This window comes from Leifsonia sp. Root4 (genome assembly GCF_001425085.1).
In the GTDB taxonomy this organism is placed as follows: domain Bacteria; phylum Actinomycetota; class Actinomycetes; order Actinomycetales; family Microbacteriaceae; genus Microterricola.
The window spans coordinates 449,683-504,963 of the sequence record NZ_LMDN01000004.1; the positions used below are offsets into that span (position 1 = coordinate 449,683).

Genomic DNA, 55,281 nt, shown 5'->3' on the forward strand with positions numbered 1-55,281 from the left:
TAACGCGTCGAAGTGTGGCGCGATTATGTGTTTATTTGAAGCTGCTATGAATCGGGGGGTTGATCTTCAGTGCGCACATCGCTATGCGGATAATGAACCGTGGACGAAGCTGACAGCTCTTCCCGCCCGACGACGGCCACGGCCCGTCGGCGGGCCGTTCTGGCGCGCCTGCCGCGCCTGTACCGGCCGGATGGCAGCGCGATCCGCGTGCTTCTCGTCGACGATGAACCGGGCCTCACCAGCCTCGTCAGCCTCGCACTCGGCTACGAGGGATGGGTGGTCGATATCGCCCAGAACGGCAGCGAGGCGCTGGCGCACTACCGAGCGAGCACGCCGGATGTCGTTGTACTCGACATCATGCTTCCGGACACGGACGGCCTCGAGGTGCTCCGCCGCATCCGGGAGATCGGCCACGGCACACCGACGCTGTTCCTGACGGCCAGGGATTCCATCGACGACCGCATCGTCGGCCTCACGGCCGGCGGTGACGACTACATGACGAAACCGTTCAGCCTGGAGGAACTGGTTGCCCGTCTACGCGGCTTGCTGCGTCGCGCATCGGAGGCGATCTCCGAGGACGACTCCGTATTGCTCGTCGGCGGCCTCACCCTCGATGAGCGCAGCTACGAGGTGAAGCGCGACGGAGTGCCGATCGAGCTCACCACGACGGAGTTCGAGCTGCTGCGCTACTTCATGCACAACCCGCGCCGTGCCCTCACCCGCGCACAGATCTTGGAGAACGTCTGGAACTACGACTTCGCGGGCCGTGCCAGCATTGTCGACCTCTACGTGTCGTACCTGCGCAAGAAGCTCGACTCCGGGCGCCCCGCGATGTTGCACACGGTTCGCGGCGTCGGCTACCTGTTGCGGCCGGCCGAATGAGCACGCGTGGGCGCAGGGCGGGCTGGACGCTTCGGGCCCAGCTCGTCGCGGGAACCGCCGTCATCCTCGGCCTGGCGCTGCTTGCCGTCATCGTCGTGGGTGGAATCTCGCTGAACTCGACCGTCGCAACCGTCGTCGACGGCCAGCTCACGGCGTCATCGTCGGCCTTTGAGCACTCCGTCGACAAATACAGGGGGAACGGCTTCCGCGGCCCGGACCCTGAGACGGCGCAGGAGCAGGCCAAGGGCTTCGCCAAACCCCTCACTGAGTTCTCCGGCCAGGCGACGGGCACCGTCATCGCGATCGTGCAGGACGGCGCCGTCGTCGACGCCGCCCGTTTCTCCGACGGCGACAGCGCGACATTGTCGCCAGAGGCCGAACAGGCGGTGGCGGATGCGGCAGCGGCCGGTGAGGGCACGAGCGAGCGCGACATGGACGGCCTCGGCCGCTACCGGGTCGATGTACAGCCGAAGGACGCAGGCGAGTACCTCGTCACCGCGGTGCCGCTTGCCATGACGGACGAGGCAGAGGCGCAGCAGGCGAGGGTGGACATGATCGTCGCGCTGCTCGCGTTCATCCTCGCGGTCATCAGCGCGGCCATTCTCGGCAAGCTGATCTTCCGCTCGATGGAACGCGTCGTCGACGTGGCGGAGACGGTGATCCAGATGCCGCTCGACACGGGCGACGGCGGTATCGCGGTGCGCGTTGCCAGTGCGGACGCCGACCCTCTCACCGACATCGGCAAGCTGGGCGAGGCGATGAACCGGCTGCTCGAGCACGTGGATTCGGCGCTGGCCGCGCGCTCTGCGGCCGACCGGCGCATGCGCCAGTTCGTGACCGATGCCAGCCATGAGCTGCGCACGCCGCTCGCCGTCATCCAGGGCTACGCCGAACTCACCCGCCAGGAGAGTGATGTGCTGCCGGAGACCACGGAGTACGCGCTGGCGCGTATCGAGTCGGAGGCGAAGCGGATGAGCTCGCTCGTGAGCGAACTGCTTCTGCTCGCCCGCCTCGACGAGGGGCATGACCTGCAGATCGAGGAGATCGATCTCGCCGAGTTGGTCGACACGGCCGTCAGTGACGCACGGGCGAGCAATCCGGAGCACGACTGGCGGAGCGAGGTGCCGGACGAGCCCGTGCTCGTGCGCGGCGACCGCGAGCGCTTGCACCAACTCGTCGTCAATCTGCTCTCGAACGCCTCGCTGCACACGCCGCGGGGCACGACGGTCTCGGCGCGGATCAGCACGGACGGCGTGCGCGGAGATGCGGTCACTCTGACCGTCTCCGACACAGGCCCCGGCATCGACGATGCCCTGGTGCCGGTGCTGTTCGAGCGCTTCGTGCGCGCCGACACGGCCAGGAACCGTGAGTCGGGGGGAACCGGCCTGGGCCTGGCGATCGCGCACTCGATCGTCGAGGCGCACGGGGGGACGATCTCCGTGACGTCGAGCAGGGCCGGCGCGGTGTTCTCGGTGCTGCTGCCTGGCACGCCGTTACCGAGCTGACCGGATCGCTGGAGCGCTCAGCACCAATCGGAGAATCCACCGCTCAATCCTGAGACGACGCGGGCCGTTCCGATCTCCACGATCAGCGTGAGCATATTCGTGAACCCCGGAACACCGGGGTAGCCATCGGGCCGGGCGGCCGAACCGAGCGTCTCCACAGCCACGAACTGACCGTTGGGGGAGACGCAGTAGTCTGCGATCCGGCTGTCGGCCGGCGGCTCATAGAGTGTGCGCGTGCCGTCGGCGCCGACGTGGGTGAGCACGGAATCCGTCGCCGGCCCGCCGTCGGCGGCCGGCGAAGACAGCGCGAGCAGGTGAGTGCCGTCGCCGTCGAGCAGCGCGGCCTTGCCGAGATATCGTCCGCGCGCCAACTCGCTGGACGGCAGTTCGATGGCCGTCGTCGTGCCTGCGGCGAGATCGATCAGCGAGCCGCCATCCGGGTCGGCGACGACGAGCGTGCTGGTGCCGGGCAGGAAGCCGCGCAGTTCGCTGTGGCGGCCGACAGGGGTGTTGGCGGTGATCCCTGCGAGGTCGACGAGGGTGAGCGCCTGCTCGTAGTCCTGCACGACGATCGACGTCGTTCCCGGCACGAACACCCAGTCGCTCACACGCATCGGCGAGCCGTCTGCCGCCTCGACGGGCCGCACGCCGCCGCCGATCGCCCCGGAGAGGTCGAGCGTGAAGAGTGCGTTCTCGAATCGGCGCTCGCCGTTGACTTCGGCGCTCGTCATCAGGAATCCCAGGATTGCGTTCGTGGGAGAGGCGGCCAACGCTCGCACGGTGCCCACCGTTGGGAGGGTGATCTGCTGGGGCGTCGCCTCGCCGGGCATGCTGACGGAGAGCGCGCTACGGCCGTCGTCGTCGAGGGTGGTTGCCGCGAGCACGTCGCCGTGGTGCACGAACGCAGTGATGCGCGGAGCGCTGAAGATGATCTCCTGATCGCCCGGCCGGTCAAGTGGCCGGCGAAGCACGGCATCCTTCTCGCCCTCTGTGCTGCGCCTGTGCAGCGAGTACGCGAACTCGTCGGGTGTGCGGAAGCTGTGCCGAATCGTGGATGCGGTGGAGGTGAAGGGCCCGACGACGCCCGCCACGCTCACCGAGTACTCCCGGGAGTACTCCAACGGCTGCTCAAAGGTGATGGTCAGAGTCGAGCCCTCGCTGCTGAGAGCGGCGGCGGCTGCCGGCGTCACGACGACCGATTCGCGCTCGACGGAGACCACCGGCTGATTCAGCTCGAGGCGGAGCTGCTGACCGGCCAGCTGCACACTGCGGACGGGGTCGATCGCGGCGGCCTCAAGCCGCGGGCCCTGCGCCGATCCGGCGATGCCGAGGGTGGCGACGAGCACCGCGAGCACGCCCAGTGCGCCGAACAGCCGTCGTCGGAACCGTGACAGATCAGTAGACATAGGGCTGCTCCGGAACGTCGACGGCACCGATCTCGTCGGGGATGATGGCGAACGCGTCGAGGCTCCCGGGCACCGGGTTGGCCGAGAATGAGCCGGTGACCGAGACCCAGGAGTCCGGCTGGAATTCACTCTGCCAGCCGGGCAGGTAGACGGGGACGCCGACGGGCTGCGCATCCACGGCGCAGCACGTGATGATGAACCGCGCGACGTAGAAGAGGTTGTCCGGGTCCTCCTGCGATGGCAGCACAAAGCCGGTGACCTGGGCGCTGTGCTCGCGCAGATAGGCCGAGTCCGGGTTCTGTCTGATGAGGATCGCCCAGTCTCGCACGCTGAAGCTCGTTGAATCGCCGCCGGCGAGTGGGGCGGCGTTTGCGGCACTCACAGGGCCGACCCCCGCGTTGATGCTGCGCTGCGTCGCGGTCGCGCCGGTGAGTGTGTGCGGCGGAAGCACGAGAAGTGCCACCACCGCGCCGACGATGGTGAGGATGCCGATGATCGACGCCGCCCACGCACGGCCCGGCCGCCCCGATTCGCCGGGCGCGTCGTCGTGGCCACTGTGATCGGGATCGCCGTTGGCCGTAGTGTTGCCGGGCAGCAAGACGCACGCGGCGACGGCGCAGCCGGCGGCGAGCACGGCCATGATGATCGTGAAGCTGAAGTAGCGCGGGTGGATGTAGAGCCCGAGCTGCCCGTTGATGCCGAGCCAGACCGTCGCCACGATCCCGATCAGGCTCAGGACAATGCCCTGCCACGCGGTGACGAACCGCCGAACGATGTGGGCGGCCGGTTCACGCTCGGCTACGTGATCGGGTCCGACGGGAGTCGTCGCCGGCGCGTCGGTACCGGACAGCAGCTGCTCAGACAATCAGATTCACCGCCAGCCCGAGAGCCCCGCTGGCCAGTGCGATGACTGCCGTCAACTGGAGCAGTGTGCGTGCCGTGAAGGTCGTGCGCAGCATGGCGAGCATCTTGATGTCGATCATCGGGCCGAAGACCAGGAAGGCGACGATGGCGCCAGGCATGAAGGTCGAACCGAACGACAAGACGAAGAAGGCGTCGACGTTCGAACAGATCGCGATCACGAAGGCGAGCAGCATCAGCACCGCCACCGAGAGCACCGGATTCTGCCCGAGCGTCACGAGTGTGTCCCGGGAGATGAGCACCTGGATGAGGCCGGCGACGGCCGAACCGATGAACAGGGCTGGCAGCATCGCCCCGGCTTCTTCTGCGAACATCAGAACGCTGCGTCGCCCGCGCGAGCTCGGTGCCTGGGCGCCGGCGTGCACGCAACTGGCCTGGAAGCGTGGTGTCAGAAGTGTCATCGGTTGTGGGTGCCTGCTGTAGATCCACCCGACGAGGTTGGCGATCACGAAGCCTCCGAGGATGCGCGAGACGAGGATTCCGTCGCTCCAGCCGAAGGCCTGATAGGTGGTGATGATCGTGACGGGGTTGAGGATCGGGGCGGCGAAGAGGAATGTCATCGCCTCGCCGACAGTGAAGCCGCGCAGGATGAGGCCGCGTGCGAGCGGGACGTTTCCGCATTCACACACCGGCAGAAGGACGCCGAGCAACGAGATGACGATACGGCGCGCCACGGCGTTCTTCGGAAGGCGCCGGGTGAGGGTGTCCGGCGGCAGCCACAGCTGAACGACGACCGAGAGCAGGATGCCCAGAAACACGAACGGGAGGCTCTCCACCACGACGCTGATCGAGAGCGTGAAGAAATCCTTGACACCGTCGGCGAGCGTGTCGGTGAACGGCGGCGGCGCCATTGCCCTGATGAGCGCGAAAGTCGCGATCAATCCTACGGCGATCGCAACGCCGGGCAGCGGTCGGATCCTGATGCGATCAGGAGAAATCATGGAGGTGTTCCCAGGGGTCGGGTGGCGGCCGCGGAAGGGTGCGGGGTCCGCGCACGCGCGAACTCCGCACCCTCGACGTTATCCGGTGACGATGGCGATCTCGTTCGGCGTCGCCGGCAGCTGCACCGAGTTCAGGATCGCGCCCGTCTCGATATCGACGGCGTGGACCGAGTTCGACGCCGGCTCGGTGACGTATGCGACTCCGGCGTTGACGAGCAGGGCGGGGTGGGCGTCTTGCCACTCAACTGGGCCTTCCCAGGCCGCGATCACGGGGTGCGTGGCGGTGATGGCTCCGGTCTGCTCATCGAGGACGTAGAGCGCGCCATCGGAGGAGAGCACGAGAATCTCGTCGTTCGGCCCCCGCGCGACGTCGCGCCATGTGTACGAGACGCCGGCAGGCAGCTCGACGACGGACGACGTCTTCGATTCGGTGTCGACCAGAAGCAGCTTGTTGAGCAGGTAGCCCTCGGCGTCAGGATCGGAGTTGTAGTCACCGACGGCAACCGTCGATGTCTCACTCACATACTGATTGCCGGTGCGGCCGTATTCGTCCGGTGATGCGATCTTGGTGATCGCCCCGTCGTCGTACACGAGCACACCGTCTGCGCAGCCGAACACGGCGACCTCGTTTGCCGCGGCGCCCTCACCGTGCACCGATGGGCACTGCTCGTTCCGGTCGATCTCGGTGCGGGAGGCATCGAGCACGCGGATGCCGGTGCGCCCCGATGAGTTGCCGGTGGTGCTGAGCAGGGTGCCGTTGTCGAGCTCGATGGCGACGCCGTGGTGGGCCTCCTCCGAGGGGATCGTCTCGGTCGCGGGCAGGGAGTCGCCGGCCTGCAGCAGCGACGCCGACTCAAAGATCGTGGTGTCGCCGGTGCCGTCTGCGAACAGGATCGTCTTCTCGCCGTGCCGCACGACGTGGCCGGCGGCGTCGGCCTCGAAGAGGAGATCGGTGAGCTCCGGTTCGCCCAGGTGGTGATCGCCCTCCTTGTCGGTCCAGGTGCCGGTGTCGAGCACGCGGAAGCCCTCCGTCGTCGTGACGAGCACGTGCCGGCCGTCGCCGGCGGCATTCAGCCGGGTGAAGCCGTCGAACGGGAGATCAGCCTCCAGCTGCAGGGTCGGGCCGTCGAGCACGAGGATGCCGCCGTCGTAGCTGAGCGCGAGGCGCGATGTCGCGGCGCCGTGCTCTGCGGATGCGGACGGCGCGCCGGCATCCGTGCCGATGTCGAGTGCTGGCTGAGGGGTGCAGCCGGAGAGAAGCAGCGCCGCGGCGGCCGCTGCGATGAGCGTCGCGCGTGTGCGGTGTTGGGTGTTCATCGGTTCCTTTACTTGTCGTTGCCCGGCCCGGTTGGGCCGAGTCCTGTCGTGATGCGAATGGTGTTCGCGCGCATCATCGCGATGTAGCTGTCTGCATCTCCGCCGGCCTCAGTGAGCGACTCCGTGAAGAGCGGCACGACGGTGACCCGCAGGCTGGCCTCCTCTGCGAGCACCTGCATGAGCCGGTCGGGTTGGGAAGAGTCGGCGAAGATCGTGGAGACACCGGCCCGCTCGATCGCGCGGACGAGCTCGCGCAGATCGGACGCGCTGGGGGCCGCGAGGGTCGATCCACCCGGGATGACCGCTCCGATGATCGTGAAGTCGAATCGTTCGGCGAGGTAGCCGAACACATGGTGGTTCGTCACGAGATTGCGTTCACTCATGTCAATGACGGAGAAGGCGCTCGCCATCTGGGCGTCCAACTGCTCCAGCTCAGAGGCGTACGCGTTCGCGTTACGCCGGATCTGCTGCCCGTCGACTCCGTCGACGGCGGCGGCGATGGCGTCGCCAGCCGCGTGCACGACCGTGATCATCTGCGTCGGGTCCGTCCAGAAGTGTGGGTCGACGCCGCCACCTGTCGAGTCTTCGGCCGCGTAGTCGATCGTGTCGACGGCCTCGCCGGCCGCGAAGACCGCGACCCCCGCCGCTGCGGCCGAGTCGAGGTGCTGCTGCAACCCCTCCTCGAGCCCGAGCCCGTTCGAGACCAGCAGATCGGCGCTTTGGATGCGGGCGGCCTGGCTGGCCGAGATCTCGAAGGAGTGCGGATCGGCGCCCGGTCGCATCAGCGTGACGACCTCCGCCTCCTCGCCGACGATGTGCGTGATGACATCGCCCAGGATGTTCGTCGTCACAACGATGAGCGGCTGCTCCGGCGCTGTTGCCATCGTGCACGCCCCGAGGGCAACGGTGACGAGCGCCGCCAGCGCCCCGGCGAGCGGCACGAGCACTCTGCTTCGGTTCTGCACTGCTCAGCGCCCCGTCTGCAGCACGAAGGCGGGAGCGGCGTCGAACGCGAACGTGCGGGCGATGCGTGCCGCATCGGCGAAGTCGATTTCGTAGACGAGGTTCTCTGCCGCCCCGTTCACGTAGGCCCGTTGCGCATCGACGGTGAGCCCGATGCCGGCGGCGAGCTCTGGCCGGCTCAGGCTTGATGCCACGATGGGTGGGGTCTCCGCGAGAACCGTGCCGCTCGCCGCATCCAGTACCAGCACAGTGCCGGCGGAGGTGACGGCGACCGCGTGGTTCTCGGCATCGTCGACGGCGGCGATGTGCGTCAAGGGCACGCTCGTGCCGATCCGCGTCCAGCTGCGCTCCCGTGTGTCGAGCAGCCATGCGCCCGTGCTCCCGGCGGGGGCGGCGACGGTCGGCCGTCCCGCCCGATTGGCGAACACCCTGGCGCGCTCGGCATCCGGCACAACGCCCGGGTATGGAATGCGTTCGAATGCGAGCCCATCGGTGCCCTCGGTGATCAGGAGTGCACCGTCGGCGCAGCCGTACACAACGCCGACGGTGGTTGTGATCGTGCCGTCGAGCTCGGCGCACGCCTCCTGGGCGATCGGGGCTCCGGCCGAGTCGAAGGCCCGAACGGTGTCTGGCCGTCCTGATGTCGTGTCGACCCCGGCCAGGATCACCGACCCCAGTGGCACCACGGGCCCCGACCCCGGCCCGAGCTCGAGCGTGAGCAGCTCGGTGAGCGCTCCGCCGCCGAGGGCGGCATGGTCAAGCACGCTCACCGTTCCCGTCTGCGGAAAGGACACGAGAGTGAGCGTGCCGTGTGAACGCACGACTCCCTGGCCGGTGCCATGCACGGTGCCGAGCACGCGCGGTTCGGCGCGGTAGTAGTGGACATGATCCTCGTGGTCGACCGTCCACGCGCCTGTGTCGGCGATCGTCACGCCGCCCGCAGCCGAGGACGCGAAGACGTAGCGGCCATCCGTGGATGCCGCGACTGGTGCTCCGAGCTCGCCGACGGCGGTGCTGTGCTCATCGAACAGATCGAGCAGCTCCAGCCGGCCCGATTCGCTGATCGTCGCGAGGTGCAACGGAGCCTCAGCGACCTCCCGGGCACCCTCGACGTATCCGTGCGGAGTCTCACTCCGCTCCGGCGCCGATCCGCGGTCGCTGGCGGGGGCGCACGCCGTGAGCAGAACGGAGCAGACGAGGACGACGGGCAGGAATCTTGTGCGAGGAATGCTGGGCACTGGTGTCTTTCTGGCTGGATGCGAAACGGTCGATGATGTGGTTCACCAGCGCGGAACACGCTGCGAGCGCGATGGCGGTGAGTGCGATGGAGGCGCCGGCCGCCGTGCCCGAATGCCAGGAGAGCAGCAGGCCGATCAGCACGGAGGCAGACCCGAACAGGGCGGCGATGATCATGAGGATCGGGATGCGACGGGACCAGTGGGCTGCGGCGACGGGCGGCGCGATGAGCAGCCCGATGACGAGCAGCGAGCCGACCGCGCCGTAGGAGACCACGATGGCGATCGTGACGAGGCCGACGAGTGCGCCGTGCGCCACGCGTGGATGCAGCCCCATCGTGGCGGCGACCCGCCAGTCGAATGCGGCCGCGACGAAGGCGCGATGGAACAGGGCGATGGCCGCAATCGTCACGCAGAGGGCGGCGATCAGCAGCGCGATGTCGACTCCGCTGATCGCCAGCACGTCGCCGAACAGGATCGCGGTGAGATCGACGGCGAAACTCTGCGAGTGCGAGACGATGATCACGCCGAGCGCCAGCATGCCGACGAAGAGCAGTCCGATGCTGGTGTCGTTGGAGAGCCTGGCCCGCCGGGAGACGAGGCTGATGCCGATGCTCATCACTGTGGCGCTGACGGCCGCGCCGAGTATCGCGGGCAGGCCGAGCAGCGATGCCGCGGCGACGCCGGGCAGCGTGCCATGGGCCATCGCCTCGCCGAGGAACGCCATGCCGCGAATGACCACCCAGGTGCCGACCAGCGCGCAGATGGCTGCGACGAGCGTGCCGCCGACAAGCGCGCGCACCATGAAATCCGTCGCGAAGGGCTCGGTCAACCAGGTCATGGTTGACGACCCTACATGATAATGATTCTCATTACTGTTACGGTGGGCTCATGCAGACTGAATGGCCCTCTCGTGCCGCCTCGGATCCGGCGGTGATGACGCTGCGAGCCGTTTCGGCCGGCCACGGCGGCAGCACCGCGCTCGACGAGGTGTCCCTGGAGCTGGAGCGTGGCACCGTGACGGTGATCGCCGGTGCCAACGGCTCGGGAAAATCCACTCTGCTCGCCGTGATCGCGGGGTTGCACGGGATCCGAAGCGGGGAGATCCGGCGGGCGCGCGGCCTCCGGGTGGCGATCGTGGTGCAGCGCAGCCGGCTGCCGGAGCGTTTGCCGTTGACGGTCCGTGATGCGGTGCGCATGGGAACGTGGGCCGGACGCGGCCTCTGGCGCCGCACCACGCCGAGTGACGCGGATGTCGTGGCCCAGAGCATTGAACGCGTCGGATTGAACGGCCTCGAGAAGCGAGCCGTGCACTCACTCTCCGGCGGCCAGATGCAGAGGGTGCTGCTCGCGCAGGGCATCGCACAGCGCGCCGAGCTGCTTCTGCTCGACGAGCCGATGAACGGCGTCGATGAGGAGACGAGCGCGCAGATTCGGAGGCTGATCGACGAGGAGGCGCGTGGCGGGCGCACGGTCGTGCACGTCTCTCACGACGAGCAGGTGATTGGCGCAGCCGAGCGGCTGATCAGGCTGGAGGAGGGCCGGATTCGTTCCGTCTGATGACGGCTCGGCGCGTCCAGCCCTCCCTCACGCCGCCTGGCTGGTCGTCCGGCTTCGTTCTGGTCGCCGGCTGGCCAGTCGATTACTTGCCGGACGTGTTCTTCCCGGCAGAGACGCCGATGGCGAATGCGAGCAGGGCGGCAACCGCGACGACGATGCCGGGGCGATCGCGGAGCTGCCTGCGAAAGAAGCCGGCGGTGTCGTCGAAGACCTCCGAGCCGCGTGCTCCGACGTCCGAAATGGTCTTCTTGACCTGCTTGACGGCATCGTCTGTCGCACTCGAGACGGCGTCGGCGACCTTCTCCGCCTTGTGTGCTGCGTCATCGGCGATGTCGGAAAGCTTGTCAGAGGCCTTGTCGGCAACCGCATCGGCCTTGTGGCTGACCGCCTCAGCCTTGTCGGTGAACTCATTGCCTGGCGAACTCATGGTTGCTCCTTGTGCGCTCACTGCCTCGCCGGCCGGCGGGGCATGGCATTCACGCTAACCCCGTTCGCTGGATTTCGGGAGGGCTTGCGCGCGAAGCGTCACGGGGAGAAACAGTTCACGGTGTCACGGGTACTGACAGTGCCTCCCGGCATCCGCCCACCCGGCGTACTGTCGGAGACATGGAGCACCAGACCGAGATCCGAGACTTCCTGACCTCGCGTCGGTGCCGGATCACGTCGGAACAGGCCGGCCTGCCCGCCTATGGCGCCAATCGCCGCGCGAAGGGCCTCCGCCGAGAGGAAGTCGCCATGCTGTGCAACTATCGGCACGACATGCTCGCGGCCCAAGAGATGGCCCGTGCGCTGTACACCCCGCTGTTCGCGGCCCGCCCGGACGCCGTCCCCCATAATGTCCCGCAGAACGTCTCACAGAACAAGGAGTGACCGTGCATCTCCAGCCAACGCAGCCCACCGTGAAGGGCCCGGCCGACCTCTTCACCGGCGACGTGCATTTCGATGTCATCGCGGCCGGCGAGCTCCCATCGCGGCTGCGCGTCAATCTCGTGCGCTTCGCCCCCGGGGCCCGAACGGCATGGCATCGGCACGCGAACGGCCAGACGTTGCACGTGGCGGAGGGGCGCGGCCTGGTGCAGGCCCGGGGCGGCGCCGTCATTGCGATGCGGCCGGGTGACACGGTCTACACGCCGCCGGGCGAGTGGCACTGGCACGGCGCCGCAGCCGATCACTTCATGAGCCATCTGGCGATGTGGGAGGCGCTCGCCGAAGACCAGGAGGGGCCCGAGGTTGTCTGGGGTGAGCACGTGAGCGACGAGGAGTACCGAGCGGCGATTGCGGGTGACGCGCGATGAGCGAGTGGACGCCGGAGCAGCTCGATCGCATCGCTCGAGCCGACGAACTGCAGATCGCCAGCCGCCGCAGCGACGGCACGCTGCGCCCCTTCGTCACGATCTGGGTGGTTCGCGTCGGCGACGATCTCTACGTGCGCTCCGCCTACGGTGCAGCGAACCCGTGGTTCCGTCGGGCGCTGGCCAGTGGCACCGGGCGCATCCGCGCGGGCGGCGTCGAGCAGGACGTGACGTTCGCGGATGTCGCGAGCGACGCGCATCCGGTCATCGACTCGGCGTACCACGCGAAGTACGACCGCTACGGTCCGCAGATCGTCGGCACGGTCGTGGGCCCCGGCGTCGTCGGGACCACGATCAGGCTGGTGCCGACGGCGGAGTAGCCGGGACCGGAGTAGCCGGGACCGCCGGCTCAGCCGCGGGGAACGAGATCCAGTTCTTGAAATGATTCAACCTCCGGCACCCAGCGCGTCTGCACGAAGGCCACGTGGTCGGGGTGGGTGTTGTACGCGGCGTACGTCTCGGCGTCGGCGAAGTCCATCGCGAACTGGAAGCGGTGGGCGCTCTGCGGGCTCACCTGATCGGAGATGCGGAAGTTCTCGACGCCGGGGATGCCGGTGAGGGCTGCGGCGGCATCCGCCAGGAAGGCCTGCTCCTCTGGTGAATCGGCCGGGTGGCGCAGTGCGAAGCTCACGGTGTGCTGGATCACGGTTCTCCCTCCACGGCTCGGTCATCGCGACGTCGCGACGGCTATGTCGACGCTACCGCGTCACCGAGTGCGTCAGCGAGCCCGCCAGCCGTGCCCCAGCCAAGCGCAGCCATCGCTCCGGCTCCGCCATCGCGGCCTCCGGCGACGCGGCGAGCTCACTCAGCGAGACGGCGGCGGCGAAGTCGTCGCTCGGTGCCTGAATCTCGCCGGCTGCGAGCATGGCGATCGCCCCGGATGCCGCGGCGAGCCCCGCCACATAGGCGGGAACCTTGCCGGCTGCTGACTGACTGTCGAAGCGTCCCTCGCCGGTGATCACGACGGCGGCCGTGGCGACGGCATCCGCGAGCCCCATCGCCTCGCCGATTGCCGCGGCGCCGGGCGTCAGGCGAGCGCCCCAGTGCAGCAGGCCGAAGCCGGTTCCTCCCGCGGCCCCGGCGCCCGGGGTGTCTGCGCCGCCGGGCAGCAGGCGGGCCAGCCGGAGCAGACCGGACTCGATGCCGTCGACCTGGTCAGGATTCGCGCCCTTCTGTGGGCCGAAGACCGCTGCGGCACCGTTCGGTCCGAGCAGCGGATTGCTCACATCGGAGAGGATCTGGGCCCCGCCGGGCGGCACCGCGCGCATGGCCTCCAGCCGCACGCGGGCGAGCTGGCCCAGGCCACGGTTTCCGAGCCGGATCGGGCGACCGGCGGCATCCAGAAACTGCGCGCCGATCGCGGCCAGCGCCCCGACCCCGCCGTCGCTCGAGGCGCTGCCGCCGATCGCGAGCAGCAGCCGGTGCGCGCCGTGGTCGAGTGCCGCGGCGATGGCCTGCCCGAAGCCGAGCGTGTGCGCGTCGAGCGGCAGCAGCGGGTCGAGCAGGGTGATCCCGCTCGTGTTCGCGAGCTCGATCACCGCCGTTCCGCCGGCGGCCCCGGCCGAATCGGGCAGCAGCAACCAGGAGGCGTCGACGGCTCGATTGTCGGGACCCTGCACCGTCACGGGCATGCGGACACTGCCGGCCACCGCGGTCTCGAAAGCGTCGAGCGTGCCCTCCCCACCGTCGGCCATCGGAAACAGAAGCGGCTCGTCGTCCGGCCGCACCGACTGCCAGCCCTCCGCCAGAGCGCGGGCTGCGTCGCGTGCGGAGACTGTGCCCTTGAACGAATCCGGCGCGATCAGCACCCGGAGCGGTGCGTTGAGGGCGGCGCCCGCCGGAGCCGCGGTCACGGCTGGGGCACCGTGAGCGGCCGCACCGTGAGCATCTGATGCGCGTGCCCGATCGGCCCGGCGAGGTCGTGCAGCACGGAACTCGTGATGCCCTGCCCGCTCGGGCCGAATACGACCGTCGTGTCGAGACCGACCCAGCGGCCGGCCGGCTGGCGGTGCAGGTGAATCGTCAGGTCGACGTTCGGGTACATCCACGCGGAGGGCGGCTGCCGGGTGGCGATGCCGTTGGCGAGATCGACGAGGGTGACGTAGCCGGCGAGCGGGCTCACCGCTTCGCCGGCGACCAGCTCGATGTCCGTGGTGATCCAGGCGGTGGTGCGGCCGGTCTGCGGGGCGCCCACCGGCCGGATGTCGACGGAGTCGACGACCCCGCCCGCCGGCCAGACCGAGCTCAGCGGCCAGCTGTTGAGGTTGTCGGGGGAGGGCAGCGGTGCGTCGCCACCTCCGGCGACGGCGCTCGTGTCCAGCGTGGCGAGCAGCCAGGCGCGGGCCCGGATGACGGGGCGCCCGCCGATCGAGAGAGTCGCCTCGAGCAGCTCGATGGTGCGGCCGGGGCGGAGCACCTCGATGCCGATCTCGCAGACGTCGTTGGCGAGCCGCCCGAGAATGTCGAAGCTGATGCGGGACAACGCCAGGCCGGCATCCGCGTGCCCCGCGCGGTGGCGGTCGATGGCGTGCACGATCAGGCCGCCGAGCGGGCTGAAGTGGAGCTCGTCCGGGTCCCAGGCGCCGCCGCTGTGCGGCGTCGGCCGATAGCGGTGCTCGTCGATCCGCTCGAAAAAGCAGTCGGGTTCTCCCTCGATCATGCCCACGTCGTTCTCCTGCCCCGCGTCTCAGCACGTGTGTGCCGACATCGTTGCCGGCTCCCTGAGCAGCATAGTTCGGGGTGGGTGGCGCTACTCGTAGATGTGCTCGATCACCCAGGCGTCCCCCGCCCGGCAGACGTCGAAGACGCGGTTGAGGCCGTTCAGGTCCGCCGCCTGGAAGCGCCAGCCGACGCGCAATACGGGGGCGTGGGTGATCATCGGCGGCAGTGGGTCCACCTCGCGCAGGAGCTCGGTTGGGCGATCGGTGACTCGCCACCGTTGCCCGCGCCAGACCATGCGAGCGGGAACGCCGGCTTCGAGCCAGAGCGTCACGGTGTCGGCGGCGGTGAGCATGATCGGGCCTCTCTCCACGATGCGATATTCGAACGAATGTTCGACGATTAACGAGCATACGCCGCCGGAGCGGGGAGTCAAGACCACGGCAATCGCATCGAATAGACTCCCCGGATGGAGCCCCCCGTTCTGGCTCGTCCCGGCTTCGGCGCGCGAGCGCTGGCGCTGGTGGTCGACTACGGCCTGATTCTCGGGTACATGGCCGCCCTTGGCCTCATGACGATGATCGGCTTCCTCATCACCGGTGAACTCTTCAATTGGCTCTCGCTCGGTGTCGTCGGGGCCGAACTACTCGGATTCGGGGTGCTCGTGCTTCCCGTCGGCGTCTACCTCTTCCTGAGCGAGTCGTCAGCGCGGCAGGCCACCGTCGGCAAGCGCGCCCTGGGCCTGAGGGTTGTTGCGATGAGTGGGGAGCGGCCGTCGCGGCCGCGCATTCTCGTGCGCACCATCGTGAAGTTGGCACCGTGGGAGGTGGCTCACTTCTTCGTCTGGCACACGGTGGCGCTGGCATCCACCGGTGAAACAGCGTTCCCGGCGTGGCTGCTCGCCGGCCTCATCGTTGCCGACGTGCTTCCGCTCATCTACGTGCTCTGCGTGCTTCTGCAGAAGGATCGCCGAGGGCCGCACGACCTCGTTGCCGGAACTCGCGTCGTGTGGGAGGCGCCTGGCTCCGCCGCGTGAACCCGCCGCTACCGCCGCGACCAGTTCGCGGATGTGGGCTGCACATGTTCGCACAACCGAGCTGTTCAAGGCCGTTTGGCCGCCGCATCCGCGAACTGGCTGCGGGCATGGAGGCGACTCGAGTCGGCGGCCGCGGTGAGCCCCGAGTGGGGCACATCATCCTTGCTTAATAATCGATAATCGTTACTCTATTAACGATCAGCACCGCTGGTCAGTTTCACTCGCCGATGAAGTCGAAAGGATCGCCAGTATGGTCCCCGGATCACCTGCACTCCGAAGAACCCTCCCGATCACCCTCGCCGCCGCGCTCTTCGCGGCCGTGCTCTCGCCGATCGCGCCGGCATCCGCCGCTCCGGCCGGCTCACCATCCGAGATCTTCGTCTCGCCCGGCGGATCCAACGGCGGAGACGGAAGCGAGGCCGCACCCTTCCGCACGCTCGAGAAGGCACGGGCCGTCATCCGCTCGATGAATGCCAGCAATACGCTGCCGGACGGCGGCGTCACCGTCACCCTCCGCGCCGGCGACTACGAACGGGACTCCTCGTTCGAACTGCAGAAGCAGGACTCCGGCACGGAGGCCTCGCCCATCGTCTACCGGGCCTACCCCGGCGAGGACGTGCGCCTGCACGGTGGTCGGGTGCTCGATGGTGACGACTTCACCCCGGCCGGAACGGACGGCGCCGGCGCCCGCCTCAGCGAGGCCGCCCGCGCGAGCGTGATGCAGTACGACCTCGGAGCCGCCGGCGTCGAGGACCTCGGCGGGATCCTGCAGACCGGCTACGGCCTGCCGCCCGGCGAGGAGCCGGCCGAGATATTCTTCAACGGCGCGCCGATGACGCTCGCCCGGTACCCGGATACCGGATTCGTGAAGGTCGGCACGGTCACCGATGCGGGCGGAAACCCGCGGCAGGTGCTCGGCGGCAACGCCACGAGCCGCCCGCTCGACCCCGTGTATGACGACGGCGCCACCTTCGCATTCGCCGACGAGCGGCCCGAGAGCTGGGCGAGCGTCGACGGCGCCCAGATGTACGGCTACTGGTACTGGGACTGGGCCGACGGCAACCTCGCCATCGACTCGATCGACGCCGCGAACAACACGGTCAGCACGAAGAACGCCTCGCACTACACCGTGCGCTCCAACCAGCGGTACTACTACTACAACGTGCCGGAAGAGCTGGACGCACCGGGGGAGTACTACCTCGACCGTGACGCGAAGGTGCTCTACTTCAACCCGCCGGCCGCGCTTGCCGACACGACGATCGACCTCTCGCTGCTCACCGAGCCCGTCGTGCAGATCAACGGTGCGTCCCACGTCACCTTCAGCGGCATCCGCGTCGAGAACAGCCGCGGCGACGGCATCCGCATCTCCTCCGGCGACCACAACCGCATCGTTGACGCCACTCTGGCGAACCTCGGCGGTTGGGGCGCGCGCATCGAGGGCGGGGTCGACAACATCGTGCACAGCAGCGAGATCACGCGGACCGGTCACGGCGGCGTCTTCGTCGGCGGCGGTGACCGGCCGAGCCTGACCAGGGCCGACAATGCTGCGACCGAGAACACGATCCACGACTTCAGCCGCCTCGCGCTCACCTACAACCCGGGCATCATGCTGAGCGGCGTCGGCAACACGGCGGCCGACAACCACATCTTCAACGCCCCGCACCAGGCGATCGCCTTCGAGGGCAATGATCACATGATCGAGTACAACGAGGTCCACGACGTGGTGAAGGCCACGGCCGACTCCGGCGCCATCTACTCGGTGCGCAACTGGGGCTGGACCGGAACCGTCATCCGCTACAACTACATCCACGATGTCGGCGGCCCCACCGCCCCCGGCAACGACCAGGAGGGCATCTACCTCGACGACCTGACCTCGGGCATCACCGTCGTCGGCAACGTGCTGGTGAACGTGCCCCTCGCGTTCCTCATCGGCGGCGGCCGCTCCAACACGATCGAGAACAACCTCGTCGTCAACAGCGCGCGCGGCCTCTCGCTCGACGCGCGCGGCACGAACTGGGCGGCAGGCCACTGCGCGCCGGGCGGTGGCATGCAGCTCTCGCTCGAGGCGATGCCGTACAAGCAGGAACCGTGGGCGAGCCGCTACCCCTGGCTCGTCAACCTCATCGAGGACCAGCCCTGCATCCCGAAGAACAACTCGGTGCAGCGCAACGTGTTCAAGGACGGCGCCGCTCCGAGCATCGACCGACAGGCCGTGGCCACCGGAACGATCGCCGACAATTGGACGACGACCGACGACCTCCGCTTCGTCAACCAGGCCGACGGCGACCTCACCCTCTCGCCCGACTCGCCCGTCTTCACGAAGGTCCCCGGCTTCGAGGCACTGCCGTTCGAACGGATGCGCAAGTCGACCCAGGAGCCGCTCGAGATCGGCCTCAGCGGATGGTCCGGCATCGGGCACCCGAGCACCGTGCAGGTGCACAGCGGCAACAGCTCGCACGCGGTCGTCGCCGACCGGGAGATCCTGACGCACCGCTCCGAGGTGCGCTCGGAGGGAACGGTGACGGTGTGGTTCTGGGATGACGCGGCTGACGCCTCGCTCCAGGTCGCCGCGAATGCCTCGATGGGTGACACCGGCTCGCTGTTCCGCGCGCTCGGCGTCGTCACGAACACCTCCGCGACGAATTACGTCTACCGCACGGGCTCGGCGTTCGTCGCCACCACGGTGCCGCGTTCCACCGGCTGGCACCGCTTCGAGTGGGTGTACGGCGCGGATGACGGCCTCGAGATGAAGATCGACGGCACGACCGTCGCCACCCATGCCGCCAGCCCGAGCTTCGACCGGGTCCAGCTCGGCGACTGGTGGGCCGACAGCAAGCTGGGTCCGGTCTACTTCGACGACGTCAGCATCGACTGAGCCGAGGGGCGCCCTCGCCGAGGGGTGCCTCACCGAGCGGTGCGCACTGAGCGCAGGAAGGAGCGCCGCCGCCCGAGCCGACAGGCCGGGCGGCGGCGCTCAGCCGTTGGTGACGGGGAGTGGACGGCATCCGCCGCCCAGCTGCGCAACAGATCGAGGCACCCGGCGTTCCCCGCCGGGCGGTACCCCGTCTGAGCAACCATTGCCTCAGTACAGCACGCACTGTACTGTCGAAGGCGTGCCGACCACCTCCTCTCGCCTCGACGTCATGAACCGCTTGGGCCGTGCCATGGCCGACCCGACCCGGTCCCGCATCCTCATGTCATTGCTCGACGGCCCGCGCTACCCGGCCGATCTGGCCGAGGCACTGGCCCTCACTCGGCAGAACGTGTCGAACCATTTGACGTGCCTTCGGGACTGCGGAATCGTGACGGCAGAGTCCGAGGGCCGGCAGACCCGCTACGAGATCGCCGATCCGCACCTCACGCGCTCGCTCGGCGCCCTCGTCGACGTCGTTCTCGCCGTCGACGAGTCGGCGCCGTGTCAAGACGCAGGCTGCCCCGTACCCGGGTGCTGCGAGGCAATCGGATGACGGCGACGGATCGCACAGCGCCCGCGCCGGAGCGAAGGGCGCTGCTCCACCGCCGCATCCGCTGGGTCGTCGGCATCACCATCGGCTACAACCTCATCGAGGCCGCCGTCTCAATCGTGGCCGGGTCCGCGGCGTCATCGGCCGCCCTCATTGGCTTCGGGCTTGACTCCCTCGTCGAGGTACTCTCGGCGGCCGCGGTCGCCTGGCAGTTCTCCCGCAGCGATCCCGAGCGCTACGAGAAGGCAACGCTGCGCGTCATCGCGTTCGCCTTCTTCGCGCTCGCCGCCTACGTCAGCGTCAGCGCGGTGCTCTCCCTCACTGGAGCCGTTGAGGCGCAGCACAGCCCGCTCGGCATTGCCATCACCGCGATCAGTGTCGTCGTCATGCCGTTTCTCTCCTGGTTCGAGCGGCGAACCGGCCGCGAGCTCGGCTCCGCGACGGCGGTGGCCGACTCCAAGCAGACGCTGCTCTGCACCTATCTCTCGGCCGCCGTTCTGATCGGCCTGCTGCTCAACTCGACGCTCGGCTGGAGCTGGGCCGACCCGATCGCTGCACTCGTCATCGCCGGCTTCGCCGTGCGCGAGGGCATCGAGGCGTGGCGGGGCGACACGTGCGCAACCCCGGTTGGGATGCTCCTGGAGGGCGACGAGTCCACGACGTAGGCTCCGGGCCGCGCCCAGACGTCAGCGACGCGGGAATACAAGGCATCGACTGAACACCCTCCCGGTCGCCGCGTGCGCGGTGCGGGTGCACGCACCGGCCGTCCGCGGCAACCGAGAGGGAGTAGTGCGACTAGAAGTGCGTGCCGCCGTCGATCCGCACCTCGGTGCCGGTGACGAAGGCGCCGTCCTCGCTGGCGAGCATGGCGACGACGCCGGCGACGGCCTCGGGGCCGGCGAAACCCTGCTTGATGGCCGGGGCGAGCTTCATGAACAGGCTGAAGTCGGCGTCATCCGGCAGGCCGGGGCCCTGGCTCTGCTTGCTCTCGCCGCTGCCGTCGGTCATGCCGGAGGAGATCGAGCCGGGCTGGACCGAGTTGAAGCGGATGCCCTGCTTGGCGTACTCGGCGGCGAGGGCGTGTGTCATCGACTGCACGCCGCCCTTGCTGGCCGCGTAGGCGGCCATATAGGGGTGGGCGAAGTCGGCCGAGGTCGAGCTGAAATTGACGACCGCGGATCCATTGCCCTCGATCAGTGCCGGGATCGCCTCGCGGATCATGAGGAAGGTGCCGACGAGGTTCACGGAGATCACCTGCTGGAACTGGTCGAGTGTGGTCGAGTGCGTGTGTGATGACCGCAGGATGCCGGCGGCATTCACGAGCACATCGAGCCCGCCGAGCGCCTCGACGGCGGTTGCGACCGCAGTGTGCACCGACTCCTCGTCGGCGATGTTCACCACGACGGTGGTGAGGCGGTCGGCGGCGTCGCCGGCCTTGGCCACGGTGTCGGCGAGACCGGCGGCGCTGACGTCGGCGGCGACGACGCTGCCACCCTCTGCGAGCAGGCGGAGCACGGTGGCCTGGCCGATGCCCGAGCCACCTCCGGTGACGATGGCGCGGCGTCCGGTGTAGCGGTTCATATCGTGTGACCTTTCAATCGAGGGTATTCTTACACGTTACGCCGAAGTGGCACGTCATGCCACTATCGCAGCGGATGCACAGCTGTCACAAAGGCGTACGCTCCTCATATGGAATCCAGAGCGCCGAGCCTGACCGAACGCCGCAAAGCGGTGACTCAGCTCGAGATCGCCAGGGCCGCGGCCCGCTTGTTCGCCGATCGGGGGGCCGACGCGGTGACCGCCGAGGAGATCGCCCGGCAAGCGGGGGTCGCCGTGCGCACCTTCTACCGCTACTTCCGCACCAAGGAGGACGCCGTCGCCCCGCTGCTCACTGTCGGAGCCGGCCATTGGCGCGCGCTCTTGGCGGCGGCAGATCCCCGGGAGGAGCTGCTCGACGCGTTGGAGCGCACGATCACCGAGGTGCTCACGCCGAAGAGCGACGCCGACCTCGAGAGTCTCCGCTGGACGCTCGGATTGCTCCGTGCCGCGACCGCTGACCCGGCACTGCAGTTCGTGTGGTTCCGCGTCAACGGGGAATCGGAGGCGCAGCTGCGCGAGATCGTCGCGACCCTCGCCGGGCCGGAGGCCGAGCCCTATGCCGTACGCCTGATCGCGGCGGCGGCCACGGACGCCCTCCGCGTCGCGCTCGAGGCGTGCGCCGCCGACGAGTCGTTCTCTGATCCCGGGGCTCCGGCCGCCCTCGCCTCGCGGGCGCTCCGCGAGCTCACCGCCGGCGTGGAGCTCTACCCCGTCGACGCCTGAGCCGGTCACGGCTTCCACGACGAAACCGCCCGCACCCCGAGAGGGGAGCGGGCGGCATCCGTCGCGCGGTCAGGGCACGGTTCAGCTGATCTTGCGCTTGTAGATCCTGATCGCGAAGGCGTAGGCGACGACGAGGATGCCGACGAGCCAGGCGAGGGCGATCCAGATCTCGCTGCCGACGGGCTGCTCGGAGAACAGCGCGCGGATCGTGTTCACGATCGAGGTCACCGGCTGGTTCTCGGCGAACCAGGCGACCGGGGCCGGCATCGTGTCGGTCGGGACGAACGCCGAGCTGATGAACGGCAGGAAGATCAGCGGGTAGCTGAACGCGCTCGCGCCGTCGACCGTCTTAGCCGAGAGCCCGGCGATCACGGCGAGCCAGGTCAGCGCGAGGGTGAACAGGATCAGGATGCCGGCGACCGCGAGCCAGGCCCACAGCGATGCGCCGGTGCGGAAGCCCATGATCAGCGCAACACCGATGACGATCGCGACCGAGACCAGGTTCGAGACGAGGGAGGTGAGCACGTGCGCCCAGAGCACGCTCGAGCGCGCGATCGGCATCGATTGGAAGCGTTCGAAGATGCCGCCCTGCATGTCGAGGAACAGCCGGTACGCGGTGTACGCGATGCCGGAGGCGATCGTGATGAGCAGGATGCCGGGGAGCATGTAGTCGATGTACGACTCGTCGGATCCGGTGTTGATCGCCCCGCCCAGTACATAGGTGAACAGCAGCATCAGCGCGATCGGGGTGACCGCGGTGGTGATGATGGTGTCTGGACTGCGGAGGATGTGGGTCAGCGACCGGCCGGTGAGGACCCGGGTGTCGCTGAGGACGTTGGTGGTCATCGTGGTTCCTTTCCTGCTCGGACGCCGCCGGCGGCGGTGTCGCTGGTGCTGGCCTCGGCGTCATCCGCATCGCCTTCGCCCGTGTCGCCGACGAGGGCGAGGAAGACATCTTCGAGGGATGGCTGCTTCTCGACGTATTCGACCGTGGCGGGCGGGAGGAGCTGCTTGAGCTCGGCGAGGGTGCCGTTCTGGATGATCGTGCCCTTGTGCAGGATCGCGATCCGGTCCGCCAACTGCTCGGCCTCGTCGAGGTACTGCGTCGTGAGCAGCACCGTGGTGCCGCCGGCGGCGAGCTTCCGCACCGTCTGCCACACCTCGATGCGCGCCTGCGGGTCGAGCCCCGTCGTCGGCTCGTCGAGGAAGATGACGGGCGGGTTGCCGATCAGGCTCATCGCGATGTCGAGGCGGCGCCGCATGCCGCCCGAGTAGGTCGCCGCCTTGCGGCCACCCGCCTCGGTGAGCGAGAAGCGGTCCAGCAGCTCGTCGGCGATCGTGCCCGGGTTCTTCAGGTGGCGCAGCTTGGCGATCAGCACCAGGTTCTCGCGGCCGGAGAGCACCTCGTCGACCGCGGCGAACTGGCCGGTGAGGCTGATCGACTCCCGCACGTCGCCGGGTGTGGCCGCAACGTCGAAGCCGTGCACCGAGGCGCTGCCGGCATCCGCCTTCAGCAGCGTCGAGAGGATTCGCACCACGGTGGTCTTGCCCGCGCCGTTGGAGCCGAGCAGCGCGAAGATGCTGCCCTTCTGCACGTCGAAGTCGACGCCCCTGAGCACGTGCAGATCCTTGAAGGACTTGTGGATGCCCCGCACCCGGATCACGGAGTCGGTGGTTTGCGTGTCGGTCATTTCTCCGTCTCCCGTTCCGCGTCGTCGATCGCCTTGGTCAGGCGGGCGCGCTCCTTGTCGATCCACTGCTTGCCGCTGTAGGCCTCCGCGAAGGTCTCGGCGAACGCGACTGGGTCGTCGCCGACGATGTCGCGCAGCGGTGTGCCGTCAATGGCGGCGCGCTCCCACAGGTCGGCGAGGTCGCCGAGCATCTGCATGAGGGTGTCGCCGTCGGTGATGCCGCCGTAGTACATGAAGTACCGGTGCATCGCCTTCGCCGCGCTCCCGTAGGGCTCGGGCAGGGCGTCGATGCGGGCCTTGTCCTGCTTGTACTGCTTCTTCTGTTCGAGCGACCCGGTGAGGGTCTCGATCCACTTTGCGACCATGGTCATTCTCCTTCGTGCTGCGGGTTGTCGATGGTGTTGGTGTCGATGCGACTGGCGTCAATCTGGCTGGTTTCGATCTGACGGTGGAGCTGGGCGAGCCGTTCTGCGAGGAAGTCCCAGGACTTCCAGAACTCGTCGAGGTACTCGCCGCCCAGTGCGTTCAGTGAATACACCTTGCGCGGCGGCCCCTTCTCCGATGGGACTTTCTCCACATCGACGAGGCCGCGCTGTTCAATCCTGATCAACAGGGCGTAGACGGTGCCTTCGACGATGTCGGAAAAGCCCTGTTCTTCGCGCAGTCGCGCGGTGATCTCGTAGCCGTAGGCCGGTTGAACGGCCAGCGTTGCGAGAACGATGCCCTCGAGTGTGCCCTTGAGCATCTCGGTCATCTGCTTTCCCATGGAGCCCCTCCCTTCTGCTACTCAGTGATGTTGACTACCGGTACATAGTAAGCACGAGTACCGGTAGATAGCAACACTGAATAGTGAAAAGTTTTGGAAATCCTGCGCGACGATAGAAGGATCGCGCTCGAGGCGGTCACACGATCCCCGATCGCAGTGACACCTCGCCCCACCGCTCACGCTTGGAGAACCATGGTCACCGCCACTGCCTACGCAGCACCGTCCGCAACCGAGCCACTCGTGCCGACCACGATCGAGCGCCGCGCGGTAGGCCCCCGCGATGTGCTCATCGAGGTCCGATTCGCCGGCATCTGCCACTCCGACATCCACACCGTGCGCGGGGACTGGGGACCGCAGGCGTTCCCCCTCACGCCAGGCCACGAGATCGCCGGGGTCGTCGTCGAGGTCGGTGCGGCCGTCACCCGGCATTCGGTCGGAGATCGTGTCGGCGTCGGCTGCATGGTCAACTCCTGCCGGGAGTGCGCCAACTGCCTGGCGGGAAATGAGCAGTACTGCGTCGCCGGGTTCACGGGAACCTACGGCGCCGTCGACCGCGACGGGTCCATCACCCAGGGCGGGTACTCCAGCCACGTCGTGGTCGTCGAGGACTTCGTCGTCGGCATCCCGGCCGGCCTCGAGCTCGACGTCGCCGCGCCTCTGCTCTGCGCGGGCGTCACCACCTACTCGCCGCTGCGCCACTGGGGCGCCGGCCCCGGCAAGAAGGTCGCCATTGTCGGGCTCGGCGGCCTCGGGCACATGGGCGTCAAGATCGCCCACGCGCTCGGAGCAGAGGTCACCGTGCTCTCCCAGACGCTGAAGAAGCAGGCGGATGCGCTCGATTTGGGTGCCGACCACTTCTTCGCCACCAACGACGCGCAGACCTTCGCCGAATTGGCCGGGTCGTTCGACCTCATCATCAACACGGTCAGCGCCGTGGTCGACATCGACGCCTACCTGCGCCTGCTCGCTCTCGACGGCGTGCTCGTCAACGTCGGTGCCCCGGCCGAGCCGCTCTCCGTCAACGTGTTCTCGCTGATCTCGACCAGGCGGGCGCTCGCCGGGTCGACGATCGGCGGCATCCGCGAGACGCAGGAGATGCTCGACTTCTGCGCCGAGCACAACATCGGCTCTGAGATCGAGGTCATCTCCGCCGAGCAGATCAACGAGGCCTACGAGCGCGTTCTGGCGTCGGACGTCCGCTACCGCTTCGTCATCGACGCCTCGACCATCTGATCGTGCCGCGCGGCGACGTCCGTCGCGGCTGAGAACGGCGTCGTGGGTGGCGAAACCGGCTAGGAGAAGACGGCGATCCCGTACACGGCGAAGACCACGAGGTGGGCTGCGCCGTGCGTTGCGGTCACCTTCTTGCCGGCGAAGGTCGTCACCGAGAGCAGCAGTGTGACACCGAGGAGCAGCAGGTTGATCGGGGATTCCGCCAGCACGACGGCCTGACCCGTGAGAAGGCCGATGACGAGGACGGCGGGGATTGTCAGGCCGACGGTGGAGACCAGAGCGCCGTGGCAGAGATTGATCACCCGCTGAATCTCCCCCTGGAGCGCCGCACGCACCGACGTGATCGACTCCGGCAGGAACACGATCATGGCGATCAGGATGCCGGAGAGCGCGACCGGGGCGCCGACGCGCTCGAGTCCGTCATCCAGCAGCGTCGCCATGTCGTGTGAGAGCAGCACGATCGGCAAGACGGTCACGACGAGCACCGCCATGCGCAGCAGTACCTCGGGGCGATGTTCCGCGATGACGGCGCGCACGCTCTGGTGCTCAGACGCCGGCCTGCCGCCGGCGCGCGCGTGCTGGCCGGCCGCGAGGCCCGGATCCTCGCGGAAGTCGCCCGCCTGCTTGCCCATCTGGCGGACGAGGAAGAAGCCGTAGAGGGCGAGGGTGAGCACGATGATCGGGATCTCCTGCGCCGGCGTGTACGAGCCGTTGCTCCCGATCACGGCAGGGAGCGCGAACGCCAGAGCGGAGAGCACGACGAGGAGGGCGAGATAGACAGAGGTGCCCGTCCGGTTGTGCCGGAGTGCCCCGTGCCTGATGCCGCCGACGAGGAGGGAGAGCCCGATCACCGCGTTGAGGATGATCATCGACACCGCCATCACCGAATCCCGGGCGATGGTGGTGTGCTCGCCAGGGCCGAGCATGACCGCAGAAATGAGCACAACCTCGATGAGCACGATCGACAGCGTGAGCACGAGCGACCCGTAGGGGTCGCCCAGCCGCTGGGCGAGATGCTCGGCCTCGTGGACCACGCCGAAGGCACAGACCAGGATGACACCGACGATGAGCAGCAGCGCCGTGATCAGCAGCCATGCCGGCACGGGCGGCTCAAGCAGCGGCCCGGCAAACAGGAGTCCGAGAACCGCCCCCCAGCCGACGGCGATGCGCACGATGGCCGCGGGCGTGAGAACGGATCGGGCGGTGAAGGAAACCACGGGTGAACCCACTTTCAGGGCCGGGCCGACGGGTTCTCAGCTCAGCGCGGGCCGAGGCGAACGGGCGAGACGGAACAGGATGCAGGCTTTCGATTCGCTGCGTTCATGGCCACAGGCTAGCCGATGGAATCAATGCGGTGAAAGGAACCGTCGGTTCTGAGACTGGAGGCGACGGCGGCCGCGTGCACCAGGCACCCCGTCCTTTCTCTGCGCTGAAGGGGATCTAGCTGGCGAGAGTGCGATGTGATTCACTGGGGCGACGAGCGGCACTGGGAAATATCCTGAGACGATTGCTGGTGGGGAATGACTGATTCATCCGGGCTCTTGAGCGGCGGTCCAATCGTTGTGGGGATCGAACCAGGATTGCCGCCCAGCATCGTCGCGGCCGCGGAACAGCTCGGCCTCGCGTTCGATTGCGAGGTGCTCTTCGCCTATGTCGAGCTCAACAGCGCAATCGTTGAGCTGGACTCGGCACGCACACGAACCGCATCGTCTCTCAAGCCAGAAATGGACGACGAGATGACGGGCATCGCTGCGGAGCTCGCTGGCTACCTGAAATCAACGCTTGACGGTTCGGGGGTGCGCTGGACGTTCCACGTGCTCGCCGGTGACCCCGCAAGCGCATTGTCCCGACTGGCTGCCACCACGGGCGCGAGGATGTTCGTCGTTGGGACGCGTCGCCATGGCGCGATGCGACGACTGGAGGAATTCGTATCGGGCTCCATTGCGAAGGAGCTCGCGATGGGGCAGGAGCGCCCGGTGCTGCTGGTGCCGATGTCTGATCGCTGAGCCCGCGAACGTGAATCCGGACGGTCGGTTCAGATCGGCTCCGGCTCCTTGTGGGATCACCGGGCGCTGCGCGTGCGCTCGCTACTCGCTGAGCGCGGCGATCAGTTCGAGAGCGACCGCAGCGCTCGACTGCGGGTTCTGACCGCTGATGAGATTCCGATCCCGCACGACGTGGCTCGACCAGGCGGTGCCGTGTTCGACGATTGCGCCTCGCTCGGAGAGTACAGACGCGACAAGCCACGGTGCGTTCTCGCCAAGCCCTCCGGCGCGTTCCTCCTCGTCGGAGAACACGGTGAGTCGCCGACCAGCGAAAGCGAATGCGCCCTCCGAGTCGACCGCGCTCAGAAGGCCGGCCGGCCCGTGGCAGAACGGTGTGATCAGGATGCCGGCATCATTTGCCGCGACGAGAACGGCGCCAAGCGCTGCGTCCGTGGCGAGGTCGGCCATGGGGCCGTGGCCCCCGGGGAGCACGACCGCTTCGTAATTGGCGACCACGACCTCGTCCAGCGGCAGAGGGGTCGCGAGTTCTCCCTCGATCGAAGCGATGTAGGCAATGAACTCGTCGATCTGCCCGTGGTCTCCGACGACCTGAACCGAGAGTGAACCGGGATCGACGGTCGGGTGGATGCCACCGGGCGTCGCGACCCTGACGGTGTGGCCGGCCCGAATGAGATCCCTGTGCGCGACCACGAGTTCTTCGGCCCAGAAGCCGGTCGCGTGCTCCGTGCCATCGGCGAGCGTGAGAGAGCCGGCCGCAGTGACGACCATGAGTATGTGAGCCATGTTGATGAACCTTTCGACCCATCAAGTCTCGTCATCGGTGACCTCCGAGGTGATCGGAAAGCCGATGCCGGCCATCAGAAAACCGATGTCCGGCACCCGGGTCAGCGGATGACGCGGCTCAGCTCGCCCAGAAGCGCGCGCAGACGCGGCGAACGGGCGGCTTCGCCATTGCGCACCGCGAGGTAAACCGTGTTCAACGGAGCAATCTCGGGGGTGTGCAACTGCACGAGCGCCCCTGACGCGAGATCCTCGGCCACGAGGTAGTGAGGCAGCACCGACATCCCTGCGCCTGCGAGCAGCGCCGAACGGATCCCACGCAGGTCGGGAACGACTGCCGCAAGGGTCACGTCCTCGGGCCGACGTCCAAAGACCGAGCGCCAGTACCGTCGAATGATCGGGAGATTCCCGGCGTACGCGATGACGGGAATCTGGGACCAATCTTCGGAGGGGGCATCGGCCCACACCGGCGCCGCGACGAGCAGGAATTCCTCGTCGTAAAGCGGGGTCGATCCGAGCCCGCTGAGCTGCGGTGCCACGGCGCTGACCACAACGTCGAGGGCACCCGTTCGGAGTGACTCGAGCAGTTCCTCGGCGAGACCGAACGTGAACCACAGCGGCACACCCACCGACTCGCGGAGCTCCCCCAGTCTGGGGATCACCATCGTCCCGAGCAGCTCTGCCGGCCCTCCGATGTGCAATGCCGCGGGCCTGGCTGCGTTCGTCGCAGAGAGCGCGGCGATGTCATCGAGTGCGTCAATGTGGGTGGCGAGCTCCGAGACGAGCTCGGTGGCCCTGGCGGTCGCCGTTACGCCCGTCCGACCCCTCGTGAAGAGCGGAAACCCGAACGTGGCCTCGAGCGACTGGATATGCGTCGAAACCGTCGCCTGCGAGACACCAAGCAGATGTGCCGCTTCAGTCAGCGAGCCTGCCCGGTAGACGGTCACGAAGGTTCGGAGGTGCTCAAGGTTGTGGGTCTCACGCATGAGTGATCCCTGCCGGCCAGGCCAACGTCCGCGTTCGTGCATGTGGAGAGTGAGTCGGTCGCGCAATCAGCACCAGGTTCAGCCCCCTCAATTCAGCCATGCAGTTCCGCAATGATCGGCGAGAGAGTCGGCATGAGGTCATTCTAGATTCAGCCGTAGCGAATCAACCCGAGCACCGCATCCTCGCCGTAGAGACGCGAGACGGGGCGCCACCGCCGTGTGCTGGACGCGTTCGCGCCTGAAAGCGGCGGTTGCTGATGCTCTACGTCATGAAGAGAGCGGATGACGGGAATCGAACCCGCGCTATCAGCTTGGGAAGCTGAAGTTCTGCCATTGAACTACATCCGCGTGCGGCATCCGAGCTCGGATGCGCGTGATCATCATGCTAGCAAGTGATCGGGCCGGGACACGCGCGAACGAAGCTGTACAGCTCGGGTGATTTCGCGTTAGCGTGCCTCTGTGAGCGAGACGGCGGTGCCAGGGCAGAGCGGAGCCACTTCGCAGAGGAGATGGGGGCGCGGAGCCGAGCGCAGCCTGCGGCTGCGCCGCGAGTCGTGGGGATTCGCGATCGGCTCGATTCTGTTCGCGCTGGGGGCGTGGCCCGGCTACGCATCGGCCGTCGGCGTGGTCGCGGACAACATCACATATTTCGTCGGCTCACTGTTCTTCACGGTGGCCGCGTTGGTCCAGCTGACGCTCACCGGGCGTCCGCTGCCGCACCGTGGCTCAACGGGCGCGGAGCAATTCGACTGGTACTCGGCGGCGATCCAGTTCATCGGCACGCTCCTGTTCAATGTCAGCACCTTCGCGGCCCTGTTGCAGAGCACCGGCGCCGACATCGATGTGCGGCACGTCTGGCGACCCGATCTCTTCGGCTCCATTGCCTTCCTCATCGCCAGCGCGCTCGCGGTCGTCGCAACGACGGGTCGCGAGTCGCTCTGGGACCCGAACGCGCGCAGCTGGTGGTCGACCTGGTCGGGCATGGCCGGCTCGATCGCCTTCGGTGTCTCGGCGCTCGCGGCCGTCGTCGTGCCGTCATCCGGCACCGTCGTGAACGCAGCGCTCGCCAATCTCGGCACGTTCATCGGGGCGCTCTGCTTCCTTGCCGCGGCGCTGCTCGCGCTTCCGCAGCGGCGACCGCGTTAAGCTTGCTCCGTGCTTCTCTCAGACCGCGACATCAAGGCCAACCTCGACGCCGAGCGCATCCGCATGGAGCCCTTCGCGCCCGAGATGATCCAGCCCTCGAGCATCGACGTGCGCCTGGACCGCTACTTCCGGCTGTTCGACAACCACAAGTACCCGTTCATCGACCCGGCCGAAGACCAGCCGGAGCTCACCCACCTCATCGAGGTCGAGCCCGACGAGCCCTTCATCTTGCACCCGGGCGAGTTCGTGCTCGGCTCCACCTTCGAACTGGTGAGCCTGCCTGATGACATCGCCGCCCGTCTGGAGGGAAAGAGCTCGCTCGGCCGCCTCGGCCTGCTCACCCACTCGACGGCCGGTTTCATCGACCCCGGCTTCAGCGGTCACGTCACGCTGGAGCTCAGCAATGTCGCCACGCTGCCGATCAAGCTATGGCCCGGCATGAAGATCGGCCAGATGTGCTTCTTCCAGCTGTCCTCACCCTCGGAGAAGCCGTACGGCTCGGCCGAGTACAGCTCGCGCTACCAGGGCCAGCGCGGCCCGACGGCGTCGCGCTCGTTCCAGAACTTCCACCGCAGCGAGGTCGCCGACACGACGGCAGGCAGCCTCGGCGGCTGAGACGCACGCTGGTCGCACTCGTGTGCGGCCCGCTTAATGTGCACGGGCCCGGGATTTCCCCCGGGCCTGTGCACATTGAGCGGGCCCCGACGGGCTCAGTCGCCCGAGATCGTGCGGCGCCGCCGCCGTGCGGCGAGGACTGTTGCGAATCCCGCGCCGAGCAGCGCCGCTGCCCACGCCACGTTCGCGCCGGTCTCCGTGCCCGTCGACGCGAGAGCGCTCGGGTCGCCGCCGGCGCCCGAGCTTCCGCCGTCGCCACCGCCGGAATCCCCGCCGCCCGGCACGCTGGGGCAGGGAGCCGGCGCTTCGCCGACGACGGTCTCCATGTCCGAGACCGTCACGACGAGCTGGAACGGGAGATCCCGCAGTTGGGACGTGTTCGTCGAGTCGAAGGGCAGCTGCACCCTGACACCGATGTCGTGGCTGCCGGGGGAGAGCTCGTCGACGACGCGCAGGGGTTCCGCGGAATTGAGGAGGGCACTGAGCGGCAGCGTCACCGCCCGGCTCGATCCCGTCAGGGTGATCTGAATCTCGCCCTCGAGTGCGGGGTCGAGGGCGGCGGCGCCCCTGGCCCGCACGGCGCGTAGCTCGAGCGGGCCGGTGATGTCGCGCCCCGTCGTCACCACGAAGTCGCCGTCGAGGTTGGCGCCGGGCACGATCAGCTCGTCGGCGAACAGCGCCGAAGACGTGATCGGGCTGCCGTCCGTGTAGCTGACCGACCATACATGGTCACATTCGCTTGCCGCCCAAGCGGTAGCGGTTCCGCCGGGCGCGAGAGCGCTGAGCGCCCCGACCAGGATCCCGCCGGTGATGGCTGCGGCGGTCGCTCCCGCCGCCCTGCCGCGTCGTGTCATCAGCGTGCCCCCTGTCTCATTCACTGGCCGGTTCACAGCAACACGATTTCTGCGAGGAGGTCGCTCGGCGGGGTCGTTCCCGACCACTGGATGACGACCCACTGCATCACGTTGCCATCGGTGCTCGCCAGCGCGGTGGCGTCGCTCGTGCTCGGCACCAGGGTGGTGGCGGTGGCCGAGACGATGCTGTTGCTGTTGGGATTGCCGTTGGCGTTCAAACCTGAGGCGGATCCCCAATCGGAACCGCCGCCGGGGGTGTTCAGGGCAAACGTTGCGGCGCTGTAAGTGGCCGAGGGGGTCGTCGTCCAGTTGTTCGCCACAAAGGCACTGGGGGCGGCAACCGCGGTGAAGTCCGGCGCACAGGCTCGGTTGTGGCAGTCGGCCGGGGCGGCAGCGGGGGATGCGCTGGTGCGGGATCCGCTGACCAACCAGCTGAAGCGGCGGGCCTCAAGGTTTGAGACCGTTGTGCCGCCTGAGCTGGTGCTTTGGCCCCAACGGGCGAGCTTCTGGATCTCGCTTCCGCGGCCGGCCGTCAGGCTGAGGCGGGATGACGGCGCGACGGCTCCGCCGTTGGCGAAGGTGGTCGCCCCGGTGTTGGCCGTCGAGTTCGACCAGGCCGTGATGCGCAGATTGAACGCGGGGATTGTGGTGGAGCAGGTGCGGAGCTTCACCGCGAGGGTGCGCGCGGTGGTGCCGTCTCCGCCCCACGCCGCGTTGTTCGCGACCGGGATGATGGCCATGCGGATCGCGGCGCCGTCTGCGCCCGTCGTCTCCGGGATGTCAGAGAGTCGGATGATCCGCGGGTTCGCGGCCGGGTCGGGGGTCGCGCACCAGTCGCCGACGCCGGGGGTGACGGCGGCGCCGGCCGCGGTGGTCGTCCAGTACGCGCCCGTGACGCCGCTCGGGATCAGCAGTGCGGCCGCGGCCGTCGCGGCCGCGGCCAGCAGCAGGCGGAGCGTGCGCTTCGGGTGTGCTGCGCGCGGCGCGGCATCCGCCGGGTGAGAAGAGGAGAGGGTCATGATGCCACCGGAACCTGGGTCAGCGTGAACGTCGGGGTGAAGGTGAACAGCGCGACGGCATCGGCCGCTGCGCTGCGGCTGTTGATCAACTCGGCCGCCGAGCCGACGGGGATCGCGAAGCGCACCACGACTGTGTGCGGTGCGTCCGGCGCGAAGACGAGTGCCTGTTCCGGCAGGGCGACGGTGCCATCGCCGCTCGGCATCGAACCGGCCGGCACCACGATGATCTCGGGCTGGCCGTCGATCGAGACGGACACCTGCAGCCTGGTCCGCAGCGCCGAGTAGCGCGGCTCGACGGGGGTGGTGAACGCCAGTGAGGCGCTCAGCCGGGCCGTGGCCCGTGCGGTTCCGGTATTTGTGATCGCGTAGCTGTAGCTCTGGCGCTGGACGCCGGGGATGATGCCCGTGCTGCCGGGGCGGACAACGACGCCAGCCGGGGCGGTGCCGTAGACCTCGTTCGCGGCGGTCGGATTGCCGACGGCCATGCTCAGCGAGCCGGACTGGATGACGGTTGCCTGCCCTGCGGCGGAATCCGTGAGCGAGGCGAGCGAGCCCTGTGCTCCGAGCAGTAGCACGGCGGCCAGACCGGCGGCCAGTGCGAGAGTGAGTGGGGTTTTCATCGACGACCTCTGCTTCATCGTGGTGCAGGGAGGGAGATGCGGATGCCGCCGAGTGAGGTCGCAGGTGGGTAAGGCGCTACGACCCCGCTCGGCTGCGACCGGTTACGGTGCTGGGGTCAGCGGAACCTGCGTCAGCGTGTAGTCGGCCTGGAAGGCGACGTCGCCGAGCTTCGCGTCATTGAACTGGCCGGCGGTGCCCCAGGGGAAGACGACCGCGATCTCGACAGCGACGGTGCCGTCGGTGACGGACGCCGGGGTGAGGTTCATCGAGGAGACTCCGGTGCCAACGGCGGTGCCGTTGATCTTGGTGACGGTCACGCCGCCGCCCTGCAGCGCAGCCAGCAGAGCGGAGTCGGCGGCGCTTGGGGTGCCGCCGACCGAGAGGGCGTCGACATCGACGGCCAGAACGGCTTCAAGGTTCTTGCCGACGAGGGTGACCGGGATCTCGACCGTTGTGGTCAGAACGTCGCCGGGCACGATCAGGTCGGATGCCGCATCGAAGGCGACGGCGGCCTGGGCGGTGGTGCCGGCTACGACCTGCTGGATCAACCAGTTCTGCTCGGTCGAGGCGACGGTGCCGAGGTCGAGCTGACCGGACTGGATCTCGACCTGGGGGCCCTCGGAGGAGTCGGTCCAGAATGCGAGTGAACCTGCTCCGCCGACGAGCAGCGCTGCTCCGACGGTGCCGGCGATGGCGGCCTTGGTGATTTTCTTCATTTCGGGTGTCCTGCCGTGAGTAGGGTCAGTGGGTCGGACGTGAACCACAGGACGCCATAGTCGCAACGGCAGGGATGCTCAATGTGGGAACTGAGCAAAAATTAGGAAGAAGCTGAGCGGGCTGCCCCGCTAATGGGTTACTTTCTTGCGTCTGAACAGCAAAGAAGCGCCCAAATACACGGCGTAGGCGAGCAGCAGTCCACCGAGGATTCGCACCGCGATTCCCTTGCTCACATCGTCGATCAGGCTGGTCGCGAAACCGACCATCGGCACGTGGTACCAGACGACGCCCTTGACCTGCTCCTCGCGCACAGACACGACATCCGGTGCCTCGTTGGCGTCGCCCCGGGTCACCAGACGGGTCTCCCCGTCGACGAGCTCGGTGCCGACGACCCGGTGCGTGACCACCATGGGCTTGCCCGATTCGATCTGGTACGTGATCACATCACCCTGGCGGATCTGATCGAAGGGGAGCGGCTTGACGACGACGATCGTGCCGGGCGGCATGTCAGGTTTCATCGATCCGGTGAGGATCGTGTACGGAGAGGCGCCCGCGATGCGCGGCACGACGACGAGCGCGGTGATCGCGACGGCGCTCACCACCAGCACGACCCAGGTGAGCACCGTGGCGACGACCCGGAGCCAGCGCGGCACACGATTGAATCGTTTCACAACGCCGCCGCCGTCGGTATTGTCGGCGGCGGGGGACTCCAGCGTCTCGCTCATGCCGTCAGACTAGTGCCGGAAGTGCAGCTTGGGCTCAGCCGCGCGCGTCTGCCGGCGGAGTCGCTTCGCTCGTCGGCCTCCCTGACGCACGCGCTCAGCGCTGCGCGGCGAAATCCACACGCACGAGCAAGCCCCCGAGCGGGCTCTGCTCGATGTGCACAGCGGCGCCGTGCGCCGTCGCGATTGTGGCGACCAACGCGAGGCCCAGGCCTGTGCCCGATGTTCCGCTCGCGACACGGGATGACCCGCGCACGAACGGCTCGGTGAGTGTCGGAATGATGCGAGGGTCGACTCCAGTGCCCGTGTTCTCGACGATCACCGCCACCCCGCATGCGGTGCTCTCGACGGCGAGGTTCACTCGGGCATCAGAGGGGCGATTGTGACGGATCCCGTTCTGCAACAGGTTGACGATGAGCTGGGTGAGCAGCACGGCATCTCCGTCGACGAAGCAGGGGTCAACGGCGGTGCTGATGATGACGCCGGATGCGTCCGCTTCCGTGCGCACGGCATCCGCGGCCTTGGCGACGATCGCCGACAGATCGACCCGGCCAACGAGCTGTGCGCTGGCCTCGACGCGCGCCAGCTGAAGCAGCGCGTCGACAAGGTTCTGGCTGCGCCGGTTTGTGATCTCAAGCCGCTGCACGAGTTCGTCGTAGTCTGTGCCCTCGGGGTCTTGCTCTGCGACCTCGAGCAGCGTGCGGATCACCGCGATCGGGGTGCGCAGCTCGTGCGAGGCGTTCGACGCGAATCGTCGTTGCGAGTCGACGGTGTGCTCAACGCGATCGAGCATGCCATCGAAGGCCTCGGCCAATTCGAAGTACTCGGTCGGAGCCCCGCGCAGGGCGATTCGATGGGTCAAGTCCCCGGCGGCGACGGCTCGCACACCGGCCTGAATCTGCTTGAGCGGGCGCAACAGCCAACCGGACAGAAGCCAGCCGCCGACGACTCCGACCACGACGAAGAAGAGCATTGCGTAGCCGACGGTCGGGGCGAGCACGCCGATGAGGTCCGAGCGGTCGGGCACGAAGTCGCCGCTCCCGGTCAGCTGGATGGCTTCGTCGGGAACGAAACGGAGCACGGCGAACGCCGCGAGCAGCAGCGTGGCGCCGGCCAGCACGAGGAATCCCGCGAATGCGGCTGTCATGCGGAATCGTGCGCTGTGCACGAAGCGTTGCAGGCGCCGCCACCGCTCGGTGTCCTCGATCACGAGCCCTGCGCTACTGGTGCCGCCGGCGCTGCGAGGCGGTAGCCGACCCCTGGGACGGTGTCGATGACCCATGGCTCGCCGAGCCGTTTGCGCAGACCCGAGATGGTGATGCGCACGGCGTTCGTGAACGGATCCGCGTTCTCATCCCAGGCGCGCTCAAGCAGTGCTTCTGCGCTGATCACGCCCCCGTTCGCCTCGGCCAACACCTGCAGCACCGCGAATTGCTTGCGGCTGAGTGAGACGTAGCGGCCGTCGCGGTAGACCTCGCGGCGGAACGGGTCGATCGTGAGTCCGTATACCTCGATCACGGGCGGCCGGGGAGTCTCCGACCGCCGCGAGAGCGCTCGCAGCCGCACGACGAGCTCGCGCATGGCAAAGGGCTTGGTGAGGTAGTCGTCCGCGCCCAGCTCGAAGCCCTGCACCTTCTCGTCGAGCTGGTCGGCTGCGGTGAGCATGAGAATGCGGGTTCGCATGCCGGTGGCCGTGAGATGCCGGGCGATGTCGTCGCCCGACGGGCCCGGGATGTCGCGGTCGAGCACGACGGCGTCGTAGTCGTTGAGCTCGAGCATCTCGAGTGCGGTGTCGCCGTCTCCGGCGATGTCGGCGGCGAACGCCTCGAGCCGTAGCCCGGCGCGCACGGCGTCAGCGAGGAACGGTTCGTCTTCAACTATCAGCACACGCATTATTGCTCCAGTGTAGGTAGCGGCACATATCGTGCGCGTATGGATTTCCGTCCGCGCCGAGCAGCGCTGAGCTCGGCACTAGCTGCTCAGTGCCGCGGTCGGCGGCGTGCGTGCAGCCCGGATCGCCGGGTAGAGCCCCGCCAAACCTCCGATGGCCAGCGTCGCCCCGACCCCGGCCGCGAGCACAGTCAGGGGAATGACCGGCACCCAGCCGTTCGCCAGCGCGATCGCGGCGCTCGCCCCGGAGCCGAGCAGCACGCCGGCGATACCGCCGAGTGCGGAGAGCAGCAGTGCCTCGGCCAGGAATTGCAGGCGGATATGGCGTCTGGTCGCGCCGAGGGCGCGGCGCAGGCCGATCTCACGGCGGCGCTCCAAGACAGAGATCACCATGGTGTTCGCGACCCCGATGCCGCCGACGAGCAATGCAATCGAGCCGAGGGCGAGCAGCAACCCGGTGAAGGCCTCGTCGGCGGCGTTCCGTGCCGTGAGCGCGTCTGACGGTCGTGAGACGGCGACCGATCCGGGGCTCGACGGCTGAATCGACGGGGCGATGAGCTTCTGCACCGAACGCACCGCAGCGTCATCCGAGCGCTCATAGAGGCGGGTCGGTGAATCGTCATACGCCAATGACTTCTGCGCGTATGGGATGCCGACGAGCGCCGCCGAGTCGAGCTCCGCGGCGAGGCCCACCGGTTCAAGAATGCCGACAACCGTGGTGGTGTGGCCCCCGAGCCAGATCAGGGAACCCGGCTCGGAGATACCCAGCCGCTGCGCCGCCGTCGCACCGAGCACCGCGGCCGGCAGCGTCGCCGTTGCCGCGTTGAGCCAGGTGCCCGTGCGCAGCGTCGCGCCGACCACGTCGTACAGGGCGAGTTCGGTGGCGTTCACCGAGAGACCGGCGGTCAGGGACTCATCGATGGCCGAGTTGCGAAACACGTGCACGCCGCGCAGCTCCGCCAACGACGCCGCCGATTCGACGCCGTCGATGCGTTCGACCCTGGCGGAGACATCCGTCGGAAACGGGAGACGCTCTCGTCCCGAGGTCTCCGCGACCGTTGCGGTGAGCATGTTCGTGCCCAGCGCAGCCAGTTGCGAGTTCAGACGCTCCTGGCCGGATGTGGAGATTCCCACGACGGCGATCATCGCGGCGATGCCGATGGCGATCCCCAGAGCGGAGAGTGCGGCGCGGCTCGGTCGTGCTCGGAGGCCGGCGGACCCGAGATGGGCGACATCGGCGGCACGGAGCCGCGAACGCAATGGGGACGCCGCCGGTCGGCCGGTCGGGCGCGCGGGGATGCGGCTCATGCGCTGTCCCCGACGAGCGTGCGGCTGTCGGACGTGATGACGCCGTCGCGGATGGCGATCTGCCGGGGCAGCCGTGCGGCCAGCTCGGAGTCGTGGGTGATGACGACAACGGTCGTCCCTCCCGCGTTCAGGCTGTGCAGCAACTCGATGATGCTCTCACCGGAACCGGAGTCCAGGTTGCCGGTCGGCTCATCGGCGAGCAGCAGCGGCGGATTGCCGACAACCGCGCGGGCGATCGCCACGCGCTGGCGTTCACCGCCAGACATCTGATTGGGCTTGTGGTCGAGCCGGTGCCCAAGACCCACGCGCACAAGGGCCGCGCGAGCACGCTCGCGGCGTTCGCGACGCGGCGTTCCGGTGTAGAGGAGGCCGTCCGCGACGTTGTCGACGGCTCCGATACCCTCACTCAGATGGAACTGCTGAAACACGAAGCCGATGCGGTGAGCACGCACTGCGGAGAGTTCCGCGTCGCTGAGGCGATGCACATCGGCGCCGTCGAAGAACGCCTGACCGGTACTCGGCCGGTCGAGGGTTCCGATGATGTTGAGCATGGTCGATTTGCCCGATCCGCTGGGTCCGACGATGGCGATGAACTCGCCGCTGTCGATCGTGAGGGTGACGTTGGAGAGGGCGTGAACAGGCGGAGAGCCGTAGCTTCTGCCGATGCCGTCGAGCTGCACGAGATTGCTCATCGTGTTGGCACCACGACCTGCAGGCCCTCGCTGATTCCGGCACCGGAGATCTCGACCCTGCCGGAGCCGAACGCCCCTGTGGTCACGGGAATCCTCTCCATGGGCTTCTCCGGGTCGTCAGTCGCGACCTCGACCGCGAAGGAGGTGTCGTCGATCGCGAGGAGCGCCTCGACGGGGACGGTGAGGGCATCGGCGCTCAAGGTGCTCGAGAAACGCACCGTCACGCTGGCACGGTCGAACTCGGCGGCCGCGGCCGGATCGGCCAGACGGATCATCACGGGGAGCACAACGCTCTTCGGGGCGCTCGGGTCTGGGCCGGCCTGCTCGGTGGGCGCGCCGACGGTGGCCACCACCCCCGGGGTCTCTGCGCCGGTTGGCAGCATGATGGTGACCGGGGCTTCGGGCGTGGCGAGCTGCTGGTCGCTCAGCTTGAGGTGCAGGCTCACGCTCTTCTCATTCGAGGAGATCACGTACAACTCGGCGCCCTCGCCAACCGTCGCCCCGACGACGCTCTTGTGCTCCGCGATCCGGATGTCAGCCGTGGAGAACACGATCATCGAGCGCTCAATCGTGCCGGTCTGCTCGACCCCGAGCGATTTCTGCCAGGACCTGATTGCCCGAGCGGTCAGCGCGGTGAACTCGGTGTCGACGTCGCCACTGAAGAGGCCGAAAGCCGCGAGATTCGCTTCGAGCTGTCGAACGTCGTCGCCCGGCGACATGCCCGATTCGAATGTGCGCCAGGCAGGGATCGGGCCGGAGAGCAGCACCACGGGACTGGTGTTCACCGTGTAGAGCGCGCTTCCGGCGCTCACCGATGTGCCGACGGGCAGCAGGCTGGTGACGACACCGGATGGACCGGACGCCAGCGCACGCTGCGCGGAGTACTGCAGCGTGCCTGCGGCATTCGTTTCGACGACGACGCTCCCCTTCGTGACCGCCGTCTCGGAGACGGCCGTGCCCTCTCGTGTGGGGGTGGCCGATGCACCGTTCTGCTGCCAGAGCAGGGCGGCAAGCCCGCCGGCCAATAGAAGCAGTGCCGTCGCGCTCACGGCACCGAGCACCGTGCGCCGCCGAGGGCGCCGCCGTTCGTGACTCGCCGCCCTCTGCGTCTCGTCTTCACGGCCGGGGTCTGGCTCGGCGTCGAGAGCATCGCTCTCGTAGCTGCTGGGGATGTCGTTCACTAGGGGGCTGCTTTCGTCCGCGTGGCAATGTCCGCGTGGCAATGTCTGGGTCAGGAATGAGAAGGCGCGGTCGCCGAATCCGCTTGCCCATGACGGCTCAGGGCCACGGGCAAGCGGTGGGGGCGACTAGGCGTAGCAGACGGTCAGGTCTGATTCCGGCACGGTTTCCGTGCCGCGAATACCCGTGTCGATGCTCGGGTCGGGAACGTCGTAGCCCTTCTCTCGCAGGCACTCGACGGTCTTCATCATGCTGTCCATCTGTTCCGCGTCCGTCAGCTTCTCGCCGGCGGTGGGCGGGTCACCGAGCTCCTCGTAACACTCAGCTCCTGCTTCATTGATGCCGGGAAGGTCCTCGACGATTCCCTCGCCGGGCTGGGGATCCTTCACGTCGAATCCCTTGTCGCGGAGGCACTCTGCAACCTTCATGTCGTAGGCGTCTCTGGCGGCCTCGAACTCGGTGTCGCTGAGTGGCGCTCCCTCCGACGCACCGGGAGCTTCTGACGTTGCGCCCTCTGGCGCACACGCGGCGAGCATCAGAACGAGGGCAGGCACTGCGAGCAGTGCCGCGATCGTGGAGCGATGGATTCTTCGTGGTGCGCGCATTGCTGGTCCTCTTCAGGTGGGGTGCTGACGGTGCTGGGCAAAGGCCCAACGGTGTCCATGCAACTCACCTCGCCGTTGCGGCAGCGTTCACGAAAACGAATACGCGCACGATAGGCGGCCCCCGCGGCATCACCCGCCCAGGACTGGGGCTAGCGCAGCTGTTCCTGCGTGGCCTTCACGGGGATCAGTAACGCCAGGCCGAGCGCGATCACGAGCACGATGCCGAGGATCCCGTAATACGGTTCCCCGAACCAGGTGACGAACAGTGCGAACATCGTCGGAGCCAGGAAGCTCACGGCGCGACCCGTCGTGGCGTAGAGGCCGAACACCTCGCCTTCGCGTCCCGGAGGAATGAGACGCGCGAGGAAGGTGCGGCTGGCCGACTGGGCCGGGCCGACGAAGAGGCAGAGCGCGAGGCCGGCCGTCCAGAACACGATCTGCCCGCCGTCGTGCAACACGAAGACGAAGGTTCCGCTCACGATCAGGCCGATGAGTGCCGTCACGATCACCGGCTTGGCGCCGAGCTTGTCATCGAGCGCACCGACCGCGATCGTCGAGATGCCGGCGACGACATTGGCTGCGATGGCGAAGATGATCACCTCACCGGGGGAGAAGCCGAAGACGGATGCCGCAAGCACCCCGCCGAAGGTGAAGACGCCGGCCAGGCCGTCTCGGAACACGGCGCTCGCCAGCAGGAACCAGACCGTCTGGCGGCTCTCCTTCCAGAGCTTGGCGATGTCGCGGCCGAGGCGCGCGTAGGAGGCGAAGAAGCCGACCTTCTCACGTCTGAGTGCTGCGGGCGCGCGGTACTCCGGCACGGCGAAGAGCACGGGAAGCGCGAACAGGCCGAACCAGGCGGCCGCGACGAGCATGGTCACGCGCACGTCCATGCCGTTCTCGTTCGTCACGCCGAAGAGGCCGACCTCCGGGCTGATGAAACCGAAGTAGACGATCAGCAGCAGCACGATGCCGCCGAGGTAGCCCATGCCCCAGCCGAACCCGCTGACACGCCCGATCGAGCGCGGCGTCGAGACCTGGGCGAGCATCGCGTTGTAGTTGACGCCGGCGAACTCGAAGAACACATTGCCAGCCGCCACGAGCACGAGGCCGAGCATCAGGAAGGCCGGAGAAGGCTCCACGAAGAACATGCACGCCGAGAGTGCGACGACGACATAGGTGTTGACGGCGAGCCAGAACTTGCGCCGACCGGAGGCGTCGGAACGCTGGCCCGTGATCGGCGCCAGCAGTGCGATCAGGAGGCCCGCGATGGCGAGCGCCCAGCCAAGCTGCGCCTCGACGGTGCCGGACGGGCCGAAGCTCTCGCTGGTGAGATAGACGGTGAAGACGAAGGTGGTGATCACCGCGTTGAAAGCGGCCGACCCCCAGTCCCAGAGTCCCCAGGCCAGGATCCGACCCTTGCGGGCGGACTGCGCCGCAACCGCCGCGACCTGGGCGCTGTCGATGCCGACCGTCGCCGCCGCGGCATCCGTGTTCGTCAACGGTGCCGGCGGGAAGTTGCGCGGGGCGGCGGCATTGCCGTTCGCATCGAATCCGGCGCCGGGGTCGCGGGGGTCTGTCATGCCTACAGGGTAGTGGTGGCGGGCAAACATCGGGGTGATCGGCCCGACGGATGCCGCGACTATCACTTCCTGAGAAGTGCTCGCATCCGCGCGGATCGCGGGCTACACTGGCGCGTGTTGTCGCCTCTGCGACAGCGCCGGGTAGTGGATCCCGAGAGCGTAGGCGCTCTGAAGGCCACCTTTTCGGGACCCGGAGACCATTCCTCAGTAGGGAGTCTCTGTCCATGAAAACTCGAATTCTGACGTTGGGCTGCGCCCTGGCCGTCGTCTCGCTCATCGTCGCAACGCCGGCTCAGGCCGCGCCGGGCATCGGCGACCCGCAGAACACGGCCGAGGGCCTGAACACGCCACTTGGTCTCGCCATCGACCAGAGTGGTCGCGCCTACGTCTCCGACAACTTCGGTGGCACCCTGTCGCTGATCGACAAGAAGGGGGCGGAGACCGAGCTCGTCTCCGCGCCCGGGTGGGAAATCACGGCGCCTGGCGTCAGCGGCAAGACCGTCTACTACGTGCAGGCCTCAATGGATCACCTGAGCTCGACGCTCAACACGCTCAGCAACGGCGTCACGACACCGCTCGCCGACATCGCGGCGTTCGAGGCCGCCGAGAACCCCGATGTGGTGAACACCTACGGCTTCTTCGACCTCACCGCAGAGTGCGAGGCCCAGTTCGTGCCGTTCCCGCCATACCCGCCACTCGGCATGCCGAGCTACTCCGGCATCATCGACACCCACGCCTACGCCTCGGCGATCGTCGGCACCGACGTCTACATCGCGGATGCCGGAGCGAACGCGATCCTGAAGGTGACGGCCGCCGGTGACATCTCGGCGCTCGCCGTGCTGCCGCCCAGCGAACCGATCACGGTCGGGGAGGCGCAGGCCGCGGAGTCGAACTGGCCGAGCTGCGTGATCGGGCACGGTTACCGCACAGAGCCGGTGCCGACCGATGTCGAGCTCGGCCCGGACGGCTGGCTCTACGTGACCACGCTGCCCGGCGGCCCGGAGGACCCGAGCCTCGGCGCGCGCGGCTCGGTCTACAAGGTGGACCCCAACTCGGGAGCGACGCAGCTGGTGGCGACCGGCTTCGCCGGCGCGACCAACCTCGCCGTCGCGCCGAACGGCACGATCTTCGTCGCCGAACTGTTCGGTGGCCCGACCGGAAGCGGGCAGATCTCGACGGTGTCACCGGGCGCGAACACGCCGACGCCGCTGCTTGAGCTGCCGATGCCGGCGACCGTGTCCGTGCGCGCCGAGGCGTTGTACGTGACCACCGACGCCCTGGTGCCGGACGCCGCCGCGCTCACGGTGGTGAAGCTGAAGGGCATGGCGAACCGGCGCTGACCCCAGGGGATCGCGGGTGGGCGTGCATGCCCACCCGCGATCCCCACCGGAGCATCCGCACGGTCTAGAACATCTCGGCCACGAGCTCGCCGAAGACGGCATCCGCGTCACAGATCAGCCCCTGGCGGGTGAACCAGGTGCAGACGTTGACGCAGTCGCGGTAGAGCATGTCCATGCCGCCGGGGTTGCTCACCACCTCGACGAGCTGCGGCAGGTCGATCACCACCACCCGGCCGCGATGGACGAGCAGGTTGTACGCCGAGAGGTCGCCGTGTGCGACGCCGGCACGTGCGAAGCCACGCATGATCTCCACGACCTGTTCATAGAGCGGCCACAGCTCGGCGGCGGTGCCGCGCTGCTGCGCCAGTCGAGGGGCCGCGCTCCGGCCCTCTCCGATGAACTCGAGCAACAGTTCGCTGCCGTTCACCTGCACCGGGTATGGGACGGGCAGGCCGCGCTCGGAGAGCATGCAGAGCGCCTCGAACTCGGCCGCCGCCCACCTGCTCGCGGCGACGCTGCGGCCGTAGCTGCTGCCGCGCGCGATGGCGCGGGTGTCTCGCGTGTTGCGCATGCCCCGGCCCTCCGTGTAGCGAGAGGAGCGGTGGAAGTCGCTCATCTCCGGGCCGCGGTAGCGCTTGGCGGCCAGGATGACGCTCTGGCCGGGTGCGGTGACGTCGGCGTCGGGCACGGCGCGCTCAATCAGGAACACGTCCGCCTCCTTGCCGGTCTTGAGGATTCCGAGCTCGGTGTCGATGGCGCCGGCCGATGTCACCACCCAGGCGGGGTGGGGGCGCGGCCCGCGCTCGCTCGGCGTGACCGCCAGCCAGGTCGACCAGCGCTGATCGTCTCCGGGGTCGGTGAGGTTGAAAGTGGGGATGGGGAAGAATGCGTCAGACGACGCGGGGCGCGTGAACGCCGTGTGTATAGACACTGTGGTTGCTCCAGGCAGAGGCCACGGAGCGCTCGGCGGATGCCGGCTGACTCAGAATGTGGCCAGATCAGAAAGAGAAGGAACGGGGCGCATGTCAAAGACAGTCATGGTGTTCAACTCCTCTCCTGCTGGCCTCGGCGTACATCGCCGATCGGGTGCGTGCGGCACGGACTGTGGCGCAGGACCGCGTTCATAGTAGCCCGACGCGACGCAGTATCGCCAGTACTTCCAGGCATTGTCCGGCGCTCTGGCTAAGCTCGGCCCATGAGAATGCTCGTGGGGGGCCTGGCCGTTGTCGCGGTGCTGTTGCTCGCGGGGTGTAGCTCGGCGCAACCTGTCGGAGCGGGGACCGCCGCACCAACGGATGATGCGACACCGAGCGCATCCGCAACGCCGACCGCAACGCCGAGCGACACCCCCGAGCGCGCGCGCCCTGTCTCCCTAGTGGGCATCGGTTGTGAGGAGCTGGTTCCTCTCGCCGAGCTCGAGAACGTCGTCGGGGACGGGACAGTCCTCGTCGACCCGACGGGCGAGCAAGCGAATGCGTGGTCGGCGACCCACGCGAGCTTCGCGTATGCAGGCGGCCTCTACTGCAGGTGGAGCGACTCGATGGGGCAATACCGGGCAATGGCCTCGGTGACGCCGAACGCCACAGCCGCAGCGGAGCAGATCGCTGCCGAGTTCGAGACGGACCCAGCCCTGGAGGAGCTGTCATCATGGTGCTCGATCGATGGCTGCAGGGCGACAGGCTTCGTCGGCGATTTCCACGTGACAATCGCCGCAGTGCCAGAGCAGCCCGACGGCGCGGATTCCGCAATGACGCAGCTGCGCAAAGCCACGTATGGCGTGCTCGTTGCACTCCCGCCCGTTGCGGCGCTCCCACCGCTGTCGGCGCTCTGGGGTGATGCCCCCGGCTCCTGTGCCGAGCTGCTTCCGGCCGAGCAGCTGGGCATCGCTGCCAACGTCGATAGTCTGACGTACAGCCCCGGGTACGCCTATGAAGATTCGAGCGGCAGTGACCACGCCCTGCTCACCGCTGGAGGTTTCGCCTGCAGGTACTGGCCGGGCGACTCAAGCGGAAATGGCTCGATCCGGGTGCTGCCGGACGCCGCGCCCGCACTGCAGCAAGTGCAGGCCGTCGCGCCAGAATCAGAATCGGTCGTGATCGACGGCGTTCCGGACGGGGCCGCAACCGTGGAGTGCTCGAGCAACGGCGAGCCGGCCTGGTCGGCGGGGAGCACCGGCGTGTGCACGGTTCATGTGCCGGCCCGCGGCGCGTGGGTGACCGTGGTGGCAAGCGGCACCGGCGACGTGCGGGTGGCGATCATCGAGCGCGCGCAGCTGTTGACGGCGGCGGTCGTCGCCGCTTTGGTCTGACCCGCACCCCCAGTATGGCGGCGCGGGGCGCCCGACTACCCCAGCGCGGTCAGCACCTGATCCGCCGCGGCGGCGCCGGAGTTGCGCGAGCTGTGCACGGTGCTCGTGGTCATTCCCGCCCAGAACAGGGCGTTGTCGATCGGGGTGTTGAGGCCAGAGCGACGTGAGAATGGTCCCGGGTAGGCGCCCCGGGCGAACCGGTCCTTCGACCAGTCGTAGGTGGAGGCGCCGACGTACTCGAGGCCAGGGTCGCCGACGAGCTTCCGCACCGTCTCGAGCCCGGCGGCATGACGCTCGTGCTCGGCCAGATCGAGTAGCTCCTGCGCCTTGCCGCCCGTCATCCACGTGACGATGAGCTGTCCGTTGTAGCCCGGGGTGCCCTCCGATGCGTTCCAGATGGTCGGCGGGTTCTTGTCGAAGCCCACCAAGACATCCCAGTCCGGCTGCACGGTCTGGTCGGCGGCGACGACCCGGTGGTCGAACTCGAGAATTCCCTTGAACACGGGCAGATAGAGGATCTCCTGCAATGCGGCCTGACGTGCGGCCGGCAATGGCGGGTTGAAGGTGATGTCCCCGTTCTTCAGCACACCGCCGGGCACCGCGAGCACCACCGTGCGCGCCTTGTACGTGCTCGGGCCGACCTGCACCTCGACGCGGTTCTTCTTGCGGTAATCGATCGAGCTCACCGGGCTGTTCAGGATGAGCGGGATGCTGGCGGCGAGCGGCTGCAGCACCTGCTTGTAGCCGCCGATCACGCGGTAGTCGCCGTAGGCCTCCGGGGGCATCACACCCGACTCACTCTGCATCTCAAGCGCGAACTCGAAGTCGCCGAGCACGAAGATCGCGGGAAGCACGTCGAACTGCTCTGAATCCCCCTCGATCACGAGCAGCGAGATCGGGTAGTTGGAGCGGGGCACGCCGATGCGCGTCAGCCAGGCCTCGGCAGTCTCGCCGTTGTGCGGCTGCGGCACACCGTTCGGATACGAGGGCGCGCCCTGCGGAAAGTGGAACGACTCAACGTTCTTCGCGTCGATGAAACGTGAATCGCTCACGTTGTACTTCGCATACTTGTTCTCCCAGCGATGTGTCGCCAGGCCCTGCTGCTCAATGAGCCCCCAGGTCGACACGGCATTGCCGTGCACGAGTTCGGCGCCCCGCTCGAACGGGATGCTCAGCGAGGTGCTGTCGGTCCACAGGCGACCGCCGGTGCGGTCGCGCGCCTCGAGTACGAGCACCTTCTTGCCCGCATCGGCGAGCACGCGGGCCGCACCGAGACCGGATGCGCCGGCGCCGATCACGATCGTGTCCCACATCTTGTTCAGTGACCAGTCGACGCCGGGGGAGGTGCGTGCGCCCGCGGTGAGGAAGGCGCCGGCCGCTGCGGCGGCGGCGAAGCCGACGACCGAGCGTCGAGTGATGTCGCCGAGGCCCGTCGGCGTCGGATCTGAGTCGGGCGCTTTCGCGGATTGCATCTCGGTACCGGTCATGACACGTCCTCCATCGTCGGGGCGCGCCCGGGATTGAATTCTGAGCATCGCGCGCCATCACGCTTAAATCCCGAACATTGGTCGGGATTTCCCCGAGTATGGGCCGAATACTTGCTGTTCCGACAGCTTTGAGCGGCGATTGTTGCGAGTTCGTTAGCTTTCGCTTCGAATTGTGCATGGTTCGTGAGTGGCGGCGCGAGCCGCTTACGCGAGCCGTCGCGGGTATCCGCGCGTCGCGGCGGCCGTGTTGCTGAGAGTTGAGCGTGAGTGACTCAACTTTGGCGGCATCCGTTTGACTCCCAAAAACCGTTCTGGAATACTTGAGTCATCAAGGCTCAAGTCTTGACATAAGGACTTCGGTCGCTGGCCTCTAGGCCGTGACCACAAGCCGACGGCCGGCAGACAACGGCCGGCAGAAGGAGAGAAACATATGTCACGTGCAGTAGGAATCGACCTCGGAACCACGAACTCGGTCGTCAGCGTTCTCGAAGGTGGCGAGCCCACCGTCATCGCGAACGCCGAAGGCTTCCGCACGACCCCCTCGGTCGTCGCATTCACCAAGGACGGCGAGGTGCTCGTCGGTGAGACCGCCAAGCGCCAGGCCGTCACCAACGTCGACCGCACCCTCGCATCCGTCAAGCGCCACATGGGCACCGACTGGACCACCGACATCGACGGCAAGAAGTACACGCCGCAGGAGATCTCGGCCCGTATCCTCGGCAAGCTGAAGCGCGACGCAGAGCAGTACCTGGGTGACACCGTGACGGATGCCGTCATCACCGTCCCCGCGTACTTCAACGACGCCGAGCGCCAGGCCACCAAGGAGGCCGGTGAGATCGCGGGCCTCAACGTGCTCCGCATCATCAACGAGCCGACCGCGGCAGCTCTCGCCTACGGACTCGACAAGGGCAAGGAAGACGAGCTCATCCTGGTCTTCGACCTCGGCGGCGGAACCTTCGACGTCTCCCTCCTTGAGGTGGGCAAGGACGACGACTTCAGCACCATCCAGGTGCGCGCGACCTCCGGCGACAACCGCCTCGGCGGCGACGACTGGGACCAGCGTGTCGTTGACTGGCTGATCAAGCGCTTCAAGGACTCCACCGGTGTCGACGTCTCCAACGACAAGATCGCCAAGCAGCGCCTGAAGGAAGCAGCGGAGCAGGCCAAGAAGGAGCTCTCCTCGAGCACCAAGACCAGCATCCAGCTGCCCTACCTCTCGCTCACCGAGAACGGCCCGGCCAACCTCGACGAGACGCTCACCCGCGCCGAGTTCGAGAACATGACCAGCGACCTGCTCGACCGCACGAAGAAGCCCTTCGAAGACGTCATCCGTGAGGCAGGCGTCAAGCTCTCCGACATCGCGCACGTCGTGCTCGTCGGTGGTTCGACCCGCATGCCCGCCGTCAGCGAGCTCGTCAAGAAGGAGACCGGCCAGGAGCCGAACAAGGGTGTCAACCCTGACGAGGTCGTCGCCGTCGGCGCCGCACTGCAGGCCGGTGTTCTGCGCGGAGAGCGCAAGGACGTGCTGCTGATCGACGTCACCCCGCTGAGCCTCGGTATCGAGACCAAGGGTGGCATCATGACCAAGCTCATCGAGCGCAACACGGCCATCCCGACCAAGCGCAGCGAGACCTTCACCACGGCCGACGACAACCAGCCGTCCGTCGCGATCCAGGTCTTCCAGGGCGAGCGCGAGTTCACCCGCGACAACAAGCCGCTCGGAACCTTCGAGCTCACCGGCATCGCCCCGGCCCCCCGTGGCATCCCGCAGGTCGAGGTCACCTTCGACATCGACGCCAACGGCATCGTGCACGTGTCCGCCAAGGACAAGGGCACCGGCAAGGAGCAGTCGATGACCATCACCGGCGGATCCTCGCTGGCCAAGGATGACATCGAGCGCATGGTGCGCGAGGCCGAGGAGCACGCGGCCGAGGATAAGGCCCGTCGCGAGTCCGCCGAGGTGCGCAACAGCGCGGAGCAGCTCGTCTACTCGATCGAGAAGCTCATCAAGGAGAACGACGACAAGCTGCCAGAGGACGTCAAGTCCGAGGTGCAGGGCGACGTCGACGCTCTGAAGAGCGCGCTCGCCGGAGACGACGACGCCGCGGTCAAGACGGCCTTTGACAAGCTGGTCGAGAGCCAGGGCAAGCTCGGCGAGGCGATCTACGCCACCTCGCAGGCGGATGCCGCAGCGGCCGACCCGGCCGAGCAGCCCGCCGACGCGTCCTCCGATGAGGACGTCGTCGACGCCGAGGTCGTCGAAGACGAAGAAGACAAGAAGTAATCATGGCTGACAACAACCAGCCGATCGATCCGAACGAAGGCGACGGCCTGGATGACGAGATCATCCAGGCCGAAGGCCCCGACGTGGAAACCCACGACAACGAGGGCCTGGGCGCGGAGACGTTGGGAGAGGAGGAGCTCACAGTGGACGACATCCTGAATGCCGTCGCAGCTGAAGAGGCCGACCCCACCGCCGAGCACCTGGCCGACCTCAAGCGGGTGACCGCCGAGTACGCCAACTACCGCAAGCGCACCGAAGCCAACCGCGAGGTTGAGCGCGAACGCGCCGTCGGTTCGGCCGTCTCGGTTCTGCTGCCGGTTCTCGACGACCTCGACCGTGCCGAGAAGCACGGAGACCTCGAGGAAGACAGCCCATTCGCCACCATCGCGGCGAAGCTGCGGGCCGGCGTCGAGAAGCTCGGACTCAGCACCGTCGGCACCGTTGGCGAGCCATTCGATGTCGCCGTGCACGAGGCGATCTTCCAGCAGCCCACCCCGGGCGTTGAGGTCGAGACCGTTGCCGACGTCGTCGAAAAGGGTTACTACCTCGGTTCCACCCTGCTCCGACCTGCGAAGGTCGTCGTGCAGGTGCCTGCCTAACAGCACGGCTCGTGGGGGCGGATGCACCGGCATCCGCCCCCACATTCATAGACTTTCAGTGCCGCTCGCGGCGGCACACCACTGAGATTCACATCTCAGACATTCACATCACAGACGTTCACATCACAGACATTCATCACGGAAGGAGGCGCGCATGGCAAGCCAAGACTGGTTCGACAAGGACTTCTACAAGGTTCTCGGCGTCTCGAAAGACGTGAGCGAGGCCGATCTCAAGAAGACGTATCGCAAGCTCGCCCGCAAGTACCACCCCGACTCCAACCCGGGTGACGCCAAGGCCGAGGAGAAGTTCAAGGAGATCAGCGAGGCGCACTCGGTGCTCTCCGACCCCGAGCAGCGCAAGGAGTACGACGCCGTACGCGCCATGGGCGGCGGGGCGCGATTCACCGCACCGGGCGGCGCAGGCGGCAACGGCGGCTTCGAAGACGTCTTCGGCGGCATGTTCGGCGGCGGCGGAGGTCGCAGTCAGCAGCAGTACACCTTCCAGCAGGGTGGCGGTGCCGGCTACGAAGACCTGCTCGGCGGGCTCTTCGGCCAGCAGGGCGGCGGCCGCTTCGGCCAGCCGAGCGGCGGCTACCGCGGATTCGGCGGGCCGAGCCGCGGCAACGACATCACCGCGAGCGCCACCATCGACTTCATCACGGCCACCCAGGGCGACACGATCACGCTGCAGACCAGCGACGGCCGCCCGATCAAGGTCAAGATCCCCGCCGGCGTCGCCGACGGTCAGAAGATCAAGCTGCGCGGCAAGGGCCAGCCGTCGCCAGACGGCGGCGAGCCCGGCGACATCATCCTCACCGTCACCGTGCGCAAGCACCCGGTGTTCGAGCGAGACGGGCTGAACCTCCGCGTCACCGTTCCCGTCACCTTCGTCGAAGCCGCCCTGGGCGCAACGATCGAGGTGCCGACCCTCGGCGGCGACCCCGTGAAGCTGCGTGTGGCGCCCGGAACGCCGAGCGGCCGCGTGCTGCGCGTCAAGGGCCGCGGTGTCACGACGGCCAAGGGGGTCGGTGACCTGCTCGCGGTCGTTCAGGTCGCGGTGCCCTCCCACCTGTCGAAGGATGCCGAGGCGGCCCTCGAGGCCCTGCGCGATGCCCTGCCGGATGAGAACCCCCGCGAGGACCTCCTCGCCAAGGCCCGGGGCTAACCATGAGCGGCGGAGCGCACAGCGGCATGGACGAGCATGCACCGATCTTCGTGATCTCCGCGGCCGCAGAGCTGGCCGGCATGCACCCGCAGACGCTGCGGCAGTATGACCGGCTCGGCCTGGTCGAACCCCAGCGCACGCCGGGCAAGTCGCGCCGCTACTCGATGCGTGACGTGCTGCAGCTGCGTGAGATCGCCGAACTCAGCGCCGCCGGCGTCAGCCTCGAGGGCATCCGGCGGATCCTCGAGCTCGAGAACCGCGTGAACGCGCTGGCCCGGCGCGTGCACGAGCTCGAGGGCGCGCTCGCCGATGAGATGCTCAACCGTCCGGGGCGGCGCGTCTTCGCCGCCGGGGCGCAGGGCGACGTGATCTCGCTCAAGGCCGGCACCCGCGTGCGGCGCTCGAATGCCGTCGTCGTCTGGCGACCGCTCGGCAACGGCGAACGGCACTAGCAGGCGGATTTGCCCGAAGCGGCGCACGCACTCGTGCCCGAGCGGCTCGCGTTGCTGTGCGTCGCATTCGGATTTCGGCTCGGCTCTGGTGCCAGCGGGTCCGCGCGCGCTACGTTGTTGCTCAGCTCACGAGACGAGGAAGTGCCATGGCGCAATTTGAATTCGGTCCAGTTGACATCTCGGTTGTGTCCTTCGCCGGGGATCGCCCCGACGACGCCACGATCGCGGCCATCGAAGAGCTGATCGAGAGTGGCGAGATCGCCGTGCTCGACCTCCTGTTCGTCTCCCGCGCGCAGAACGGTGACCTGACCGTCACCGAGTTCGAGGACGTCGGCGAGGAGTGGGGCTTCACCCGCATCGAGTTGCCGGCATCCGGCGTGATCGGTGATGACGACGTTGACGACCTCGCCTCCATGATCGAGCCTGGGCGCTCCGCGGCCGTCATCGCCATCGAGCTGGTCTTCGCCAAGCGGCTGACCTCGAGACTCGCCGAATCCGGCGGCCTCGTGTTGCACAGCGAGCGCATCCCCGCCGCGGTGGTCAACGCGGTGCTCAGCGACGCCAGCGACGACTGACCGCCCCGTCCCACATTTGTTCTCAACCGATCCACAACTGAGGAGTCGACATGCCACTTCGTAGAATGGGCCGTCCCGGTCTGATTGGAATGGCGGCCCGCACGGCCGTCGTCGCTGGAACTGCCACCGCCGTCAGCGGCGCGGTCTCCGGCAGGCAACAGCAGAAGGCCCAAGAACAGGCCGAGGCGAACGCCTACGAGCAGCAGCAGCAACAGGCTGCGATGCAGCAGGCGGCCCAGCAGGCCGCCGCGCAGCAGGCAGCGATGCAGCAGGCCGCCGCTCCGGCGCCCGCCGCGGCTCCGGCCGTCGACGGGCTCGTCGCCCAGCTGCAGAACCTCGGCTCGCTGCGCGACCAGGGCCTGCTGAGCGACGCCGAGTTCGCAGCGGCCAAGGCGAAACTGCTGGGCTGAAGGCGCCGGATTCGGCCCGTCGCCGGTTAGCCTTGCCCTATGGATTTTTCGGCTCTGCGGCGCTGGCCCGACATCGAGGCTGAGAATCTCTTCGCCGTCGACGCCAGCGACCGACTGATTCTCGACGAGGCGGCCGACGCGCTCGCGGCGGCGACAGCCAACGAGGTGGTGGTGATCGGCGACCGCCACGGCGCCCTGACACTGGGTGCGCTCGATCTGGTAGCCGATGGCGGGGCGGATGCCGGCGGCATCCGGGTGCACCAGGATGCCCTCTCCGGTGCGCTCGCCCTCGCCTCCAACGCCCAGGCATTCGGGCTCGAGAACGACTACCGCTCGATCGCGCTCGGCGTGGAGAAACACTCCCGCGAGCTGCTGGCCGGCGCGCGCGTGGTGCTGCTGCAGCTGCCCCGGGGCCTGGACGCGCTCGACGAGATCGCCGCGGCGATTGCCGCGCACGCCGACCCCGACGTCGTCGTCGTCGCCGGCGGCCGGATCAAGCACATGACGCCGGCGATGAACGAGGTGCTCGGCGAGCACTTCGCGCTGGTCGAGGCGAGCCTCGCCAGGCAGAAGTCCCGCGTCCTCCGGGTGCGGGGACCGCGCCACGACGTGGTCGGAGGGTGGCCGCGCACACAGCAGCATCCCGACCTGGGGATCGTCGTCGCGGCGCACGGTGGCGCGTTCGCGGGCACATCGGTCGACATCGGCACCCGTTTCCTGCTCGGGCACCTCGCCGAAGCCGCGCTCGGCGCGCGCACGGCGATCGATCTCGGCTGCGGGACGGGCGTGCTCGCCACGAGCCTCGCCATGCACCGCCCCGGCCTGCACGTGTTGGCCAGCGACCAGTCGGCGGCCGCCGTCGCCTCGGCCTGGGACACCGCCCTGGCCAATGGGGTCGGCGAGCAGGTGAAGGTGGTGCGCGACGATGGCCTGAGCCGGCAGCCGGACGGCAGCGCGGAGCTCATCGTGCTGAACCCGCCGTTCCACGTTGGCGCGGCCGTGCATACCGGCATCGCGCTCAAGCTGTTCGAGCACGCGGCCAGGGTGCTCGCCCCCGGCGGCGAGCTCTGGTGCGTCTGGAATTCCCACCTCGCCTACACGCCGGCCCTGCGCAGCATCATCGGCCCGACACGGCAGGTCGCGCGCAACACCAAGTTCACGATCACGGCCTCGACCCGCGCCCAGTAGCCCGCGGCGCGGCACAGCGTCATGTCGCGGAGCGGAGCCTCCGGCTATGACATGATCGCGAACATGAATGTGGGGACGCCGGTGCCGGGATCGACAGTGGGCACGACACACGCCGAGCGGTCGCTGCCCGGGCGGAACTGGTGGCGGCTGGATGCCGGGGGCGTCGTGCTCGGCTTCGTGCTCGCCGCGCTCTCACTCACCCCGTCGCTGCTGCCCCGCCCGGCGCTCCTCCAGGGCGTGATCGCCGGCCTCAGCTTCGCCGTGGGCTACGCCGTCGGTGCGCTCCTGCTCGCACTCGTCCGTCCGCTCCTCCGCCGCGCGACCACGTGGCGGCCGACATCCGCCACGGTGCGGCGGGCCTGGATCAGCTTCGGCATCGTCGCGCTGGGCCTCGGGGCGTGGTACGGGGTGCTCGCCGTCGGCTGGCAGAACGAGGTGCGCACCCTCGTCGAGATGCCTCCCGTCGACGGCCTCGCCATCGCCGCGTTCTTCCTCGGAGCCGTGCCGGTTGCGGCGCTCTGCCTGCTCATCGGCCGCGGAATTCGCGGGCTGTACCGCGCCACCGCGCGGCTCGTCGGCCCCGCCCTGGGCGTTGCGGGCAGCGCGCTGCTCGTCGGGGTCGGCGGCTTCGTGCTCGTCTCCGTGCTGATGGGGGCGCTTGACGCCATCTACGCCGAACGCAACGCCGCGCCGGCCGACTGGGTGCGCGAGCCCACGAGCGAGTTCCACTCCGCCGGGGACGATTCACCGATGGACTGGCAGACCCTCGGGCGCCACGGCACCGCCTTCCTGGGAGGCGGCCCGAACGCCGAGGACATCGCAGGCGCCACGGGAACGGCGGCGCTCGAGCCGATCCGCGTCTACGCCGGGCTGCACACGGCCGACAGCACGGAGGGACGCGCCGAACTGGCCGTCGCCGAGCTCAGGCGCACCGGTGCCTTCGACCGCTCGGTGCTCGTCGTGGCCACCGCCACCGGATCCGGCTGGCTGGAACCGCAGACGACGGACGCCATCGAATACCTGCACGGCGGAGACACCGCGATCGTCTCGATGCAGTACGCGTACACCCCGAGCTGGGTGTCGTTCGTCTTCGACCCCGATGCGCCCGTCGACGCTGCCCGGGAGCTCTTCGACGCGGTGCACGCCGAGTGGGCGGCGCTGCCGGCATCCGACCGCCCGCAGCTGGTCAGTTACGGCCTCAGCCTGGGCGCCCACGGCAGCCAGTCGACCTTCGCCGACCTGGAGGATCTGCGCACCCGCACCGACGGAGCCCTCTACGCCGGCAGCCCGAACGGCACGCCGCTCTGGCGCGAACTGCAGGCCGCCCGCGAGGAGGGCAGCCCGGCCTGGCAGCCGGTGCTGAACGGTGGGGCCGAGGTGCGCTGGCTCTCGCACGCCGGCGACTTCGGCGCCGTCGACGGGCCGTGGACCGCGCCCCGCGTCGCGTATCTGCAGCATGCGACCGACCCGGTGACCTGGCTCGGGCCCGAGCTGCTCTGGG

Annotated in this window: 59 protein-coding genes and 1 tRNA gene (1 of these 60 only partly in view); 25 read left to right on the forward strand and 35 right to left on the reverse strand. The window is 68.1% G+C overall.

Features of this window, described 5'->3' with window-relative positions:
• The first annotated feature begins 99 nt into the window (after positions 1-99).
• Together ASC66_RS15445 and ASC66_RS15450 are read left to right on the forward strand one after the other, a co-directional pair.
• Positions 100-882: a response regulator transcription factor gene (locus ASC66_RS15445; protein ID WP_055841480.1), complete on the forward strand. Its 783-nt coding sequence runs from the start codon at positions 100-102 to the stop codon at positions 880-882.
• Positions 879-2,387 carry a sensor histidine kinase gene (locus tag ASC66_RS15450; RefSeq protein WP_055841483.1) on the forward strand — a complete coding sequence of 503 codons (1,509 nt, stop codon included), beginning with the start codon at positions 879-881 and terminating at the stop codon, positions 2,385-2,387. The genes ASC66_RS15445 and ASC66_RS15450 overlap by 4 nt, the downstream gene beginning before the upstream one ends.
• Before the next feature lie 17 nt (positions 2,388-2,404).
• On the opposite strand, the gene ASC66_RS15455 is transcribed toward ASC66_RS15450, so the two are convergent.
• The 7 genes from ASC66_RS15455 to aztB form a co-directional block, all read right to left on the reverse strand.
• Complete coding sequence (locus ASC66_RS15455; protein ID WP_157509821.1) at positions 2,405-3,793, reverse strand: hypothetical protein; 1,389 nt, start codon at positions 3,791-3,793, stop codon at positions 2,405-2,407.
• Complete coding sequence (locus ASC66_RS15460) at positions 3,783-4,658, reverse strand: TIGR03943 family putative permease subunit (RefSeq protein WP_055841490.1); 876 nt, start codon at positions 4,656-4,658, stop codon at positions 3,783-3,785. Before ASC66_RS15460 ends, ASC66_RS15455 begins: the two co-directional genes overlap by 11 nt.
• Positions 4,651-5,655: a permease gene (locus ASC66_RS15465; RefSeq protein ID WP_082492381.1), complete on the reverse strand. Its 1,005-nt coding sequence runs from the start codon at positions 5,653-5,655 to the stop codon at positions 4,651-4,653. Before ASC66_RS15465 ends, ASC66_RS15460 begins: the two co-directional genes overlap by 8 nt.
• 78 nt (positions 5,656-5,733) lie before the next feature.
• Positions 5,734-6,972 (reverse strand): zinc metallochaperone AztD, encoded by a 1,239-nt coding sequence (gene aztD / locus ASC66_RS15470; protein WP_055841493.1) that lies wholly within the window; start codon positions 6,970-6,972, stop codon positions 5,734-5,736.
• 8 nt (positions 6,973-6,980) lie between these two features.
• Positions 6,981-7,856 carry a zinc ABC transporter substrate-binding protein AztC gene (aztC, locus tag ASC66_RS15475; protein WP_055841796.1) on the reverse strand — a complete coding sequence of 292 codons (876 nt, stop codon included), beginning with the start codon at positions 7,854-7,856 and terminating at the stop codon, positions 6,981-6,983.
• 84 nt (positions 7,857-7,940) lie between these two features.
• Positions 7,941-9,173, reverse strand: coding sequence for an ABC transporter (locus tag ASC66_RS15480; protein WP_162243519.1), 1,233 nt, complete (start codon positions 9,171-9,173; stop codon positions 7,941-7,943).
• Positions 9,064-10,011, reverse strand: a complete 948-nt coding sequence (gene aztB, locus ASC66_RS15485) for a zinc ABC transporter permease AztB (protein WP_055841499.1) — start codon at positions 10,009-10,011, stop codon at positions 9,064-9,066. The genes ASC66_RS15480 and aztB overlap by 110 nt, the downstream gene beginning before the upstream one ends.
• Before the next feature lie 50 nt (positions 10,012-10,061).
• On the opposite strand from aztB, the gene aztA reads away from it, so the two are divergent.
• A complete protein-coding gene (gene aztA, locus ASC66_RS15490; protein ID WP_082492382.1) occupies positions 10,062-10,730 on the forward strand; it encodes a zinc ABC transporter ATP-binding protein AztA in 669 nt (222 codons plus the stop codon).
• 82 nt (positions 10,731-10,812) lie between these two features.
• Here the strand turns inward: aztA and ASC66_RS15495 are convergent, their stop codons facing one another.
• Positions 10,813-11,157 (reverse strand): hypothetical protein, encoded by a 345-nt coding sequence (locus tag ASC66_RS15495; RefSeq protein ID WP_055841505.1) that lies wholly within the window; start codon positions 11,155-11,157, stop codon positions 10,813-10,815.
• A 179-nt stretch (positions 11,158-11,336) separates the two neighbouring features.
• Here ASC66_RS15495 and ASC66_RS18650 point away from each other — a divergent pair, with 179 nt between their 5' ends.
• Genes ASC66_RS18650 through ASC66_RS15510 form a run of 3 tightly spaced genes read left to right on the forward strand, consistent with a single transcriptional unit; the run spans position 11,337 to position 12,402 of the window.
• Entirely contained in the window at positions 11,337-11,600 is a 264-nt protein-coding gene (locus ASC66_RS18650; protein WP_055841507.1) for a hypothetical protein, read from the forward strand.
• Positions 11,601-11,602: 2 nt separating this feature from the next.
• Positions 11,603-12,025, forward strand: a complete 423-nt coding sequence (locus tag ASC66_RS15505) for a (R)-mandelonitrile lyase (protein ID WP_055841510.1) — start codon at positions 11,603-11,605, stop codon at positions 12,023-12,025.
• The gene (locus ASC66_RS15510; protein WP_055841512.1) at positions 12,022-12,402 is read left to right on the forward strand and encodes a DUF2255 family protein; all 381 of its coding nucleotides are present in this window, start codon (positions 12,022-12,024) and stop codon (positions 12,400-12,402) included. Before ASC66_RS15505 ends, ASC66_RS15510 begins: the two co-directional genes overlap by 4 nt.
• 29 nt (positions 12,403-12,431) lie before the next feature.
• Here the strand turns inward: ASC66_RS15510 and ASC66_RS15515 are convergent, their stop codons facing one another.
• From ASC66_RS15515 to ASC66_RS15530, 4 genes are all read right to left on the reverse strand, one after another.
• Positions 12,432-12,728, reverse strand: coding sequence for a Dabb family protein (locus tag ASC66_RS15515; RefSeq protein WP_055841516.1), 297 nt, complete (start codon positions 12,726-12,728; stop codon positions 12,432-12,434).
• Positions 12,729-12,780: 52 nt separating this feature from the next.
• Entirely contained in the window at positions 12,781-13,935 is a 1,155-nt protein-coding gene (locus ASC66_RS15520) for a glycerate kinase (RefSeq protein WP_200944836.1), read from the reverse strand.
• On the reverse strand, positions 13,932-14,741 hold the full coding sequence (locus ASC66_RS15525; RefSeq protein ID WP_055841799.1) for a thioesterase family protein: 810 nt from the start codon (positions 14,739-14,741) through the stop codon (positions 13,932-13,934). The genes ASC66_RS15520 and ASC66_RS15525 overlap by 4 nt, the downstream gene beginning before the upstream one ends.
• 90 nt (positions 14,742-14,831) lie before the next feature.
• Complete coding sequence (locus ASC66_RS15530) at positions 14,832-15,113, reverse strand: hypothetical protein (RefSeq protein ID WP_235496952.1); 282 nt, start codon at positions 15,111-15,113, stop codon at positions 14,832-14,834.
• A gap of 96 nt (positions 15,114-15,209) precedes the next feature.
• On the opposite strand from ASC66_RS15530, the gene ASC66_RS15535 reads away from it, so the two are divergent.
• The 4 genes from ASC66_RS15535 to ASC66_RS15550 all read left to right on the forward strand — a co-directional run bounded on the left by ASC66_RS15535 (position 15,210) and on the right by ASC66_RS15550 (position 19,905).
• Positions 15,210-15,776 (forward strand): RDD family protein, encoded by a 567-nt coding sequence (locus ASC66_RS15535; protein ID WP_055841520.1) that lies wholly within the window; start codon positions 15,210-15,212, stop codon positions 15,774-15,776.
• A 250-nt stretch (positions 15,777-16,026) separates the two neighbouring features.
• Positions 16,027-18,651, forward strand: a complete 2,625-nt coding sequence (locus ASC66_RS15540; RefSeq protein WP_055841523.1) for a right-handed parallel beta-helix repeat-containing protein — start codon at positions 16,027-16,029, stop codon at positions 18,649-18,651.
• A 238-nt stretch (positions 18,652-18,889) separates the two neighbouring features.
• Positions 18,890-19,243: a Cd(II)/Pb(II)-sensing metalloregulatory transcriptional regulator CmtR gene (gene cmtR / locus ASC66_RS15545; protein WP_055841526.1), complete on the forward strand. Its 354-nt coding sequence runs from the start codon at positions 18,890-18,892 to the stop codon at positions 19,241-19,243.
• On the forward strand, positions 19,240-19,905 hold the full coding sequence (locus ASC66_RS15550) for a cation efflux transmembrane domain-containing protein (protein ID WP_055841529.1): 666 nt from the start codon (positions 19,240-19,242) through the stop codon (positions 19,903-19,905). Before cmtR ends, ASC66_RS15550 begins: the two co-directional genes overlap by 4 nt.
• A 130-nt stretch (positions 19,906-20,035) precedes the next feature.
• Here ASC66_RS15550 and ASC66_RS15555 read toward each other — a convergent pair whose 3' ends face one another.
• A complete protein-coding gene (locus ASC66_RS15555; protein ID WP_055841531.1) occupies positions 20,036-20,821 on the reverse strand; it encodes an SDR family NAD(P)-dependent oxidoreductase in 786 nt (261 codons plus the stop codon).
• Positions 20,822-20,929: 108 nt separating this feature from the next.
• On the opposite strand from ASC66_RS15555, the gene ASC66_RS15560 reads away from it, so the two are divergent.
• A complete protein-coding gene (locus ASC66_RS15560) occupies positions 20,930-21,562 on the forward strand; it encodes a TetR family transcriptional regulator (protein WP_055841535.1) in 633 nt (210 codons plus the stop codon).
• An 81-nt stretch (positions 21,563-21,643) separates the two neighbouring features.
• Here the strand turns inward: ASC66_RS15560 and ASC66_RS15565 are convergent, their stop codons facing one another.
• The 4 genes from ASC66_RS15565 to ASC66_RS15580 are packed head-to-tail and all read right to left on the reverse strand — an operon-like array spanning position 21,644 to position 24,019.
• A complete protein-coding gene (locus ASC66_RS15565) occupies positions 21,644-22,408 on the reverse strand; it encodes an ABC transporter permease (protein WP_055841538.1) in 765 nt (254 codons plus the stop codon).
• On the reverse strand, positions 22,405-23,253 hold the full coding sequence (locus ASC66_RS15570; RefSeq protein ID WP_055841541.1) for an ABC transporter ATP-binding protein: 849 nt from the start codon (positions 23,251-23,253) through the stop codon (positions 22,405-22,407). Before ASC66_RS15570 ends, ASC66_RS15565 begins: the two co-directional genes overlap by 4 nt.
• Positions 23,250-23,618 (reverse strand): DUF1048 domain-containing protein, encoded by a 369-nt coding sequence (locus tag ASC66_RS15575; RefSeq protein ID WP_055841544.1) that lies wholly within the window; start codon positions 23,616-23,618, stop codon positions 23,250-23,252. Before ASC66_RS15575 ends, ASC66_RS15570 begins: the two co-directional genes overlap by 4 nt.
• A gap of 2 nt (positions 23,619-23,620) precedes the next feature.
• Positions 23,621-24,019 carry a PadR family transcriptional regulator gene (locus tag ASC66_RS15580; protein WP_082492383.1) on the reverse strand — a complete coding sequence of 133 codons (399 nt, stop codon included), beginning with the start codon at positions 24,017-24,019 and terminating at the stop codon, positions 23,621-23,623.
• A 192-nt stretch (positions 24,020-24,211) separates the two neighbouring features.
• On the opposite strand from ASC66_RS15580, the gene ASC66_RS15585 reads away from it, so the two are divergent.
• Positions 24,212-25,252, forward strand: coding sequence for an NAD(P)-dependent alcohol dehydrogenase (locus ASC66_RS15585; RefSeq protein WP_055841547.1), 1,041 nt, complete (start codon positions 24,212-24,214; stop codon positions 25,250-25,252).
• 59 nt (positions 25,253-25,311) lie between these two features.
• On the opposite strand, the gene ASC66_RS15590 is transcribed toward ASC66_RS15585, so the two are convergent.
• Entirely contained in the window at positions 25,312-26,469 is a 1,158-nt protein-coding gene (locus tag ASC66_RS15590) for a calcium:cation antiporter (RefSeq protein ID WP_055841550.1), read from the reverse strand.
• A gap of 303 nt (positions 26,470-26,772) precedes the next feature.
• Between ASC66_RS15590 and ASC66_RS15595 the strand changes: the two genes are divergently transcribed.
• Positions 26,773-27,258, forward strand: coding sequence for a universal stress protein (locus ASC66_RS15595; protein WP_082492384.1), 486 nt, complete (start codon positions 26,773-26,775; stop codon positions 27,256-27,258).
• A gap of 81 nt (positions 27,259-27,339) precedes the next feature.
• On the opposite strand, the gene ASC66_RS15600 is transcribed toward ASC66_RS15595, so the two are convergent.
• The 3 genes from ASC66_RS15600 to ASC66_RS15610 form a co-directional block, all read right to left on the reverse strand.
• Positions 27,340-28,041, reverse strand: coding sequence for a type 1 glutamine amidotransferase domain-containing protein (locus ASC66_RS15600; RefSeq protein WP_055841556.1), 702 nt, complete (start codon positions 28,039-28,041; stop codon positions 27,340-27,342).
• A 101-nt stretch (positions 28,042-28,142) separates the two neighbouring features.
• A complete protein-coding gene (locus tag ASC66_RS15605; RefSeq protein ID WP_055841559.1) occupies positions 28,143-29,024 on the reverse strand; it encodes a LysR family transcriptional regulator in 882 nt (293 codons plus the stop codon).
• A gap of 277 nt (positions 29,025-29,301) precedes the next feature.
• Positions 29,302-29,372 (reverse strand) — tRNA-Gly (locus ASC66_RS15610).
• A gap of 111 nt (positions 29,373-29,483) precedes the next feature.
• Between ASC66_RS15610 and ASC66_RS15615 the strand changes: the two genes are divergently transcribed.
• Positions 29,484-30,170 (forward strand): hypothetical protein, encoded by a 687-nt coding sequence (locus tag ASC66_RS15615; protein ID WP_235496954.1) that lies wholly within the window; start codon positions 29,484-29,486, stop codon positions 30,168-30,170.
• A gap of 9 nt (positions 30,171-30,179) precedes the next feature.
• Complete coding sequence (gene dcd, locus ASC66_RS15620; protein WP_055841562.1) at positions 30,180-30,785, forward strand: dCTP deaminase; 606 nt, start codon at positions 30,180-30,182, stop codon at positions 30,783-30,785.
• Positions 30,786-30,880: 95 nt separating this feature from the next.
• Here dcd and ASC66_RS15625 read toward each other — a convergent pair whose 3' ends face one another.
• The 12 genes from ASC66_RS15625 to ASC66_RS15680 all read right to left on the reverse strand — a co-directional run bounded on the left by ASC66_RS15625 (position 30,881) and on the right by ASC66_RS15680 (position 41,972).
• On the reverse strand, positions 30,881-31,639 hold the full coding sequence (locus ASC66_RS15625) for an LPXTG cell wall anchor domain-containing protein (protein WP_055841565.1): 759 nt from the start codon (positions 31,637-31,639) through the stop codon (positions 30,881-30,883).
• A gap of 32 nt (positions 31,640-31,671) precedes the next feature.
• Positions 31,672-32,658: a hypothetical protein gene (locus ASC66_RS18220; RefSeq protein ID WP_055841568.1), complete on the reverse strand. Its 987-nt coding sequence runs from the start codon at positions 32,656-32,658 to the stop codon at positions 31,672-31,674.
• The gene (locus ASC66_RS15635) at positions 32,655-33,278 is read right to left on the reverse strand and encodes a hypothetical protein (protein ID WP_055841571.1); all 624 of its coding nucleotides are present in this window, start codon (positions 33,276-33,278) and stop codon (positions 32,655-32,657) included. The genes ASC66_RS18220 and ASC66_RS15635 overlap by 4 nt, the downstream gene beginning before the upstream one ends.
• Before the next feature lie 102 nt (positions 33,279-33,380).
• Positions 33,381-33,995 carry an alternate-type signal peptide domain-containing protein gene (locus ASC66_RS15640; protein WP_055841574.1) on the reverse strand — a complete coding sequence of 205 codons (615 nt, stop codon included), beginning with the start codon at positions 33,993-33,995 and terminating at the stop codon, positions 33,381-33,383.
• A gap of 129 nt (positions 33,996-34,124) precedes the next feature.
• The gene (locus ASC66_RS15645; RefSeq protein ID WP_055841575.1) at positions 34,125-34,721 is read right to left on the reverse strand and encodes a signal peptidase I; all 597 of its coding nucleotides are present in this window, start codon (positions 34,719-34,721) and stop codon (positions 34,125-34,127) included.
• A 94-nt stretch (positions 34,722-34,815) separates the two neighbouring features.
• Positions 34,816-35,928: a sensor histidine kinase gene (locus ASC66_RS15650; protein WP_055841580.1), complete on the reverse strand. Its 1,113-nt coding sequence runs from the start codon at positions 35,926-35,928 to the stop codon at positions 34,816-34,818.
• On the reverse strand, positions 35,925-36,611 hold the full coding sequence (locus tag ASC66_RS15655) for a response regulator transcription factor (RefSeq protein ID WP_055841583.1): 687 nt from the start codon (positions 36,609-36,611) through the stop codon (positions 35,925-35,927). Before ASC66_RS15655 ends, ASC66_RS15650 begins: the two co-directional genes overlap by 4 nt.
• A 78-nt stretch (positions 36,612-36,689) precedes the next feature.
• The gene (locus ASC66_RS15660; protein ID WP_055841585.1) at positions 36,690-37,916 is read right to left on the reverse strand and encodes an ABC transporter permease; all 1,227 of its coding nucleotides are present in this window, start codon (positions 37,914-37,916) and stop codon (positions 36,690-36,692) included.
• Positions 37,913-38,608 carry an ABC transporter ATP-binding protein gene (locus tag ASC66_RS15665; protein ID WP_055841588.1) on the reverse strand — a complete coding sequence of 232 codons (696 nt, stop codon included), beginning with the start codon at positions 38,606-38,608 and terminating at the stop codon, positions 37,913-37,915. Before ASC66_RS15665 ends, ASC66_RS15660 begins: the two co-directional genes overlap by 4 nt.
• A complete protein-coding gene (locus tag ASC66_RS15670; protein ID WP_055841591.1) occupies positions 38,605-39,789 on the reverse strand; it encodes a peptidoglycan-binding protein in 1,185 nt (394 codons plus the stop codon). Before ASC66_RS15670 ends, ASC66_RS15665 begins: the two co-directional genes overlap by 4 nt.
• Positions 39,790-39,915: 126 nt before the next feature.
• Entirely contained in the window at positions 39,916-40,392 is a 477-nt protein-coding gene (locus ASC66_RS15675) for a hypothetical protein (RefSeq protein WP_055841595.1), read from the reverse strand.
• 149 nt (positions 40,393-40,541) lie between these two features.
• Positions 40,542-41,972 carry an MFS transporter gene (locus tag ASC66_RS15680; protein ID WP_082492388.1) on the reverse strand — a complete coding sequence of 477 codons (1,431 nt, stop codon included), beginning with the start codon at positions 41,970-41,972 and terminating at the stop codon, positions 40,542-40,544.
• 224 nt (positions 41,973-42,196) lie between these two features.
• Between ASC66_RS15680 and ASC66_RS15685 the strand changes: the two genes are divergently transcribed.
• Complete coding sequence (locus tag ASC66_RS15685) at positions 42,197-43,312, forward strand: ScyD/ScyE family protein (RefSeq protein ID WP_162243520.1); 1,116 nt, start codon at positions 42,197-42,199, stop codon at positions 43,310-43,312.
• Positions 43,313-43,376: 64 nt separating this feature from the next.
• Here the strand turns inward: ASC66_RS15685 and ASC66_RS15690 are convergent, their stop codons facing one another.
• On the reverse strand, positions 43,377-44,243 hold the full coding sequence (locus ASC66_RS15690) for a serine protein kinase RIO (RefSeq protein WP_082492389.1): 867 nt from the start codon (positions 44,241-44,243) through the stop codon (positions 43,377-43,379).
• A 264-nt stretch (positions 44,244-44,507) separates the two neighbouring features.
• Between ASC66_RS15690 and ASC66_RS15695 the strand changes: the two genes are divergently transcribed.
• The gene (locus ASC66_RS15695; protein WP_157509823.1) at positions 44,508-45,620 is read left to right on the forward strand and encodes a hypothetical protein; all 1,113 of its coding nucleotides are present in this window, start codon (positions 44,508-44,510) and stop codon (positions 45,618-45,620) included.
• Between the two features lie 35 nt (positions 45,621-45,655).
• Here the strand turns inward: ASC66_RS15695 and ASC66_RS15700 are convergent, their stop codons facing one another.
• Positions 45,656-47,107: a flavin monoamine oxidase family protein gene (locus ASC66_RS15700; RefSeq protein ID WP_055841602.1), complete on the reverse strand. Its 1,452-nt coding sequence runs from the start codon at positions 47,105-47,107 to the stop codon at positions 45,656-45,658.
• Between the two features lie 430 nt (positions 47,108-47,537).
• On the opposite strand from ASC66_RS15700, the gene dnaK reads away from it, so the two are divergent.
• The 8 genes from dnaK to ASC66_RS15740 all read left to right on the forward strand — a co-directional run.
• Positions 47,538-49,391: a molecular chaperone DnaK gene (gene dnaK, locus ASC66_RS15705; RefSeq protein WP_055841605.1), complete on the forward strand. Its 1,854-nt coding sequence runs from the start codon at positions 47,538-47,540 to the stop codon at positions 49,389-49,391.
• A gap of 2 nt (positions 49,392-49,393) precedes the next feature.
• A complete protein-coding gene (locus tag ASC66_RS15710) occupies positions 49,394-49,990 on the forward strand; it encodes a nucleotide exchange factor GrpE (RefSeq protein ID WP_055841609.1) in 597 nt (198 codons plus the stop codon).
• Positions 49,991-50,144: 154 nt separating this feature from the next.
• Entirely contained in the window at positions 50,145-51,155 is a 1,011-nt protein-coding gene (locus ASC66_RS15715) for a DnaJ C-terminal domain-containing protein (RefSeq protein ID WP_055841612.1), read from the forward strand.
• Positions 51,156-51,181: 26 nt separating this feature from the next.
• Complete coding sequence (locus ASC66_RS15720; RefSeq protein WP_055841814.1) at positions 51,182-51,607, forward strand: heat shock protein transcriptional repressor HspR; 426 nt, start codon at positions 51,182-51,184, stop codon at positions 51,605-51,607.
• A gap of 146 nt (positions 51,608-51,753) precedes the next feature.
• On the forward strand, positions 51,754-52,182 hold the full coding sequence (locus ASC66_RS15725) for a DUF6325 family protein (protein WP_055841615.1): 429 nt from the start codon (positions 51,754-51,756) through the stop codon (positions 52,180-52,182).
• A gap of 50 nt (positions 52,183-52,232) precedes the next feature.
• A complete protein-coding gene (locus ASC66_RS15730) occupies positions 52,233-52,592 on the forward strand; it encodes an SHOCT domain-containing protein (protein WP_235496955.1) in 360 nt (119 codons plus the stop codon).
• 39 nt (positions 52,593-52,631) lie between these two features.
• Positions 52,632-53,780, forward strand: a complete 1,149-nt coding sequence (locus tag ASC66_RS15735) for a class I SAM-dependent methyltransferase (protein ID WP_055841621.1) — start codon at positions 52,632-52,634, stop codon at positions 53,778-53,780.
• 96 nt (positions 53,781-53,876) lie between these two features.
• Positions 53,877-55,281, forward strand: the 5' portion of a protein-coding gene (locus ASC66_RS15740) for an alpha/beta hydrolase (protein ID WP_055841817.1). It continues 278 nt past the right edge of the window; only the first 1,405 of its 1,683 coding nucleotides appear in the window; the start codon lies at positions 53,877-53,879; the stop codon falls past the right edge of the window.

Coding starts and splice junctions, on each gene's coding strand:
- aztD (WP_055841493.1), bottom strand. CDS start 6,972: ATGAACACCCAACACCGCACACGCGCGACGCTCATCGCAGCGGCCGCC.
- ASC66_RS15605 (WP_055841559.1), bottom strand. CDS start 29,024: ATGCGTGAGACCCACAACCTTGAGCACCTCCGAACCTTCGTGACCGTC.
- ASC66_RS15550 (WP_055841529.1), top strand. CDS start 19,240: ATGACGGCGACGGATCGCACAGCGCCCGCGCCGGAGCGAAGGGCGCTG.
- ASC66_RS15565 (WP_055841538.1), bottom strand. CDS start 22,408: ATGACCACCAACGTCCTCAGCGACACCCGGGTCCTCACCGGCCGGTCG.
- ASC66_RS15465 (WP_082492381.1), bottom strand. CDS start 5,655: ATGATTTCTCCTGATCGCATCAGGATCCGACCGCTGCCCGGCGTTGCG.
- ASC66_RS15680 (WP_082492388.1), bottom strand. CDS start 41,972: ATGACAGACCCCCGCGACCCCGGCGCCGGATTCGATGCGAACGGCAAT.
- ASC66_RS15560 (WP_055841535.1), top strand. CDS start 20,930: ATGGAATCCAGAGCGCCGAGCCTGACCGAACGCCGCAAAGCGGTGACT.
- ASC66_RS18650 (WP_055841507.1), top strand. CDS start 11,337: ATGGAGCACCAGACCGAGATCCGAGACTTCCTGACCTCGCGTCGGTGC.
- ASC66_RS15720 (WP_055841814.1), top strand. CDS start 51,182: ATGGACGAGCATGCACCGATCTTCGTGATCTCCGCGGCCGCAGAGCTG.
- ASC66_RS15510 (WP_055841512.1), top strand. CDS start 12,022: ATGAGCGAGTGGACGCCGGAGCAGCTCGATCGCATCGCTCGAGCCGAC.
- aztC (WP_055841796.1), bottom strand. CDS start 7,856: ATGGCAACAGCGCCGGAGCAGCCGCTCATCGTTGTGACGACGAACATC.
- ASC66_RS15675 (WP_055841595.1), bottom strand. CDS start 40,392: ATGCGCGCACCACGAAGAATCCATCGCTCCACGATCGCGGCACTGCTC.
- ASC66_RS15645 (WP_055841575.1), bottom strand. CDS start 34,721: ATGAGCGAGACGCTGGAGTCCCCCGCCGCCGACAATACCGACGGCGGC.
- ASC66_RS15700 (WP_055841602.1), bottom strand. CDS start 47,107: ATGACCGGTACCGAGATGCAATCCGCGAAAGCGCCCGACTCAGATCCG.
- ASC66_RS15570 (WP_055841541.1), bottom strand. CDS start 23,253: ATGACCGACACGCAAACCACCGACTCCGTGATCCGGGTGCGGGGCATC.
- ASC66_RS15535 (WP_055841520.1), top strand. CDS start 15,210: ATGGAGCCCCCCGTTCTGGCTCGTCCCGGCTTCGGCGCGCGAGCGCTG.
- ASC66_RS15585 (WP_055841547.1), top strand. CDS start 24,212: ATGGTCACCGCCACTGCCTACGCAGCACCGTCCGCAACCGAGCCACTC.
- ASC66_RS15710 (WP_055841609.1), top strand. CDS start 49,394: ATGGCTGACAACAACCAGCCGATCGATCCGAACGAAGGCGACGGCCTG.
- ASC66_RS15450 (WP_055841483.1), top strand. CDS start 879: ATGAGCACGCGTGGGCGCAGGGCGGGCTGGACGCTTCGGGCCCAGCTC.
- ASC66_RS15655 (WP_055841583.1), bottom strand. CDS start 36,611: ATGCGTGTGCTGATAGTTGAAGACGAACCGTTCCTCGCTGACGCCGTG.
- ASC66_RS15580 (WP_082492383.1), bottom strand. CDS start 24,019: ATGGGAAAGCAGATGACCGAGATGCTCAAGGGCACACTCGAGGGCATC.
- ASC66_RS15715 (WP_055841612.1), top strand. CDS start 50,145: ATGGCAAGCCAAGACTGGTTCGACAAGGACTTCTACAAGGTTCTCGGC.
- ASC66_RS15685 (WP_162243520.1), top strand. CDS start 42,197: ATGAAAACTCGAATTCTGACGTTGGGCTGCGCCCTGGCCGTCGTCTCG.
- aztB (WP_055841499.1), bottom strand. CDS start 10,011: ATGACCTGGTTGACCGAGCCCTTCGCGACGGATTTCATGGTGCGCGCG.
- ASC66_RS15635 (WP_055841571.1), bottom strand. CDS start 33,278: ATGAAAACCCCACTCACTCTCGCACTGGCCGCCGGTCTGGCCGCCGTG.
- ASC66_RS15595 (WP_082492384.1), top strand. CDS start 26,773: ATGACTGATTCATCCGGGCTCTTGAGCGGCGGTCCAATCGTTGTGGGG.
- ASC66_RS15525 (WP_055841799.1), bottom strand. CDS start 14,741: ATGATCGAGGGAGAACCCGACTGCTTTTTCGAGCGGATCGACGAGCAC.
- ASC66_RS15660 (WP_055841585.1), bottom strand. CDS start 37,916: ATGAGCCGCATCCCCGCGCGCCCGACCGGCCGACCGGCGGCGTCCCCA.
- ASC66_RS15625 (WP_055841565.1), bottom strand. CDS start 31,639: ATGACACGACGCGGCAGGGCGGCGGGAGCGACCGCCGCAGCCATCACC.
- aztA (WP_082492382.1), top strand. CDS start 10,062: ATGCAGACTGAATGGCCCTCTCGTGCCGCCTCGGATCCGGCGGTGATG.
- ASC66_RS15695 (WP_157509823.1), top strand. CDS start 44,508: ATGAGAATGCTCGTGGGGGGCCTGGCCGTTGTCGCGGTGCTGTTGCTC.
- ASC66_RS15575 (WP_055841544.1), bottom strand. CDS start 23,618: ATGGTCGCAAAGTGGATCGAGACCCTCACCGGGTCGCTCGAACAGAAG.
- ASC66_RS15495 (WP_055841505.1), bottom strand. CDS start 11,157: ATGAGTTCGCCAGGCAATGAGTTCACCGACAAGGCTGAGGCGGTCAGC.
- ASC66_RS15555 (WP_055841531.1), bottom strand. CDS start 20,821: ATGAACCGCTACACCGGACGCCGCGCCATCGTCACCGGAGGTGGCTCG.
- dnaK (WP_055841605.1), top strand. CDS start 47,538: ATGTCACGTGCAGTAGGAATCGACCTCGGAACCACGAACTCGGTCGTC.
- ASC66_RS15730 (WP_235496955.1), top strand. CDS start 52,233: ATGCCACTTCGTAGAATGGGCCGTCCCGGTCTGATTGGAATGGCGGCC.
- ASC66_RS15600 (WP_055841556.1), bottom strand. CDS start 28,041: ATGGCTCACATACTCATGGTCGTCACTGCGGCCGGCTCTCTCACGCTC.
- ASC66_RS15665 (WP_055841588.1), bottom strand. CDS start 38,608: ATGAGCAATCTCGTGCAGCTCGACGGCATCGGCAGAAGCTACGGCTCT.
- ASC66_RS15640 (WP_055841574.1), bottom strand. CDS start 33,995: ATGAAGAAAATCACCAAGGCCGCCATCGCCGGCACCGTCGGAGCAGCG.
- ASC66_RS15725 (WP_055841615.1), top strand. CDS start 51,754: ATGGCGCAATTTGAATTCGGTCCAGTTGACATCTCGGTTGTGTCCTTC.
- ASC66_RS15540 (WP_055841523.1), top strand. CDS start 16,027: ATGGTCCCCGGATCACCTGCACTCCGAAGAACCCTCCCGATCACCCTC.
- ASC66_RS15735 (WP_055841621.1), top strand. CDS start 52,632: ATGGATTTTTCGGCTCTGCGGCGCTGGCCCGACATCGAGGCTGAGAAT.
- ASC66_RS18220 (WP_055841568.1), bottom strand. CDS start 32,658: ATGACCCTCTCCTCTTCTCACCCGGCGGATGCCGCGCCGCGCGCAGCA.
- ASC66_RS15455 (WP_157509821.1), bottom strand. CDS start 3,793: ATGTCTACTGATCTGTCACGGTTCCGACGACGGCTGTTCGGCGCACTG.